Below are 55912 nucleotides of genomic sequence, written 5' to 3' on the forward strand. Positions count from 1 at the left end.
GGGCCCCGCCCCCAGCCCCCCGCGCATCAAACGCCGGCGAGGCTGGATTTGGCCGGCCGGGACTGGTCGCCTGGCGGGCTGGAGTGCGCGCAGCGCACTTCCAGCCCCGCCGGCGTTTGAGGCGCGGGCGCGGTAGCGCCGTACGGGGTCCGGGCGAAGCCCGGGGAACGGGCGAAGGGCGGGTAGGGGACCCCGGCCCGCGCAGCGGCACACCACCCGCAGACGACCCACCGGCCCCCGCCACCCGAACCGGCCCCGCCCCGGGCCGACGGCCGGAGGCTGTCGCAGCGGGCCCGAAGCCCGGGAAGCGCCCCGGCGCTGAGCGGTGCGAGGACCGCGTCAAAAAGGGGAAGGCCCCGGGTCCCTGAGGGACCCGGGGCCTTCCCCGTGCAAGCCGAGCGGCAGCGTTACGGCAGCTGCGACGCCGCCCGCGCCTCCCGCCGGTTGTGGCGGAACGTGTTCGCGCGACGGGTCGTCGCGAACAGCGGGATGGTCGCCGCCAGGGCGATCTGGAGCGCGCAGCCGGTCTGGAGGAGCAGCTGGCCGCCCGGGGCGTCGAACGCCCAGGCCGCCAGGAGGCCCATGGCCCCGACGATCCAGCTCAGCATGGCCGCCGCGAGGACACCCCGCGGCTTGGGGTACTCGACCCGGCTGACCATCAGCCACGCCACCCCGATGATCGCCAGCAGCGTCGGGACGAACGGCAGCTCCAGCAGCACGATCGAGACGACCGTCAGCGCGCCGAAGGGGCTCGGCATGCCCTGGAACATGCCGTCCTTCATCGTCACGCAGCTGAATCTGGCGAGTCGCAGCACGACCGCCAGCAGGACCACGATCGCCGCGAGCGCCGACATCTTCTGGTGCGCGTCGTCGGCGACCATGCCGTAGACGAGCACGAAGTACGCCGGCGCCAGCCCGAAGCTGATCAGGTCGGACAGGTTGTCCAGCTCCGCGCCCATCGGCGAGCTGCGCAGCTTGCGGGCCACGATGCCGTCGAAGAGGTCGAAGACCGCCGCGAGGAGCATCAGTATCACCGCGGTCGCCGCGCTGTGCCGGGCCATGCCCGACTCGCCGCTGCCGGTGAGGTGCGGGATGAGGATCCCGGTGGTGGTGAAGTACACCGCCATGAATCCGCAGGTGGCGTTACCGAGGGTGAGGGTGTCCGCTATCGACAGCCGCAGCGAGAGCGGCATGTCGTCCTCGGCGGACTCCTCCTCGGCGGACTCGGGAACCCAGCCGGTGGCAGGAGTCTCGCGGTCAGTCACGGTCAATTCGGGTCACCCCCGCGGTGGTGGCCTGACCGACCTCGACCGCGACCTCGACGCCCTCCGGGAGGTAGATGTCGACGCGGGAGCCGAAGCGGATCAGACCGATGCGTTCGCCCTGCTCCACCTTGGTTCCGGCCGGCAGGTACGGGACGATGCGACGCGCGACGGCGCCGGCGATCTGCGCCATCTCGATGTCGCCGAGCTCGGTGTCGAAGTGCCAGACGACGCGCTCGTTGTTCTCGCTCTCCTTGTTGAACGCCGGGACGAACCCGCCGGGGATGTGCTCCACGGACGTCACCGTGCCCGCCAGGGGCGCGCGGTTGACGTGGACGTTCAGCGGGCTCATGAAGATCGCGACGCGGGTGCGCCCGTCCTTCCACGGCATGATGCTCTGCACCACACCGTCGGCGGGCGAGATGACACGGCCCTGGGCGATCTCGCGCTCGGGGTCGCGGAAGAACCACAGCATGCCCGCCGCGAGAGCGGTGGCGGGCACGGCCGCCGCGGCCCAGCGTCCGGACTTGCGGGCCCGGGTGAGGCTGAGCGCCGCGGTGGCGACGGTCGGCAGAAGCCACGGCGATGCTCCGCGCGCGAGGCGTACGCCGGAGAGGCTGTCGCGGTGTGCAGAGGTTTGGCTGTGGGGCATGGATGACCTTCGTAGCGGGTGATTGCCGCGCCGCAAACGGGGGGACGGGACGGCGGCTTTACTGGAATGCTATCGGTTGCGCGCAACAACTGGGCAAGCCAGAAGCCGAGTCGATGGCCGTCGGCCAGTGACTGCAGGTGACTCTTCTGCGGTGGATCATCGTACGATCCACCGCAAAAGGGACATTCAGCCCTGGAGTCGGTACTCCTCGAGCAGGCGTCGCCCGATGATCATTTTCTGGATCTCGGCGGTTCCTTCACCGATCAGAAGCATCGGCGCTTCCCGGTAGAGGCGCTCGATCTCGTACTCCTTCGAGAACCCGTAGCCGCCGTGGATACGGAAGGCATCCTCGACGACCTCCTTGCAGTATTCGGAGGCGAGGTACTTCGCCATCCCGGCTTCGAGGTCGTTTCGTTCCCCGGAGTCCTTTTTGCGTGCCGCATTCACCATCATGGCATGGGCGGCCTCGACCTTGGTAGCCATCTCGGCCAGCTTGAACTGGATGGCCTGGTGCTCGGCGATCGCCTTGCCGAAAGTGTGACGTTGCTGGGCATAGGAGACACCCAGTTCGAAAGCACGCTGCGCGACGCCACAGCCACGCGCCGCCACGTTGACGCGGCCGACCTCCACGCCGTCCATCATTTGGTAAAACCCTCGGCCGGTCTGGCCTCCGAGGACCCGATTGGCCGGAATGCGCAGTCCGTCCATGATGAGCTCGGTCGTGTCGACGCCCTTGTAGCCCATCTTGTCGATCTTGCCCGGGATGGTCAGGCCCGGACGGACCTCCCCGAAGCCCGGCTCCTTCTCGACGAGGAAGGTGGTCATCGACTTGTGCGGCGCGGTGCCCTCGGGGTGTCCTTCGTCACTTCGGACCAGGACGGCGACCAGGGTGGAGCTGCCACCGTTCGTCAGCCACATCTTCTGGCCGTTCAGGACGTACTCGTCGCCGTCCTTCACCGCCTTGGACGTGATGGCCGACACGTCCGAGCCCAGCCCCGGCTCCGACATCGAGAAGGCGCCGCGCACCTCGCCCAGCGCCATGCGCGGCAGGAAGTGGTCCTTCTGCTCCTGCGTGCCGTGCTGCTTGAGCATGTACGCCACGATGAAGTGGGTGTTGATGATGCCCGAGACGGACATCCAGCCGCGGGCTATCTCCTCGACGCACAGCGCGTAGGTGAGCAGCGACTCACCGAGGCCGCCGTACTCCTCGGGGATCATCAGACCGAAGAGGCCGAGCTCCTTGAGCCCGTCGACGATCTGCTGCGGGTACTCGTCGCGGTGCTCCAGCTCGGTCGCGACCGGGATGATCTCCTTGTCGACGAACTCCCGGACGGTCTTGAGGATCTCCCGCTGGACGTCCGTGAGCCCGGCGGTCTGGGCGAGTCGTGCCATGGCTACTTCCCCTGTTCCTTCAGCTGAGGCCGGCCGGGCTGCTCGCCGCCGCGCGCCGTGATGTACGTCTCGGTCGGGACCATCACCTTGCGCCGGAAGACGCAGACGAGGGTGCCGTCCTGCTTGTAGCCCTTGGTCTCCACGTAGACGATGCCGCGGTCGTCCTTGGACTTGGACGGGGTCTTGTCCAGGACCGTGGTCTCGCCGTAGATCGTGTCGCCGTGGAAGGTCGGCGCCACGTGCCGCAGGGACTCGATCTCCAGGTTGGCGATGGCCTTCCCGGAGACGTCCGGCACGGACATGCCGAGCAGCAGCGAGTAGACGTAGTTGCCGACCACCACGTTCCTGCCGAAGTCGGTCGTGTTCTCGGCGTAGTTCACGTCCATGTGGAGCGGGTGGTGGTTCATGGTGAGCAGACAGAAGAGGTGGTCGTCGTACTCGGTGACGGTCTTCCCGGGCCAGTGCTTGTAGACCGCGCCGACCTCGAACTCCTCGTAGGTGCGTCCGAACTGCATGTCGCTCAGGCCTCCGGGATCTCGAACTTGGTGGTGCGCTCCATGCCGGCGGCGCGGCCCTTGCCGGCGATGACCAGGGCCATCTTGCGGCTGGCCTCGTCGATCATCTCGTCGCCGAGCATCGCGGAGCCCTTCTTGCCGCCCGCCTCCGAGGTGCACCAGTCGTAGGCGTCGAGGATCAGCTCGGCGTGGTCGTAGTCCTCCTGGGAGGGGGAGAAGACCTCGTTGGCGGCGTCGACCTGGCCCGGGTGCAGCACCCACTTGCCGTCGAAGCCGAGGGCGGCGGCGCGGCCGGCGACCTCGCGGTAGGCGTCCACGTCGCGGATCTGGAGGAAGGGGCCGTCGATCGCCTGGAGGTTGTGCGTACGGGCCGCCATCAGGATCCGCATCAGGATGTAGTGGTAGGCGTCCGCCGGGTAGCCGGGCGGCTGCATGCCCACGACCAGGGACTTCATGTTGATCGAGGCCATGAAGTCGGCCGGGCCGAAGATGATGGTCTCCAGGCGCGGGGACGCGGCGGCGATCTCGTCGACGTTGACCAGGCCCTTGGCGTTCTCGATCTGCGCCTCGATGCCGATCTTGCCGACCTCGAAGCCCATGGTCTTCTCGATCTGGGTCAGGAGGAGGTCGAGGGCCACGACCTGCTGGGCGTCCTGGACCTTCGGCAGCATGATGCAGTCGAGGTTCTGGCCGGCGCCCTCGACGACGGTGATGACGTCGCGGTACGTCCAGTGGGTGGTCCAGTCGTTGACGCGCACCACGCGGGTCTTGCCGGTCCAGTCGCCGTTGTTCAGCGCGTCCACGATCGTGTGGCGGGCGCCCTCCTTGGCGAGCGGGGCGCAGGCGTCCTCCAGGTCCAGGAAGACCTGGTCGGCCGGCAGGCCCTGGGCCTTCTCCAGGAACCGCGGGTTGGAACCCGGGACCGCGAGGCAGGAGCGGCGCGGACGCAGCCGGTTCACGGGGGAGAGGGGCGTGGTCATGCGGGGACCTCCGTGCTTTCAGCGATGTTGAGAGGGTGGAGCTTGTTGGCCTTGCGGATCTCGTCGACGATACGGCCGATGATCTCCGTGATGCCGAAGTCCTTGGGGGTGAACACGGCGGCCACCCCGGCGGCCTTCAGCGTGACGGCGTCGGCGTTCGGAATGATGCCCCCGACGATGACGGGGATGTCGCCCGCCCCCGCCGTGCGCAGTCGTTCCAGGACGTCCGGGACCAGTGCGCTGTGCGAACCGGACAGGATGGACAGTCCCACGCAGTGCACGTCCTCGGCCAGGGCCGCCGAGGAGATCTCCTCGGGAGTCAGCCGGATGCCCTGGTAGACCACCTCGAAGCCGGCGTCGCGGGCGCGGACGGCGATCTGCTCGGCACCGTTGGAGTGCCCGTCCAGGCCGGGCTTGCCGACCAGCAGGCGCAGCCGGCCGGAGCCCAGCTCGTCGGCCGTCCGGGAGACCTTCTCGCGGACCAGGGCCAGCGGGGTGCCCTCCTCGGCGGTGACGGCGACCGGGGCCGAGGAGACCCCGGTCGGGGCGCGGAACTCGCCGAAGACCTCGCGCAGGGCGTTCGCCCACTCGCCGGTGGTGACACCGGCGCGGGCGCACTCCAGGGTGGCCTCCATCAGGTTCTCGGTCCCGGCGGCGGCCTCCTTCAGCCGGTCGAGGGCCTGCCCGACGGTCGGGAAGACGAACGGGTCGCCGCCCCCCTGCCGGTCCGAGGACTCCTGCCGCTCGGCCCGCCAGCGGGTGATCCGCTCGACGGTGAAGGCCTCCACCGCGGGGTCGACGGTCATGATGGCCCCGTCGAGGTCGGAGGTGAGCGGGTTCTCCTCGGTCTGCTGGAAGCAGTTCACCCCGACGATCTTGTCGTCGCCGGCCTCGATCCGGGCGCGCCGCTCGGCGTGCGAGGAGACCAGCTGGGACTTCAGGTACCCGGACTCGACGGCGGCCATGGCGCCGCCCATCTCCTGGATCCGGTCGATCTCGGCCAGGCAGTCGGCGACCAGGGAGTCGACCTTGGCCTCGATGACGTGGGAGCCGGCGAAGATGTCCTCGTACTCCAGCAGGTCGCTCTCGTGGGCCAGGACCTGCTGGATGCGCAGCGACCACTGCTGGTCCCAGGGCCGGGGCAGGCCCAGCGCCTCGTTCCAGGCGGGCAGCTGCACCGCGCGGGCGCGGGCGTCCTTGGAGAGGGTGACCGCGAGCATCTCCAGCACGATGCGCTGGACGTTGTTCTCGGGCTGGGCCTCGGTCAGGCCGAGCGAGTTCACCTGGACGCCGTAGCGGAACCGGCGCTGCTTGGCGTCCTCGATGCCGTAGCGCTCCCGGGTGACCTTGTCCCAGATCCGGCTGAAGGCGCGCATCTTGCACATCTCCTCGATGAAGCGGACGCCCGCGTTCACGAAGAAGGAGATGCGGGCGACCACCTCGCCGAAGCGCTTCTCGGGCACCTGGCCCGAGTCGCGCACCGAGTCCAGGACGGCGATCGCGGTGGACATCGCGTACGAGATCTCCTGGACCGGGGTGGCCCCGGCCTCCTGCAGGTGGTAGCTGCAGATGTTGATCGGGTTCCACTTCGGGATGTGGTTGACCGTGTACGCGATCATGTCCGTCGTCAGGCGGAGCGAGGGCCCGGGCGGGAAGACGTGCGTCCCGCGCGAGAGGTACTCCTTGACGATGTCGTTCTGGGTGGTGCCCTGGAGCTTGGCGATGTCCGCGCCCTGCTCCTCGGCGGCCACCTGGTAGAGCGCCAGCAGCCACATGGCGGTGGCGTTGATCGTCATCGAGGTGTTCATCTGCTCCAGGGGTATGTCCTGGAACAGCCGCCGCATGTCGCCGAGGTGGGAGACCGGGACCCCGACCCGGCCGACCTCGCCGCGGGCGAGGATGTGGTCGGGGTCGTAGCCGGTCTGCGTCGGGAGGTCGAACGCGACCGACAGGCCGGTCTGGCCCTTGGCGAGGTTGCGGCGGTACAGCTCGTTGGACGCCTCGGCCGTGGAGTGGCCGGCGTACGTCCGCATGAGCCACGGACGGTCCTTCTGGCGCTCTGTCATCTCAGGCGATCCTTATGGCCTTTGAGCGGACTCAGACGTTGCGGAAGCGGTTGATCGCGTCGAGGTGCTCGGCGCGCATCTCGTGGTCGCGGACGCCGAGGCCCTCCTCGGGGGCGAGGGCGAGGACGCCGACCTTGCCCTGGTGGAGGTTGCGGTGGACGTCGTAGGCCGCCTGGCCGGTCTCCTCCAGGGAGTAGACCTTCGACAGGGTGGGGTGGATCTTGCCCTTCGCGATCAGGCGGTTGGCCTCCCACGCCTCGCGGTAGTTCGCGAAGTGCGAGCCGATGATCTTCTTCAGGGACATCCACAGGTAGCGGTTGTCGTACTCGTGCATGTAGCCCGAGGTCGAGGCGCAGGTGGTGATGGTGCCGCCCTTGCGGGTGACGTAGACGGAGGCGCCGAAGGTCTCGCGGCCCGGGTGCTCGAAGACGATGTCGATGTCCTCGCCGCCGGTCAGCTCGCGGATCTTCGAGCCGAAGCGCTTCCACTCGCGCGGGTCCTGGGTGCGCTCGTCCTTCCAGAACTTGTAGCCCTCGGCGTTGCGGTCGATGACGGCCGTGGCGCCCATGGCCCGGCAGATGTCGGCCTTCTCGGGGCTGGAGACCACGCAGATCGGGTTGGCGCCGCCGGCCAGGGCGAACTGGGTGGCGTAGGAGCCGAGGCCGCCGCTGGCGCCCCAGATCAGGACGTTGTCGCCCTGCTTCATGCCGGCGCCGTTGCGGGAGACCAGCTGGCGGTAGGCGGTCGAGTTGACCAGGCCGGGGGAGGCGGCCTCCTCCCAGCTGAGGTGGTCCGGCTTCGGCATCAGCTGGTTGGACTTGACGAGGGCGATCTCCGCCAGGCCGCCGAAGTTCGTCTCGAAGCCCCAGATCCGCTGCTCGGGGTCGAGCATCGTGTCGTTGTGGCCGTCCGAGGACTCCAGCTCGACGGAGAGGCAGTGCGCGACGACCTCGTCGCCCGGCTTCCAGGAGTTGACGCCGGGGCCGGTGCGCAGCACGACGCCCGCGAGGTCGGAGCCGATGACGTGGTACGGGAGGTCGTGGCGCTTGGTGAGCTCGGACAGGCGCCCGTAGCGCTCCAGGAAGCTGAAGGTGGAAACCGGCTCGAAGATCGAGGTCCACACCGAGTTGTAGTTGACCGAGGAGGCCATGACGGCCACCAGGGCCTCGCCCGGGCCGAGTTCCGGAACCGGGACCTGGTCCAGGTGCAGGGACTTGCGCGGGTCCTTCTCGCGGGTGGTGAGCCCCGCGAACATCTCCACCTCGTCCTTGTGCACGGTGATCGCGCGGTACGAGTCGGGGAGCGGCAGTGCGGCGAAGTCTTCGGCGGTGGCGGACTGCGACTGAATCGCGTCCAGGATGTCCTTCACGGGAGAGCCTCCTGCTAGCGCTGATGAGGGTGCGCTGAGGGATGCGCGGGTGCGCGGTTGCGTGTGGTGGGTGCTGCGAGGTGCCGTCGGTCCGGCTGGGCTGTGGTGCTGTCGCGCCTGTGGTGAGGGCGAGCGGGGCCTGGTGACGCAGGCATCCGGGGCGCGTTCCGTACCGAGTGGGCGTGGGCCGCGGGGACATCCGGACGGGACTCAACGTATGGCACCCCGTGTCACTCGGCAAGGCACTGCGTGCCAAGAATTTCTCTCAATTGCCGATTGACCTGCGCAGATGAGCGATGATCGATCAGAGTTACCCGCGAGTAGGGGCAACTCGGACAAAGGAAAACGGCCGCCCCCGGAACGGGAGCGGCCGCTGTGACGGACGTCGCCTGCTGGTGCCGGCGAGAGACCGGCTACTTGTTCTTGAGCGCCTCTTCGATGGTCCGCATGACCTCTTCGAGCGGAGCGTCCGTACGCGCCACCGCGACCAGGACCTCACCCTCCGCGCGCACCGCCGCCGGCGGGGTCCCGGCGCCCGCCCCCGCCGTGCGGCCGGCGCCGATCCCCGACCCGAAGGTCTTGCGGACGATCGCGAAGGCGTGGTCCAGCTGCGCCTCCACGTCCCCCTGGCCCCCCGCCCGCAGCCAGCGCCGCAGCACGTGGTTGTGGGCGGTCACCACCGCGGAGGCGGCCACCTCGGCGAGCAGCGGATCGTCGTTGCCGTCGTGGTGGTCGGTCTCGTCGAAATGGGCGAGCAGGTAGCGGGTGAACAGCCGCTCGTAGCGGGCCACCGAGGCGATCTCCCGCTCGCGCAGCGCCGGCACCTCGCGGGTCAGCCGGTAGCGCTCCACCGACACCGCCGGCGAGGCGGCGTACATCTTCATGACTTCCTTGATCCCCCGGCACACCGTGTCGAGCGGGTGCTCGTGCGCCGGGGCCACGTCCAGCACGGCCTCGGCGCGGATCAGGGTGTCGTCGTGGTCCGGGAAGATCGCCTCTTCCTTGGAACGGAAGTGGCGGAAGAACGTCCGGCGCGCCACACCGGCGGTCGCGGCGATCTCGTCGACCGTCGTGGCCTCGTACCCCTTGGTCGCGAAGAGCTCCATGGCCGCCGCGGCGAGCTCGCGCCGCATCTTGAGCCGCTGGGCGGCCGCCCGGGTGCCGGCCGCGCTCTCCTGGGGGTCGGCGGCCGACGCGGCGCGGGGTGAGGTCTTGGCGGGCTGGGACATAGACCGAAAGTACTTCATTCGCGCAGGCGCGCGCGCCGGAGGGGGGTGCACGGGAGGCGGATGCGGGGGAGGGCCCGCACTGGGCTCGGGAAGGTACGTCCGCCGTGAGGGTCCGGCGGACCCGAGCAGCCCTCCCCACGCATCCTGATCGGGGCCCGGCCGGGGGTCAGGGGGTGTCCCCCTACCGGCGGGCGTACTCACGGAATCCGCGGCCGGTCTTCCGGCCCAGGCAGCCCGCCGCCACCAGGTGCTCCAGCAGCGGGGACGGCGCGAGGGCCGGGTCGCGGAACTCCTGGTAGAGGACCTTCTCGATGGCGAGCGACACGTCCAGGCCGACCACGTCGAGGAGCTCGAAGGGCCCCATCGGGTAGCCGCCGCCCAGCTTCATCGCGGCGTCGATGTCGTCGATCCCCGCGTAGTGCTGCTCGACCATCTTGATCGCGTTGTTCAGGTACGGGAACAGCAGCGCGTTCACGATGAAGCCGGCCCGGTCCCCGCAGTCCACCGGGTGCTTGCGCACCTTCGCGCAGACCTCGCGGACCGTGGCGTGCACGTCGTCGGCGGTCAGCACCGTCCGGACCACCTCGACCAGCTTCATGGCCGGAGCGGGGTTGAAGAAGTGCATGCCGATCACGTCCTGCGGGCGCGAGGTGGCCCGCGCGACCGCGATCACCGGCAGCGAGGAGGTGGTGGTGGCCAGCACCGCGCCCGGCTTGCACACCTTGTCCAGGCCCGCGAACAGCTGCTGCTTGACCTCCAGGTCCTCGGCGACCGCCTCGACCGCCAGGTCCACGTCAGCGAAGGCCTCCAGCGACCCGGCCGGGGTGATCCGGTCCAGGGTCTGCGCTGCGGCCTCCTCGGTCAGTCGGCCCTTGGACACCGCACGGCCCAGGGACTTCCCGATCGCGGCCTTCGCGGCCTCGGCCTTCTCCTCGCTGCGGGCGGCGAGGACCACGTCGTAGCCGGCCTGCGCGAAGACCTGCGCGATCCCGCTCGCCATGGTCCCCGAGCCGGCCACGCCGACCGAGGAGACCGCACGGCCCGCGCCCAGCAGGGACCCGTCCAGCGGGGTCTGCAGGTCGCGGACGACCACCGGGCTGCCCGGGGCCTCGTACGTGTAGAAGCCGCGCCCGGCCTTCTGCCCGGTCAGGCCCGCCTCGACGAGCTGGCCCAGGATCGGGGCCGGGGCGTGCAGCCGGTCGCCCGAGGAGGCGTACATGGCCTCCAGGACGGTGCGCGCGGTGTCGACGCCGACCAGGTCGAGCAGGGCCAGGGGGCCCATCGGCAGTCCGCAGCCGAGCTTCATCGCCGCGTCGATGTCCTCGCGGGAGGCGTACTTGGCTTCGTACATCGCGGCGGCCTGGTTGAGGTAGCCGAAGAGCAGGCCGTCGGCGACGAAGCCGGGCCGGTCGCCGACCGCGACGGGCTGCTTGCCCAGCTCCACCGCCAGCCCGGTCACCGCCTCGACGGCCGTCGGCGCGGTCAGCACGCTGGAGACGATCTCGACGAGCTTCATCGCCGGGGCCGGGTTGAAGAAGTGCATGCCCAGCACCCGCTCGGGGTGCCGCGACTCGGCGGCGAGCCGGGTCACCGACAGCGCGTTGGTCCCGGTGGCGAGCACCGTGTCGGGCCGGACGATCGCGTCCAGCTCGCCGATGATCCGGTGCTTGAGGTCGTAGTCCTCCGGGACCACCTCGATGACGAGGTCGGCCTCGGCGGCGGCGCCGAGGTCCGTGAAGGTGCGGAAGCGGGCCAGGACCGCCTCGCGCTCCTGCTCGGTGAGCTTGTACTTGGCCACCGAGCGGGCCGTGGCGGCCGCGAGGGCCCCGGCGGCGCGGCGGGTGGCGGCCTCGCTGACGTCGATGCCGATGACCTCGCGGCCGGCCCGGGCGAGGACCTCGGCGATGCCGGTGCCCATCGTGCCGAGGCCGACGACGGCGACGGTGCGGAGGGAGGACTGACTGGACGTGGACGGAAGGTCCATCGCGGGACTCCAGTGGAAGAGGGTGACGACTGAGGGAGCGCGCGGTGCACGACGCGCGCGGATGCCGTACGGAAGAGCCGTGCGGAACACGCCCGGCGGTGCGCCCGGAGAGGGATGGGGGCGCGGCGGGCGGGACGGCGGAACCCTGTCCCGGGGTCCGGCCGTACGGGTGGAACGGTAGAGCGAACGAACCGACTGGTACGGGGCGGCTGCGTCACCAGGCCGCGTCCGTACGTGTTGGAGCGAGATTAACCGGCCGGTAACTGGTCCGCCAGAGCGCGGAGATGTGACCTGTACCGCCCAAATGTACCGATCATCGATCATCGATCAACGGGCTCCGCGGAACCGTCTCTGCCGGGGGCCGCGGACCCCTAGGGTGGCGGCGTGAACGACGTGCTGGAACGCCTGCGTGCGGAGGCCGACGGGTCGGCCGCGTACCCGGAACTGCTCACGGCCGCGCCGGACGACCTGGCGGCCTCCCTGACCTCGGCCGGGCTGCCCCTGTGGGCCCGCGAACTGGCCGCGTACCGGCTCGGGATGGCCGGGGACCGGCGGGCCTTCGAGCCGCTGGTGCTGCTGCTCAACCACCGCGACCCGGCCCGCTGCGCCGCCGCCGCGCAGGCGCTCGGCGTCCTCGGTGATCCGCGCACCGCCCGCGCGGCGGCGGCCCTGGCGACGAACTCCCTGCGCACGGCCTACGCCCTGCACCCGGTCCGGCTGCTGACCGCGCTGCGCGCGCCGGAGTCGGCCCCGGCCCTGATCAAGACCCTGTCGCGGCTGCTGGCCCCGCACGACCCGTACTGGCGGGTGGCCCTGGCCTGCGTCGAGGGCCTGGGCGCCCTGGCCGACACCCGGGCCCGCGACGTCCTGGTCCGGGCCCAGGCCCACCCCCGCCTGGCGATGGCCGCCACCGAGGCCCTGGCCGGGCTGGTGGCGGGGCACCCCGACGCGTAGGCCCTGCCGGGCGGGGGGCCGGTGCCGCTGCGCGGGGCCCGCCCCTCCCCACCCTTCCACCGTTCCCAGGGGCGCTGCCCCCGACCCCGTGCGGGCGCTGCGCGCCCGTCGCCTCATTCGCCGGCGGGGCTGAAATCAGCCCCGCCGGCGAATGAGGCGCGGGGCCCTCAGGCGGTCGGCGGGACCACCGCGAAGGCCTCGACCTCCAGCAGGAGCTCGGGGCGGAAGAGGGCCGCGACCTGGACGGCCGAGGAGGCCGGCAGCCGGTCCGCGGCGATCACCTCGTCCCGGGCCGCCCGCACCGCGGGCAGGTGGGCCACGTCCGTGACGAAGTACGTCAGCTTCACCACGTCCTCGAAGCCCGCCCCGGCCGCCGCCAGGCACCGCCGCAGGTTCTCGAACACCTGCCGGGCCTGCGCGGCCGGATCTCCCTCCCCGACCACCGCGCCCTTCTCGTCGAAGGCGCACTGCCCCGAGACGGCCACGAACCGCCCGGTGCCCCAGACGACGTGGCTGTAGCCGGTGCCGGGGCTGACGCCCTCGGGCGCGGCGATGCGGGTGAGGTGGTCGGCGTCATGCGCAGCAGGAGTCATGCGGACGATCTTGCCCGCCCGGCCTCAGCCGCGGAAGCCCAGCAGCCCGTGCAGGGCCGCCCCGCCCGCCGAGGGCGGGACCGCGCGGGTGGCCGCGGCCGGCTGCGGAGCGGGCTGCGCCGGGCAGGTCGCGTCCGCCGCCTGACCCGTCCTCAGGTACGCCGACAGCTTCTCGTCGAGGCACTTGTTGCCGCTCAGGGCGATGCCGTGGTTGCCGCCGCCCTCCTCCACCACCAGAGCCGATCCCGCCAGCCTGTCCCGCATGCTCACCGCGCCCTCGTACGGGGTGGCCGCGTCCTCCGTCGCCTGGAACAGCAGCGCCTTCGGCAGCGCCGTGTTCGTCACGTCCGGAGCCTCCAGCGGCTGCGTCGGCCAGAACGCGCACGGCGCGTTGTACCAGGCGTTGTTCCAGGTCATGAAGGGCGCCTTCGCGTGCGTGCGCCACATGTCGGCCCGCCAGCGGTTCCAGTCCCGCGGCCACGCCGAGTCCCGGCACTGCACCGCCGTGTACACGCTGTAGCTGTTGGTCGCCGACGGCTCCACCGCGCCCAGCCGCTCGTACGCCGCCACCAGCGGCTTCGGGTCCTGCTTCACCGCGTACGCCGCGAAGGCCTCGGCCAGGGACGGCCAGTAGCCGTTGTAGTAGCCGCCCGGCATGTACGTGTCCTCCAGCTCGGCCGGGCCCACCTTCCCGCCCGCCGGGGCGGAGCGCAGCGCGTCGCGCATCGCGTACCAGCGCTCCTCCACCCGGGCCGGGTCGGTGCCCAGGTGGTACGTGGAGTCGTAGCGGGCCACCCAGGCCAGGAACGCCTTGTGGCGGGCGTCGAAGGCCTGGTCCTGGGCGAGGTTGTCCTCGTACCAGACGCCGCCCGGGTCGACCACGGAGTCCAGCACCAGCCGGTGCACCCGGTCCGGGTGGAGCTTGGCGTACACCGCGCCCAGGTAGGTGCCGTAGGAGTAGCCGAAATAGCTGAGCTTCTGCGCGCCCAGTGCGGTGCGCAGCACCTCCAGGTCGCGGGCCGCGGAGACGGTGCCGATGTACGGGAGCACGTCCGCGTGCTTCTCCTGGCAGGACACCGCGAAGGACCGCACCCGCTCCAGGTTGGCCCGCTCGGTCGCCCGGTCGCGCGGCACCGAGTCGGGACGCACCGGGGTGAAGTGCCCGGACCCGCAGTCCAGGGCGGGCTCGCTCTTGCCCACGCCCCGGGGGTCGAAGCCGATCACGTCGTACTGGGCGGCCACGTCCTTGGGCAGGGCCGAGGCGATGAACCCCGCCAGCGCGCGCCCGCTGCCGCCCGGGCCGCCGGGGTTGACCAGCAGCGGCCCCTGAGAGGTGGCGGCCGTGTGCGGGACGCGGGTCAGGGCCAGGGCGATCTGCCGCCCGGCGGGCTGCTCGTGGTCGAGCGGGACCTTGAGGGAGGCGCACTGCAGCGTCGGGTAGCGGGGGGTCGCGCAGCCGGTCCAGCGCAGCCCGGCGGCGGCCGGGGCGGGCGCCTCGGCGGGCGCGGCCGGCGCGGCGGCGAGGGGGGTCGCGAGGGCGGCGGCGACGGTGGAGATCGCCAGCAGGACGGCGGCCCGCTTCTTCGCGGGGCGCAGCTTCGAGGGGTGGAGCATGGGGCCTCCCAGCCGAGGGTTCTGGGCGGAATCGTCCCGGAAACCGTGGCGGGAAGACGGGATTGGGCGGCGCATTGGCCCGATGTGATGACCCGTCGGGAGGCGTCCGGGTCACGGGCGCCGCCCGTGGCGGGGTCACAGCAGGGTCAGCTGAGTGGGTCCGGCCGGGGCCGGGACGGCCGTCCGCTCCGGTGCGCCGGCCGCCCGCAGCTGCCCGCGCCGGGCGGGCCCGATGCCGAATTCGGCCGCGAGTTCGTGGACTTGGCGGGTGATTCGGCGCTGGTACCAGGTGGGCGCGTACGACCCGCCCGCGTACATCCGCTCGTACCGTGCGACCAGGTGCGGGTGGTGCCGGCCGAGCCAGGCCGTGAACCACTCGCGCGCCCCCGGCCGCAGATGGAGTACCAGGGGTGTCACGGAGGCCGCCCCGGACGCGGCGACCGCCCGGACGGTCGCCCGCAGCTGCTCGGGGGAGTCGCCGAGGAAGGGGACCACCGGCGCCATCAGCACCCCGCACTCCAGGCCCGCGTCCGTCAGGGCCCGCACGGCGGCCAGCCGGGCGGCGGGTGAGGGGGCACCGGGCTCGACGGTCCGCCACAGGGCGGTGTCGGTGAACCCGACCGACACGCAGACGCCGACCTCCGCGGCCTCGGCGGCCTGCCGCAGCAGGGGCAGGTCGCGCAGGATCAGCGTGCCCTTGGTGAGGATCGAGAAGGGGTTGGCGCGCTCCCGGAGCGCCCCGATGATCCCGGGCATCAGCCGGTAGCGGCCCTCGGCGCGCTGGTAGCAGTCGACGTTGGTGCCCATCGCGATGTGCGCGCCGCTCCAGCGCGGCGCGGCCAGCTCGTGGCGCAGCAGCTCGGGGGCGTTGACCTTGACGACGATCTGGGAGTCGAAGCCGGTCCCGGTGTCGAGGTCGAGGTAGCCGTGGGTCTTGCGGGCGAAGCAGTAGACGCAGGCGTGGCTGCAGCCCCGGTAGGGGTTGACGGTCCATTCGAACGGCATCCGCGAGGCCCCGGGCACGCGGTTGACGATCGAACGGGCCCGCACCTCGTGGAAGGTCATCCCGCGGAACTCGGGGGTGTCGAAGGTGCGGGTGACGACGGAGCCGGCCGCGAACAGGGCGGCCGGACCGCTGCCCGGCGCCCCGGTCAGATGGTCCCAGCGCATGGATGCCTCCTCGGTGACGGGGACCCGAGAATAGAACAAACGTTCCCATGATCGTGCGGGCGGCGGTCGCGGGCGGTCTCCCGGCGGGCCTCGGGTGGTGCCCCGGCGGTCTCCCGGCGGGCCGCGGACCGTGCTGCGGGCGGGGATGCGGCCCCGGGCCGGGGCGGTCCGGCGGCGGACGGCGGATTTGGGCGCCCGCCCCGGAGGTGATTGGCTTGCGCCGCAACGTTCACGACTGCTGGAGGAACAGGTATGGCGCAGGTCGAGGCCACCACGGAGCGCATCATCGAGGCCGACGCGGACACCGTGTTCGACGCGCTGGCCGACTACACCGGCACCCGGAAGAAGCTGCTCCCCGAGCACTTCAGCGAGTACGAGGTGCGCGAGGGCGGGGACGGCGAGGGCACCCTGGTCCACTGGAAGCTCCAGGCCACCAGCAAGCGCGTGCGCGACTGCCTGCTGGAGGTCACCGAGCCCACCGACGGCCAGCTCGTGGAGAAGGACCGCAACTCCTCCATGGTCACCACCTGGACCGTCACCCCCGCCGGCGAGGGCCGCTCCCGGGCCGTGGTCAGCACCGTGTGGAACGGCGCGGGCGGCATCGGCGGCTTCTTCGAGCGGACCTTCGCCCCCAAGGGCCTCGGCCGCATCTACGACACCGTGCTCGACAAGCTGGCCGAGGAAGTCAAGGCCGGCGCCTGACGGGACCGGCCCCCGGCGGGACAACGCCCGGGGACGGCTCACCGGTTCGGGTGGAATTCCCGGCCGGGGTGGGCCGCCCCGCGACCCGCCGCGCAGCCCGCCCCGGTCCCGGGCGTGGTCCGGGGCCCCGAGCCCGCCGGGCGGCTAGGGTGGGGCTCCGCGACCCGACCCACCGGGGGCCCGATGAAGATCCTCGTCTCCGCCGACATGGAAGGCGCCACGGGCGTCACCTGGCCGGCCGACGTGCTGCCCGGCACCCCGCAATGGGAGCGCTGCCGGGGCATGTTCACCTCCGACGTGAACGCCGCCGTCCTCGGCTTCTACGACGGCGGCGCCGACCAGGTCCTCGTCAACGAGGCCCACTGGACCATGCGCAACCTCCTCCTGGAGAAGCTCGACGCCCGCGCCGAGATGATCACCGGCCGCCACAAGTCCCTCTCCATGGTCGAGGGCGTCCAGCACGGCGACGTCGACGGCATCGCCTTCGTCGGCTACCACACCGGCGCCGGCAGCGAGGGGGTCCTCGCCCACACCTACCTCGCCAACTCCATCACCGGCGTCTGGCTCAACGGCCTGCGCGCCAGCGAGGGCGTCCTCAACGCCCACGTGGTCGCCGAGTACGGGGTCCCCGTCATCCTCGTCACCGGCGACGACCTGACCTGCGCCGACGCCGCCGGATACGCCCCCGACGCCCGCACCGTCGCCGTCAAGGACCACGTCTCGCGCTACGCCGCCGTCTGCCGCACCCCGGCCCGCACCGCCGCCGACATCCGCGCCGCCGCCACCGAGGCGGCCAAGCTCGCCGTCCGCCACGAGCCGGTGCGCGGCGGCCCCTACGCGGTGGAGGTCGAGTTCGACGCCGAGCACCTCTCGATGGCCGCGACCGTCGTCCCGGGCGTCGAACGTTCCGGGGAACGCAGGGTCGCGTACACCAGCGGGACGATGTACGAGGGGATCCGGACCTTCAAGGCGGTCACGACGGTCGTCTCGGCGGCCGTGGAGGAGCAGTATGGCTGACATGCACCGGGTGGAAGGCGCTCCCCGAGGGACCGCCCACGAAGCAGCCGCGGGCCCCGACGGGACCCGTGTCGATGGGACCCGTGCCGATGGGACCCGGGTCGATGGGACCCGCGTCGACGGAGCCGGCGTCGGAGCCTGCATCGACGGGACGGCCCTCGACGAGGTCGTCGAGTTCACCTCCGGCCTGATCAGGATCGACACCACCAACCGCGGCGGCGGCGACTGCCGCGAGCGGCCCGCCGCCGAGTACGCCGCCGAGCGCCTCGCCGGAGCCGGGCTCGACCCCGTGCTGCTGGAGCGCACCCCTGGCCGCACCAACGTGGTCGCCCGGATCGAGGGCACCGACCCCTCCGCCCCCGCCCTCCTCGTCCACGGACACCTGGACGTGGTCCCCGCCGAGGCCGCCGACTGGAGCGTCGACCCCTTCTCCGGAGAGGTCCGCGACGGCGTGGTCTGGGGCCGCGGGGCCGTCGACATGAAGAACATGGACGCGATGGTGCTCGCCGTCGTGCGCGCCTGGGCACGCCACGGCGTCCGGCCCCGCCGGGACGTCGTCATCGCCTACACCGCCGACGAGGAGGCGAGTGCCGTCGACGGCTCGGGCTACCTCGCCGACGAGCACCCGCACCTGTTCGAAGGCTGTACGGAGGGCCTGAGCGAATCCGGGGCCTTCACCGTGCACCCCCGGCCCGGCCAGGCCCTCTACCCCATCGCCGCCGGCGAACGCGGCACCGCCTGGCTCAAGCTGACCGCCCACGGCACCGCCGGACACGGCTCCAAGCCCAACCGGGCCAACGCCGTCAGTCGGCTTGCCGCCGCCGTGGCCCGCATCGGCGAACACGACTGGCCGGTCCGCCTCACCGACACCGTCACCGCCTGCATCACCGAACTCGCCGCCCTCCAGGGCCTCACCGTCGACCCGCGCGCCCCCGGCACCGACCTGGACGGCCTCCTCGGCAAACTCGGCCCGGCCGCGGCCCTCGTCGAGGCGACCGTCCGCAACAGCTCCAACCCGACCATGCTCAGCGCCGGCTACAAGCTCAACGTCATCCCCGGCCACGCCACCGCCTACGTCGACGGACGCACCGTCCCCGGCGGCGAGGCCGAGTTCACCGACACCCTCAACCGGCTCACCGGCCCCGACGTGCACTGGGAGTTCGAGCACCGGGAGGTGGCCCTCCAGGCCCCGGTGGACGGGCGCACGTACGGGATCCTGCGCGAGTCCGTCGAGCACTTCGACCCCGACGGGCACGTCATCCCCTTCTGCATGGCCGGCGGCACCGACGCCAAGCAGTTCTCCCGGCTCGGCATCACCGGCTACGGCTACTCCCCGCTCAAGCTGCCCCCGGGCTTCGACTACTGGTCCCTCTTCCACGGAGTGGACGAGCGGGTCCCGGTCGACGCCCTGCACTTCGGGGTCCGCGTCCTCGACCGCGCGCTGCGGGCCCTGTGATGGGGCCGTGGGGTGGGAGGCCTGTGGTGGGGCCGTGGGGTGGGAGGCCTGTGGTGGGGCCATGGGGTGGGAGCCCCGTGGTGGGGCCGTGCGGTGGGAGCCCTGTGATGAGCCCGTGGGGTGGGAGCCCCGTGAGGGGAGTCCGGTGATGGCCGCCGCCGTCGGGGGGCCCTACGGCAGCTGGCCCTCCCCGATCGCCGCCGCGCACGCCGCCGCGCACGACGGCCGGCCCGAGTACGTGGGCACCGTCGGCGCCGAGGTGTGGTGGACCGAACCCCGCCCCGAGGAGGGCGGCCGCCGCACCCTGGTGCGCCGGCCCGCCGACGGCGGCCCCGCCCGGTCGGTACTGCCCGCCCCCTGGAACGTCCGCAGCCGCCTCACCGAATACGGCGGCCTGCCCTGGGCGGGCGCCGAACAGCCCGGCCGGGGGCCCGTCGTGGTCTTCGTCCACCACGCCGACCAGCGGCTGTACGCGTACGAGCCCGACGCCCCCGGCAACCCCCGGCCGCGCCCCCTCACCCCCGTCTCGGCCGTCGGCGGCGGCCTGCGCTGGGCCGACCCGGTGCTGCGCGGCGGCGAGGTCTGGTGCGTGCTGGAGGAGTTCACCGGCCCCGGACCGGGAGACCTGCGCAGGGTCACCGCCGCCGTACCGCTGGACGGCTCCGCCGCCGACGACCGGGCCGCCGTACGGGAGCTCACCGACGACCGGCACCGCTTCCGCACCGGGCCGAAGCCCTCCCCCGACGGCCGCCGCGCCGCCTGGCTGGTGTGGGACCACCCCCGGATGCCCTGGGACGGCACGGAACTCCAGCTGGCGGACGTGCATTCCGATGGGACCTTCGCCCCGCCCCGCACCGTGCTCGGCGGGCCCGACGAGGCCGTCGCCCAGGTGGCGTGGGCCGCCGACGGGACCCTGCTCGCGGTCAGCGACCGCACCGGCTGGTGGAACCCGTACCGGGTGGACCCGGAAGGCGGCGAGCCGGTCAACCTGTGCTCCCGCGAGGAGGAGTTCGGCGGCGCCCTGTGGAAGCCGGGGCTGACCTGGCTGGCCCCGTTGCCGGACGGGCCGGTGGCCGTACTGCACGGGCTGGGCTCCTCGGTGCTCGGCGTCCTCGACCCCGACACCGGCGACCTGGTCGACGCCGCCGGGCCCTGGACGGCCTGGCAGCCGTCCCTCGCCGTCAGCGGCACCCGCGTGTACGGGGTCGCCGCCAGCCCGCGCAGCGCCTACGAGGTCGTCGAGCTGGACGCCGTGAGCGGGCGCACCCGGGTCGTCGGAGCCCGGGCCGCCGACCCCGTGGACCCCGCCCACTACCCGGAGCCGCAGAGCCGTACCTTCCCCGGCCCCGGCGGCCGCGAGATCCACGCCCACGTCTACCCGCCGCACCACCCCGCCCTGCGGGCACCCGCCGACGAACTGCCCCCGTACGTGGTGTGGGCGCACGGCGGCCCCACCGAGCACGTACCGCCCGTACTGGACCTCCACATCGCCTACTTCACCTCGCGCGGCATCGGCGTCGTCGAGGTCAACTACGGCGGCTCCACCGGCTACGGCCGCGCCTACCGCGAGCGGCTGCGCGAGCAGTGGGGCGTGGTCGACGTCGAGGACTGCGCCGCCGTGGCCCGCGCGCTGGCCGACGAGGGTACCGCCGACCCCGCCCGGCTCGCCATCCGCGGCGGCAGCGCGGGCGGCTGGACGGCCGCGGCCTCCCTGGCCGCCACCGACCTGTACGCCTGCGCCGCGGTCATCTACCCGGTGCTCGACCTGCGGGGCTTCGCCGCCGAGACCCACGACCTGGAGTCGCACTACACGGACGGGCTGGCCGGACCGCCCGCCACCCTCGCGGTGCGGTGCCGCGAACGCTCCCCGGTGGCCCGCGCCGACCGGATCGAAGCCCCCTTCGTCCTGCTCCAGGGCCTCGACGACCCGGTCTGCCCGCCCGCACAGGCCGAACGCCTGCTGGCCGCCCTGCGGGGGCGCGAGCCGGCGGTCCCGCACGCGTACCTCACCTTCGAGGGCGAGGGGCACGGCTTCCGGCGCGCGGACACGATGGTGCGCGCCCTGGAGGCGGAACTGTCGCTCTACCTCCAGGTCTTCGGGATCGTGCGCCGTGACGTGCCGCGGCTGGAGCTGCGTACGGAGTAGGGGGGTGCGGGGGTCCTCAGGCGGTGTGCAGCCAGATGCGCAGCGGGCCCAAAGGGGTGAACCCGGCGCGTACGGCGGTGTCGAGGTCCTCGCCGTGCTCGTAGCCGACGACCGGCAGTCCCGGCCAGTGGCGGGCGGCCGCGTCGAGGGCGGCGGCCCAGGTGGCGTCGGCGTCCGCGTCGTCGTGGGCGAAGACGTTGGAGACGCCGACGACTCCGCCGCCGGTGCTGACGACGGCCCCGGCGGTGATCCGGGCCCCGGAGCGGCCCGCGAGGAAGACGATGCCCTCGCGCAGCAGGCCCTCGTGGAACAGGCCGGTGGACTCCTCGCCGTCCCAGGCGGTCTCCCAGGCCGCCAGCTCGCCGGGGGACTCCAGTTCGGCCCACTGCAGCCGGGTGCCCGTGGGTGCGGCCGTTCCCGCCGCGCGGTGGATCCACTGGGCCTCGAACAGCACCTCGAAGCCGGCCGGGGCCAGGTCGAGCGCGGCGAAGCTGTCCTTCACCGAGCAGCCGGGCGCGGAGGTGTCGACCCCCGCGAGCACCTCGGCGGCCGAGGCGTCCGGGGCGAGGGTGACCGCGTCGGGGTACAGCGGCGGGGTGCGGCGCGGGCTGGACCAGAGCGCGTCGCGGAAGCGGCCGCTGCGGGAGACGGCCGCACACCATTCGGCGTTGTTGCGGGCGGCGGCGGCGCGGAGCTGCTGGGGGGTGTGGGGGGTTTGGGGGGTTTGGAGGACGTGGGAGGTGCCCGGAGTGATGGTCACAGCGGGATGCTGTCACAGTGCCTAACCTGGGGCGATGTCTTATTCCGCTGAGTACGTGAGGACGGGTGCGAGGGTCGGCCTGCGTCTCTTCCGGGCCGCCGACGGGCCGGAGTTCATCGAGCGCGTGCGCGAGAGCCGCGAACTGCACCGGCCGTGGCTGTCGCCGCCCTCGACCCTGGAGGAGTACGAGCCGTACGCCGCCCAGCGTGCCGGGAGCGGGTTCCTCGTCTGCGAGCTGGCCGGCGGGGACATCGCCGGGTTCGTCAACGTCAACAACATCGTCCGCGGCGCCTTCCAGTGCGGGGCGCTGGGCTACGGGGCCTTCGCGCACGCCGCCGGGCGGGGGCTGTTCGGGGAGGGCTTCGACCTGCTGCTGGCGTACGCCTTCGCCGTCGACGGTCTGGGGCTGCACCGCCTGGAGGCCAACATCCAGCCGGGCAACACGGCGTCCATCGCCCTGGTCCGCGGGCGGGGCTTCCGCCTGGAGGGGCTCTCGCCGGAGTTCCTCCACGTCGACGGAGCGTGGCGCGACCACGAACGCTGGGCGGTGACGGCTGCGGGGTGAGGGGGCGGGGGCGGCTGCCTGGTGCGGGTGGGTGTCCGGGTGGGCGGTAGCCCCTTGGGCGGTCTCAGGGAGGGGTGGGGGTTTCCCGTCAGTCCCATCGTCCTTCCGGTTCGTGTCGGCCTGTCAAGGGCGCTCCTTCGTCGCGTCGCTGCGCGATCGCCTTCGGCGACCCTTGACAGACCGACCCGCCCCGGAAAGCCGAAAGACTGCCGGGAAACCCCCAAAGAAACGGCACGGTCCAGAGGAGGAGGGGCGGGTCCCTCTGCGATGAGGCGAGGGGCCAGTGGCCGGCCCGCCGGGCAGCCGGCCCCTGCATGTCCTGGCCCGGACCACCCGAGCGCGACAGATCGCTACGCGCTCCTGCCGTTTCGGCGTCCGGCGGCCGTCTGGGGCTGTTACCTGCACGAAATGACGATCAGAGCAGGCCGGGGAGCCGACGGGCGCGTCAGATCGCTACGCGCTTCTCTGGTCTCTGCGTCCGACGACCGTCCGGGGTCCAGCCCCGCCTGGGGGTACCTCCCAGCGGTAGCTGGGGGAGTTCGAGGCGCGGGGGTGCGGGGGGCGGAGCCCCCGCAAGGGGTCCGGGCGGAGCCCGGGGAACGGGCGAAGGGTGGGGCGGGGAGCGGCCCGCGCAGCGGAAAACCCGGCACCGACAGCGGAACATGGCACAGGATGGGCGGTATGCGAAGCCTCGTACTCCTCGACGCCCCCTCCAACCTCGGCCTGCGCCCGCCCGCCCCCGGAGCCGTGCCCGGGGTCTACAAGCTCGCCGGCGCCCTGCGCGAGCAAGGGCTGCTCCAGCGGCTCGGCGCGCGCGAGGGCGGGGTGGTCGTCCCGCCGCGTTACGACCGGGGCGAGTGGAAGGAGGGTGACGGCGTCTTCCACGCCGACGCCATCGCCGCCTACACCGTGACCCTCGCCGACCGGATCGAAGCACACCTGCGGGCGGGGGAGTTCCCCGTCGTGCTGGGCGGGGACTGCTCCATCCAGCTCGGCGCCGCCCTCGCGATGCGCCGCCTCGGCCGCTACGGGCTGGCCGCCGTCGACGGATCCGCCGACTTCCGGCACCCCGGCAACGAGGCCGTCAACGGGCCCGTCGGGGCGGCCGGGGGCGAGGAGCTTGCGCTGTCCACCGGGCGGGGGCAGGCGTCCCTGGCCGATCTGGAGGGGCTCGGGCCCTATCTGCGGGAAGAGGACGTGCGGCTCTTCGGGCTGCGCGACGGCGACGAGGACCTGCCCGAGCTGCGCGCGGCCGGCATCGCGGCCCACACCGTCGGGGAGATCCGCGAGCACGGGGCCGGCGCGGTGGCGCGGGCGGCGCTGGAGGGGCTGCACCCGCCGGAGACGGCGGGGTTCTGGATCCACCTCGACGCCGACGTGCTCGACCCCTCGGTCATGCCGGCGGTGGACAGCCCCGACCCGGGCGGGCTGCTGCCGGAGGAACTGGGCGAGCTGTTGGGCGAGCTGGCCCGGTCGCCCCGGTGCGTGGGGCTCAACGTGACCATCTACGACCCGGATCTGGATCCGGACGCGCGTGCGGGCGCTCTCCTCGCCGACCTGGTCGCGGGGGCCTTTGCGTAATCCTGACCGGTGGTGATGTGCGGAACCACTGTGCACGCGGCCCACCCGCGTGTTCCATTCCCCCATGGCCACCACCGTGCGACGTGCCCTGCTGACCCTCCCCGCCGCCCTCTTGGGCCCCGACAACCCGCTGCCCGCGCTGCGCGCCCCCGACGGGGTGCACGAGCTGGACGAGCGTTCGCGGCAGGGGCTGCCCCGCGACATGGCGCGGCAGGTCGGCTACGAGCCGCTGCGCTCCCTGCTGCCCGTCCGGATCCGCGACGGATACGGACGGCGCCGCACGGAGCGGGAGTTCGAGGCGGTCGTCATCGAGAACGGGCGGCTGCGGGTCACCGTGCTGCCGGGGCTCGGCGGGCGGATCCACTCGATGGTCCACGTGCCGAGCGGGCGCGAACTGCTGTACCGCAACCCGGTGTTCCAGCCGGCGGACTTCGCACTCAACGGGGCCTGGTTCTCCGGCGGCATCGAGTGGAACATCGGGGCCACCGGGCACACGGCTTTGTCCTGCGCTCCGTTGCACGCGGCGCTCGTGCCGGCGCCCGACGGGGGCGTGATGGTGCGGTTGTGGGAGTGGGAGCGGTTGCGCGACCTGCCGTTCCAGGTGGACCTGTGGTTGCCGGCGGACTCGGACTTCCTGTACGTCGGCGTGCGCGTGCGCAATCCGCACGAGCGGCCCGCCCCCGTGTACTGGTGGTCCAACACCGCCGTTCCCGAGGGTGCCGGGACGCGGGTCCTGGCGCCCGCGGAGGAGGCCTGGCACTTCGGATACGAGAAGGCGCTGAGGCGGGTTCCCGTGCCGGAGTGGGAGGGGGCGGACCGGACGTACCCGCTCGGCAGTACGTATCCCGCGGACTTCTTCTACGAGGTCGAGGGCGGGGCCGCCGAGCGGCCCTGGATCGCGGCGCTGGACGGTGACGGGCACGGGCTGGTGCAGGCCTCCACCGCGCGGTTGCGCGGGCGCAAGCTGTTTACATGGGGTTCGGGGCCGGGCGGCCGGCGGTGGCAGGAGTGGCTGACGGAGCCCGGTACGGGCGGCTACGCCGAGATCCAGGCCGGGCTGGCCCGGACCCAGCTGGAGCACGTACGGCTGGACGCCGGGGCCGAGTTCGGCTGGCTGGAGGCGTACGGGCCGCTGTCGGCGGAACCCTCGGCGGTGCACGGGTCCGACTGGGCCGCGGCGCGCGGGGCCGCCTCGGCGGCGCTGGACGCCGTCCTGCCGGCCGGGACGCTGGAAGCGGCGTACAAGGCGTGGCGGGGGCACGCCGACACCGAACCGGGGGAGCGGCTGGCGGACGGCTCGGGCTGGGGCGCGCTGGAGGTGCTGTGCGGGGGCCTGGAGCTGCCCGGCACCCCCTTCCCGGAATCCACCCTGGGGCAGGAACAGGGGCCCTGGCTGGAGCTGTGGCGCACCGGGGCCCTCCCCGTCCCGGCCGCGGACGCCCCGCCCGGCCCCGGCCTGGTCGCCCCGCACTGGCGGGACATGCTGGAGACCGCCCCGGCGGACCCGCTCACCGAGTACCACCTGGGGGTCGCCCAGTGGCACGCGGGCGACACCGCGCAGGCGGTGCGCAGCTGGGAGCGCGGGCTGGCGCAGGCGCCCTCGCGCTGGCCGCTGCTGCGCTGCCTGGCGGCGGCCGACGCCCTGGCCGGGAACGCGGAGCGGGCCGCCGACCGGTACGCGGCCGCCTTCGAGGGCCTGGCGGGGGAGGGCCGGGGCGGTGCGGACTGGGCTGCGGCCGAGGCGGCCCTGGGGCGGGAGGCGATGACGGCCCTGCTCGCCGTCCGACGGTTGGCGGCGGCGCGGGCCGTCTGGGACCGGCTGCGGCCTTCGCTGCGCGAGCAGGGCCGGTTCCGGCTGCTGGCCGCCCGGCTGCTGGCCGCCGAGGGTCACGTGGGCGCGGCCCGGCGGGTCTTCGAGGACGGCTTCGAGATCGCCGACCTGCGGGAGGGGGAGGAGACCCTGTCCGAGGCGTGGGCCGCCCTGACGGACCGCCCGCTGCCCCCGGAGTACGACTTCAGGATGCGTCCGGCCCCGTAGGCGCTAGACGCGGCACAGCAGTTCGCCGTTCAGCACCGAGAACCAGGCGTCGGGGGACTTCCCCCAGGCGTGCCAGGCCTCGGCGACGGCGGCCAGGTCCGCCGCGGTGGCGTGGCCGCCCTCGGTGGCGACGGAGGCGTAGGAGGAGGCGGTGGTGCGGTCCGCCCACAGGGAGGACCACCAGGAGACCTCGTCCGGGGTGGCGTAGCACCAGGCCGTCGCCGAGGCCGTCACCTCGGTGAAGCCGGCCGCGCGCGCCCAGGACAGCAGCCGTCGTCCGGCGTCCGGTTCGCCGCCGTTGGCGCGGGCGACCCGCCGGTACAGGCTCTGCCACTCCTCCAGGCCCGGGGTCGCCGGGTACCAGGTCATCGCCGCGTAGTCGGCGTCCCGTACCGCCACGATCCCGCCGGGGCGGCACACCCGGCGCATCTCGCGCAGGGCCTGCACGGGGTCGCCGACGTGCTGCAGCACCTGGTGCGCGTGGACCACGTCGAAGGAGTCGTCGGCGTACCGCAGGGCGTGGACGTCGGCCGTGGCGAAGTCCACCGCCCCGGACAGCCCGCGCTCGGCGGCGTACGCGGCCGCCTGCTCCAGGACGTCGGCCGCCGCGTCGACCGCGGTGACGTGGCCGCCGGGGGCGACCAGTTCCGCCAGGTCGGCCGTGATGGTGCCCGGGCCGCAGCCCACGTCCAGCACCCGCATGCCGGGCCGCAGGGCGCCGATCAGGTACGCGGCCGAGTTGGCGGCGGTGCGCCAGCGGTGCGAGCGCAGCACGGACTCGTGGTGGCCGTGGGTGTACTGGGCGGTCTCGTGGGCGGCGTTCATGGCGGACTCCTCGTCGTCGAAGGTCGTCGAAGGCTTGGTGATCACCGTAGGCGATCCGCCCGGAATTCGAGATGGGCGTTTTGACATGTGGACACGCTTCTTGTGGGGCAAGGGGACCGGGCGGGTCGGTGGCAGGGAGGGGTGGGGGCGAGGAGAGTGGGCCCAGGGGGCGGTGCACCTCGGGGCGAAGGACGGTGAGGGCGATGCCGCAGACGCTGCCGGAATGGCACGCCGCCGCGTTGCGGCTGTTCGGCGAGAGGGTGCGGGCCGTGGAGGCCTCCCAGTGGGGTGCGGCCACGCCCTGTACCGAGTGGACCGTGCGCGACCTGGTCAACCACGTCACCGGCGAGCAGCTGTGGGTCCCTCCGCTGCTCACCGAGGGGCGCACGGTGGCGGAGGTCGGCGACGAGCTCTCCGGCGACCTGCTGGGCGAGGACCCGCCCGGCGCCTGGGCGCGGGCCGCCGCCGCCGGGCACGCGGCCTTCGCCGCGCCCGGCGCGCTGGAGCGGACCGTGCAGCTCTCGTACGGGCCCACGCGCGGATCGGCGTACTGCTCGGAGCTGACGGCGGACTGCGTCGTGCACGCCTGGGACCTGTCGCGGGCCATCGGCGCGGACGACCGGCTGCCCGCCGACCTCGTCGAGTTCTCCATCAAGGAGGTCATGCCCTACGCCGACGGGCTCGCCGCGAGCGGGATGTACGCGGAGCCGCTGGAGGTGCCGGCCGGGGCGGACGCCCAGACCCGGCTGCTGGCCCTCCTGGGGAGGAAGGGCTGAGGGGAAGCCGACGGGCCCGTCCCGATGGACGGGCATCTCCGTGTAAATAATCGTATAAAGGGCAGGTCGGTCGGTGGCGGCGGCGGAAGGCGAGCACGTGTCGGGGATGGCCGAGGGCATGACGGAAGGGCTCGCCGGGCTCCGGCGCCGCCCGGCACCGGAGGGCCGCGGGCCCGTCAGGTACGGTCCGCCCGCCCCCGAACCCGGCCTGCCGGTCCTGCCGGAACTCACCGCCGTGCTCGCCGCCGGCGCGGACCGCGCCGCCCCCGAGCCCCCCGGCGGCGGGCAGCACCTGCGCGAGGCCGCCTGCCGCCACTGGGCCCGCCGCGGGCTCGCCACCGCCCCCGAGAACGTGGCCGCCGGCCCCGGCGCGCCCGCCCTGCTGCTGGCCCTGCTGGGCGCGTACGGCGGCGACGTGATGCTGCCCCGGCCCTGTCCCGCCTGGTGGACCCCGCAGGTCCGGCTGCTGGGACGCCGGGCCTACCACGTGCCCACCCCGGCGGAGTGCGGCGGCGTACCCGACCCCTACGCCCTGCTGGAGACCGTGCGCCGGGTCCGCGCCGAGGGCGGCGACCCGCGCGTGCTGCTGCTGTCGGTGGCCGACGACCCGACCGCCACCGTCCCGCCGCCCGAGATGGTGCGCGAGGCCTGCGAGGCGGCCGAGGCCGCCGGGCTGTTCGTGGTCAGCGACGAGAGCTGGCGCGACACCGTGCACCGGCCGCACGACACGCTGGTGCTGAGCCCCGCCGAGATGCTCCCCGACCGGGCCGCCGTCCTCGTGGACCTCGCCGGAGCCCTGCTGCCGGGCGGCTGGCCCGCCGCCGTGGTCCGCTTCCCCGGCACCCCGAGCGGCACCTGGCTGCGCGCCCGCACCCTCGACGTCCTCACCGCCACCGGCGCGCTGGTCGCGGGCCCCGTCGCGGTGGCCGCCGCCCACGCCCTCGACGAACCCGACGCCGTCGCCGGGCGCACCTACGCGGCCGCCGCCCTGCACGGCACGGTGGCCGCCGCCGCGCACCGGGTGCTGCTCGCCGCGGGCGCCCTCGCCCGGCCCCCGCAGGCGGGCCGGCACCTCTACGCCGACCTCACCCCGCTGCGCGCGGGCCTCGCCCGGCAGGGGGTCGGGGACGCGATGGAGCTGGAGGACTGGCTCGGGGCCCGGCTGGGCACGGCCACGCCCGGCGGACAGCGCTTCGCCGACGAACTGGGCGCGCCGCGCGTGCGGCTGTCGACCGGACCGCTGCTCGGCACCACCCCGCCGGAACGGCTCGCCGCGCTGGGCGCTCCCGACCCGCTGACGCTGCCGCAGGTCCGGGGCGCGCTCGACCGGCTCGGGTCGGTGCTCGCCGGACTGGCCGACTGACGTGCGGCCCGCGCCGGCCGGCCGCCGCCGAACGGAGACTCCGCGATGAGGGACCAGCCGGACGCGCCCGTCACGACCGCCCCGCCCGGCGCCCCCGGGGACCCCGCCCCACCGGGCCCACCGCGGGCCCCCGCCGGATCCGGGGTGTCCACGCCGACGCCGTCCGCGCCCGCCGGACCGGCCCCCGTGCCCGCGCCCACCGCGCCCACCGCTCCCGCCGCGCCCCGGCCACTCGGTGAGCACCGGTACTGGCCGCGCTCGTTCGCGGACCGGCTGACCACCCCGCTGCCCGGACTGCGCGCCTTCGCCCGGCTGGCCCGCGAGGGCGCCTTCCGGCCCGGGGCGGAGGGGCTCAGCGGGATCCCCGACCTGCCGTACGAGCCCGCGCCGCTGCCCGCGGTGCCCCCGGGGGCGGTGTCCGCCACCTGGGCCGGGCACGCCAGCTGGGTGCTGCGGACCGGCGGCCTGACGGTGCTGACCGACCCGGTGTGGTCCCGGCGGATCCTCGGGACCCCGGCGCGGGTGACTCCCGTCGGGGTGCCGTGGGAGGAACTCCCGCCCGTGGACGCGGTGGTGATCAGCCACAACCACTACGACCACCTCGACGCCCCCACCCTGCGGCGGCTGCCCCGCGACACCCCGCTCTTCGTCCCGGCCGGACTCGCCCGCTGGTGCCGTCGCCGGGGATTCACCCGGGTCACCGAGCTCGACTGGTGGGAGTCGGCCGAACTGGGCGGCGTACGGTTCGACTTCGTCCCGGCGCACCACTGGTCCAAGCGCTCCCTGCTGGACACCTGCCGCAGCCTGTGGGGCGGCTGGGTGCTCACCGACACGGCCCGCGGCCGGAAGGTCTACTTCGCGGGCGACACCGGCTACGGCCACTGGTTCGGGGAGATCGGCCGCCGGCACCCCGGCATCGACCTCGCCCTCCTGCCGATCGGCGCCTACGCCCCGCGCTGGTGGCTGCGCGACGTGCACGCCGACCCGGAGGAGGCCGTCCGGGCCTGCCTGGACCTCGGGGCCCGCAGGATGGCCCCGATGCACTGGGCCACCTTCGTGCTGTCCGCCGAGCCGGTCATGGAACCCCTGCGCCGCGCCCGCGCCGCCTGGGCCCGCGCCGGACTGCCCCGCGAGGACCTCTGGGACCTGCCGATCGGCGCCTCCCGCACCTTCTAGGTCTCCGGCCCTGGCTTCGGCTTCGGCTTCGCCACCACGTGCATGCGCTCGCCCTGCTTCCCGAAGAGGCTGAGCACCTCCACCGGCCGCCCGTCGGCGCTGCCGAACCAGTGCGGGGTCCGGGTGTCCCACTCGGCGGCCTCGCCGGGGCCGAGGACCAGGTCGTGCCCGGCCAGCACCAGCCGCAGCCGGCCGGCCAGCACGTACAGCCACTCGTAGCCCTCGTGCGTGCGCAGGTCCGGGTCGGTGCCCCGGTCCGGGATGACCATCTTGTACGCCTGGAGCGGGCCCAGGCCCTGGGTCAGTGCCACCGACGTCCCGCCGTCCCGCATCGCGCGGGACGTCATCCGCACCCGGGGATCGCCCACCGCAGGCGCCCCGACCAGTTCGTCCAGGGCCACCCGGTAGGTGCGGGCGAGCGGGAGCAGCAGCTCCAGGCTCGGCCGCCGCTGCCCGGACTCCAGCCGGGACAGGGTGCTCTTGGAGATGCCGGTCTCCTCGGACAGCGCGGCCAGGGTGAGCCCGTGCCGGTCCCGCAGCCGCCTGAGCCGGGGGCCGACCTCGTCGAGGACGGCGCGGTGCGAGGCGGGCCCGTCGGGTGTGGCGTCCATGCGGGCATTCCATCCCACCGTCCCGGAAACGGCAACAGGGGTTGCCGCGCGCCCGTCGGCGGACGCCTGCACCGCTAGGATCACTTCCCCATGGACACCCGTACGGACATCAGGATGATCGCCGTCCCGCCGGGGCGGGTGACCCTGTCCGACCGGCGGACCCGGCGGAGCTGGGCCGTCGAGCTGGAGCCCTACGGGCTGGGCGCGTTCCCGGTCACCCAGGCCCTGTACGCCCGGATCACCGGCGAGCGGCCGGGCAGTGTCCCGGGGGACGGGCTGCCCGTCGAGGGGGTCTCCTGCCGCGCCTCCGCCCGCCGCCGCAGCCACCCGACGTTCCGGGTCGACGACGTCGGATTCCGCCTCGCCCGCTCCGCCGCGCCGTGATCCGGTGGGGTCAGGGCGCCCCGTCCGGCAGGAAGCGGGCCGACTTCAGAGCCAGTTGCTCCGCGAAGTACGCCGGCGCGTCGGGCCGCATCCGGGCCAGCGCCACCATCCCGGTGATGATCACGTCGCACACCTCGTCGTGCACGTCGTCCCAGCTGTGCGAGTGCCCCTTGCGCGGGTTGCTCCCCGTCGCGCCGATCACCGCCTGCGCCGCCTCGCCGAACTCCTCGCCGATCTTCAGCACTTGCAGCACGTGGCTCTGCGGAGGGTGCACCCCGCGGGCGGCGGCGGCCGCTTCAAAGCGGTCGGCGAGGGCGCGTACGGTGTTCCAGGAGACGGAGTTCACGGACGGACCCTGCCCGGACGCAGCCGCCGCCACACCCCCGGGGCCGCGCTGATCAGCAGCGTCAGGCCCACCGCCAGCACCACCCCCTTCCACGGCTCGGAGAACAGCGAGCCGCCCAGGATCCCGATCAGCCCGTACGTCGCGGCCCACGCCAGGCAGGCGGGCGCGTCCCCCCGGGCGAACCGGCGCAGCGGCAGCCCGCCCAGCAGGCAGGCCAGCATCACCGGGATCCGGCCCGCCGGGACCAGCCGGGACAGCACCAGCACCAGTACCCCGTGCTCGTCCAGCTTCTGCCGCGCCCGCTCCAGCCGTTCCGGCTCGGCCCGCCCCCGCAGGGACTCCAGCCACCGCGAGCCGCCCCGCGAACGCACCCCGCGCGACCCCAGCCAGTACAGCGCGACGTCCCCGGTGAAAGCGGCCAGCGCACCCACCGCGACCACCAGCAGTACCCCGAGCGGCAGCGACTGCTGCTGGTGGAACGCCACCACGGCCGCCGAACTCACCAGCGCCCCGGTCGGGATCACCGGCACCAGCGCCCCCAGCGCCACCAGCACGAACAACGCCGGGTAGCCGACCGCCTGCTGCGTGGTCTCCGGCGGCACCCGGCCCACCACGTCCGCCGCCACCCGCCACGGCGTCACGGCAGCAGCACCCGCTCCCCGTGCCCGGGGACCCGTACCGCCACCTCCGGAGCCAGCTGCCCCGCCCGCCGGGCGAACTCCCCGCCCGGCGCGTGGAACTCGTGCGGCCGCACCGCGTCCATCCCGATCGGCCAGTACGTCCCGTAGTGCACCGGCACCGCCGCCGCCGGAGCCAGCTCCGCCAGGGCCCGCGCCGCCCGCTCCGCGTCCAGGTGCCCCGGCCCCAGGTACGGCCCCCAGCCCCCGACCGGCAGCAGCGCCACGTCCACCGGACCGACCTCCTCGGCCATCGAGTCGAACAGCCCGGTGTCCCCGGCGAAGTACGTGCGCGCCGAGCCCTGCACCACGTACCCCAGTGCGGGCGCCCGCTGCGGGCCGAACGGCAGCCGCCGCCCGTCGTGCCGCGCGCTCACCGCCCGGACCCGTACGCCGCCCCGTACGCCGACCTCCTCGCCCGGGACCACCTCCGTCACCACCAGCCCCCGCACCCCCGCGAGCCGCGCCAGCCCCGGCACCGCCCGGGGCGCCCCGCGCGGCACCACCAGCCGGGTGCCGGGTGCCAGCAGCGCCAGCGAGGGCAGGTGCAGGTGGTCGGCGTGCAGGTGCGAGACCAGCACCACGTCCGCCTCCGCCGCCTCCGGCGGGGGCACCGCCCCGCGCCGCCGCCGCAGGTGCGCGAGCCGCCGGGCGAACAGCGGATCGGTCAGCACCCGGACCCCGGAGTCCCGTACCGCACACGTGGCATGACCCCACCAGGTGATCTCCACCGGCACCCCCGCACCACCCCTTCCGCTTCCCTCGCTCCCCCGACCCTAGGACGATCCCTGCCCGGCCGCGAGGAAGCAGAACCCGGCGCACCCCTCCTCCCCGGGCCCGGATCGGAGTAGGGTCGGGCGCCATGGATGCGCTGCGCGTGGCCGCGATCGCCAGCCTGGCCCCGCTCGAGGAACTCGATGCCGACCCCTTCGCCGTGGACACCCGGGGCCAGCACGCCATGTGCGCGCGCTGGGCCGAGGACCAGGGGTACGTGGTCACCCGGCAGCTGCTCTTCTACGGGCTGCGGACCGACCACTGCGGGCTCTGGCGCGACGTGGACGCCGGACAGGTCGACCTGTTCGTCGCCCCCAACCGCCGGGTCCTGGCCCGCGCGCTGCGCTCCGTCGAGGAGTTCACCGCGGAGTGCGAACGGCGCGGCGTACGGCTGGAGACCGCGGGACTCGAAGAGCCGGCCTACACCGCCGCCATGAAGGCCGAGGTGCACCGCCGGCTGTCCATGCCGACGGCCGGCTACGACGGCACCTGACGGACGGCACCCGACCGGCCCCCGGTGTGCCGGTGTTGCGCGGCCACCGCCCCGCCGCGTCCCGTACTCCCGTGCGCCACCCGTGTCGACCGGCCGCCCCCGCCGCCCTGTGCGACGCTGGCGGAGGGGACCGCGGGCCGGGCGCGGGCCGGGGAGCGAGGCGGGTGCGGCGTGTGGCGGGAGCGGTTGCGCTGGCGGGCCGCCGGCGGGGCACTGGTGCGCGTGGTGCTCGTCTGGGCGGCGTCCACCCTGACCATGCTCGTGCTCGCCGGGATCCTGCCGGACTTCCGCCTCCAGTCCGCCGACGGTGACAGCATCACCCGGATCGGGCTGACGGCCGCCTGGGGCGCCGGGGCCTTCGGCCTGCTGAGCGCCCTGGTGTGGCCGGTCCTGGTACGGGCCCTGCTGCTGGTCCCCGCGCTCGTGCTCGGGCTGCTCGTGTTCTTCCTCAACGGCTCGCTGCTGCTGATGGCCCTCAGCCTGATCCCCGCCGGGCGGGGCGCGGCCGTCGCCCCCGAGACGGCGGTGGTCGTGGCCGCCGCGATGTCCGCCGTGGCCTCGGCCACCTCCACCGCGCTCGCGGTGCGCGACGACGAGGCGTACCGGCGCCGGCTCCACCGGCTCGCCGACCGGCGCCGCCGCCGGTCCGGGGCGCCCCCGGGCGGCAGCCCCGGACTGGTCTTCCTCCAGCTCGACGGGGTCGGGTACGAGGCGCTGCGCCGGGCGGTGGCCGAGGGCCTGATGCCCACGGCGGCCGGCTGGCTGGAGCACAGCCACCGCGTGGTGCCCTGGCACACGGACTGGTCCAGCCAGACCGGCGCCAGCCAGCTCGGCATCCTGCACGGCTCCAACTTCGACGTCCCGGCCTTCCGCTGGTACGAGAAGGACACCGGCGAGGTGATGGTCTGCAACCGGCCCACCAGCGCCGCCGAACTCCAGCGCCGGGCCGTCCTGCGGACCCGGGACGGCGGACTGCTCACCCTGGACGGCGCCAGCCGCGGCAACCTGTTCAGCGGGGGCGCCGACCAGCTGGCGCTGGTGCTGTCCGTCGCGGCCCGGCGGGGCCGCGCCAACCGCTCCCGCGCGGGCTACTTCGTGTACTTCTCCGATCCGGCCAACGCCGTGCGCACCGCGCTGTCCTTCGTCGCCGAGGTGGTCCGCGAGATCGGCCAGTCGCTGCGCTCCCGGCTGCGCGGGGACCGTCCCCGGGTGGCCCGCGGCGGTCTCTACCCGCTGATCCGGGCCTTCGCGACGGTGGTCGAGCGGGACGTGGTGGTCGCCGCGGTGATCGGGGACATGCTCGCGGGCCGCGCCGCCGTCTACGCGGACCTGGTCGCCTACGACGAGGTCGCGCACCACTCGGGCCCGCAGGGCCGGGACACCGACCGGGTGCTGGCCCGGCTCGACCGGAGCCTCGCGCTGCTCGCCCGGGTCGCCGAGCACGCCCCCCGGGAGTACCGCGTGGTGCTGCTGTCGGACCACGGCCAGAGCCCCGGGGAGACCTTCCTCGGCCGGTACGGGCTCAGCCTGAAGGACCTGGTCCGGGCGGGCTGCGGGCTGCCCGTCTCCCGCCGGGCGGGCCGCACCCGCAGCGGGGCGGAGGCCCGCGCGGCGGTGCTGGCGGCCCTCCACCGGCCGGTGGAGGAGGAGGCGGAGGAGGCCGGGCCGGGACCGGGGCCCGATCCGGTGGTGCTGGCCTCGGGCAACCTCGGGCTGATCTCCTTCCCCGACCTGCCGGGGCGCGCGTCGCGGGAGCGGATCGAGCGGGCGCACCCCGCCCTGCTGCCGACCCTGGCCAACCACCCGGGTGTGGGCTTCCTGCTGGTGGACGGGGAGGTGCTGGGCCCGGACGGGGCGGTGGCGCGGCTGGACGTGCCGGGGGAGGCGGAGGCGCTGCTGGCGCCCTTCGGCCCGGGCGCGGCCCGGGCCGTGCGCCGCACGGACTCCTTCCCGCACGCGGCCGACATCATGGTCAACTCGGCCCACGACCCGGGGACCGGCGCCGTGCACGCCTTCGAGGAGCAGATCGGCTCGCACGGCGGGCTGGGCGGGGAACAGTCCCGCCCCTTCCTGATGTGGCCGACCGTGCTGTCCGAGCCGGACCCCGGGCTGGTGGGCGCCGAAGCGGTGCACGCGGTGCTGCGCCGCTGGCTGCGCGAGGCGGACGGCCCCCAGGTCCCGCTGGCCCCGGGGTCCCCGCAGGTCTCGCGGGAGGATTCCCGGCCGGGAGCCCCCTCGGATGGAATCCTTCCTTCCGGGGAGGTTCCCGGGCCGGACGAACCCCGGTGATTTGGCGCCCGGTTCACCGTGGTCAACCATGTGTTGACCTGCCCAACATGTGAGACACCCAGAGGCGCACCACCGATGACCAGCACCGCAGCCCCGCCCGCCGAAGCAACGGCACCCGCGCAGGAATCCTCGCAGGCACCCCGCCAGGGGGACCGGCACGCCCGCCGCTTCGGGCTCCCGGTCGCCGTCTGCCTGGTGATGGGCAACGTCATCGGCGGCGGAATCTTCCTGCTGCCCGCCTCGGTCGCGCCCTTCGGCACCATCAGCCTGCTCTCCTTCGCCGTCCTGACCCTCGGCGCGATCGCCCTCGCCCTCGTCTTCGGCCGCCTCGCACAGCGCCACCCGCAGACCGGCGGCCCGTACGTGTACGTCCGCGCCGCCTTCGGCGACTTCGCCGGCTTCCTCGCCGCGTACAGCTACTGGATGACCGCCTGGGTCTCGAACGCCGCGCTCGCCGTGGCCTCCGTCGGCTACCTCGCGGTGCTGTTCCCCGCTGTCGGCGAGCACCGGTGGACCATGTGCCTGGCCGCCCTGGCCGTGCAGTGGCTGCCCGCCCTGTCCAACCTGGCCGGCACCCGGTACGTCGGCGCCGTCCAGGTGGTGGCGACCGTCCTGAAGCTGGTCCCGCTGCTGCTCGTGGCCGTCGGCGGACTGTTCTTCTTCGACCCGGCGAACCTCGGCCCCTTCCAGGCCACCGACCAGAGCCCCGTCGGGGCGGTCTCCGCCTCCGCCGCGATCCTGCTCTTCAGCTACATCGGCGTCGAGTCCGCCGCCGTCAGCGCGGGCGAGGTCCGCGACCCGGCGCGCAACGTCGGCCGGGCCACCGTCCTCGGCACCGTCGGCGCCGCCACCGTGTACCTGCTCGGCACCCTGTCGGTCTTCGGGCTGGTCGCCCACGAGAAGCTGGTCTCCTCGCAGGCCCCCTTCTCGGACGCCGTGAACGCCATCTTCGGCGGCACCTGGGGCGGCACCCTCGTGGCCGGCGCGGCCGTGGTCTCGATGCTCGGCGCCCTCAACGGCTGGACCCTGCTCAGCGCGCAGACCCCGTACGCGGCCGCCAAGGACGGGCTCTTCCCGAAGGCCTTCGAGAAGAAGCAGCGCGGGGTCCCGGTCTTCGGCGTCGTGGTCACCGTCGTCCTGGCCTCGGCCCTCACCGTCTACAACTACACGGCCGGCTCGGCGGCGGTCTTCGAGTCGCTCGTCCTGATCACGACCTTCACCGCGACCGTCCCCTACCTGCTCTCCACCGCCGCCCAGCTCTACTTCCTGGCCTCGGGCCAGTCGGAGAAGGTCCGGCGCGGGCGGCTCGTCCGCGACCTCGTCCTCGCCGGGACGGCCTTCGCCTTCTCGATGTGGCTGGTCGCCGGATCCGGCTACGCGGCCGTCTACCAGGGCGTGCTGTTCCTCTTCGCGGGCGTCCTCGTCTACGCGCTGATGGCCGCCCGCAAGCGCCGCGCGGCCCCTGCCGCCGCGGAGTAATTTGGAAGCGGGGACCGGCCAGGGGGGCTCCGAGGGGTCGCCATGTCCGCGATCAGCAACACCATCGACATCGACCGCAGGCCCGAGGACGTCTTCGCCTACGTGACGGACCCCACGCACCTGCCCGAGTGGCAGGACAGCGCCGTGACGGCCGTCCCCATGGGCGACCTGCCCGTGCACGTCGGTTCCAGGGTGGCCATCACCCGGCGGTTCGGCAAGCGGAGGATCCCGGCCCTGATCGAGTTCACCGAACTCGACCCGCCGCGGAGCTGGCACGTCCACGGCGTCGAGGGGCCGGTCCGGCCGGACGTCCGCGGCAGGATCGAGCCCCTCGACGACGGGACGCGCTCACGCGTGACCCTGTCCGTCGACTTCGAGGGCCACGGCCTGGGGCGGGGCCTGGTCCCCCTGGTGGTGAAGCCCAGGCTCCGCAGGGAGATGCCCCGCAGCGAGGAGAAGCTCAAGCACCTCCTGGAGCACTGACCGCCCGGGGGCGGAAAACGCGGAGGCCCGCGCCGTGACGGCGCGGGCCTCCGGTGTGTCCGATACCGGGACCGGATCAGTCCAGGTAGTCGCGCAGGACCTGCGAACGCGACGGGTGGCGCAGCTTCGACATGGTCTTGGACTCGATCTGGCGGATGCGCTCACGGGTGACCCCGTACACGCGGCCGATCTCGTCCAGCGTCTTCGGCTGGCCGTCGTTGAGGCCGTAGCGCATGGAGACCACGCCCGCCTCGCGCTCCGAGAGCGTGCCCAGGATCGACTGGAGCTGCTCCTGGAGGAACGTGAAGGACACGGCGTCCGCCGGCACGACCGCCTCGGAGTCCTCGATGAGGTCACCGAACTCGCTGTCGCCCTCCTCACCCAGCGGGGTGTGCAGGGAGATCGGCTCACGGCCGTACTTCTGGACCTCGATGACCTTCTCGGGGGTCATGTCGAGTTCCTTGCCCAGCTCCTCCGGGGTGGGCTCGCGGCCCAGGTCCTGGAGCATCTGGCGCTGCACACGGGCGAGCTTGTTGATGATCTCGACCATGTGGACGGGGATGCGGATGGTGCGCGACTGGTCGGCCATGGCACGCGTGATCGCCTGCCGGATCCACCAGGTCGCGTACGTGGAGAACTTGAAGCCCTTGGTGTAGTCGAACTTCTCCACCGCGCGGATCAGGCCGACGTTGCCCTCCTGGATCAGGTCCAGGAAGAGCATGCCGCGGCCCGTGTAGCGCTTGGCCAGCGAGACCACGAGACGGAGGTTGGCCTCCAGCAGGTGGTTCTTGGCCCGGCGGCCGTCCTCGACGAGGATCTCCAGCTCGCGCTTGAACGCGGGCTTGTGGTCCTCCTCCTCTTCGAGCTTGTACTCGGAGAACAGGCCCGCCTCGATGCGCTTGGCGAGCTCGACCTCCTGCTCGGCGTTGAGGAGCGGCACCTTGCCGATCAGCTTCAGGTAGTCCTTGACCGGGTCGGCGGTGGCACCGGCCACCATGACCGTCTGCGCCGGGGCGTCGTCCTCGTCCTCGTCGGACAGCACGAAGCCCTGGCCGGCGGCCTTGGGCGCCTCCTCCTCGGTCTCGTCGGCGAGGTCCTCGACGGCCCAGTCCTCACCCTCGACGGCCGGGTTCTCGGCGTCGTCGGCGTCCTTGGCACCGGCCTTCTTCGAGGCGGCCGTCTTCTTGGTGGCCGTGGCCTTCTTGGCGGCGGCCTTCTTGACCACGCGCTTCTTCGGCTCGGCGGCGGCCTCGGCCGACACCTCCTCCGACGCGGCGGCCGACGGAGCGGATATCGCCGCGGCGGCGGCCGGGGCGGGAGCGGTGGCGGAGGCCTTGCGCGCGCCGATGGGGCGCGGCGGGGCGACCGCCTTCTTCGTCACGGTGCGGGCCGGGGCGGCAGCTGCCTTGCGGGGCTTCTTGGCAGCAGCCTTCGTGGCGGGGGCGGCGCTGACGTGGAGGGCGACACCCTCCTCGTCCAGGACCTGGTTCAGGCTGCGCAGGACCCGCTTCCACTGGTCCACCGGGATGCGGCCGGCCTCGAAGGCCTGGCGGACATCGTCACCGTTGATGTGACCCTGCTCGCGGCCGCGCTCGACGAGCGCGACCAGGGCCTCGGATTCGGCGATCTCCGGAGGGAACGTACGGGACGGGCTGAGCGACACAAGGAGCCTCTCGTTGCGAACAGATAAGGAGTGGGCGGGACATCATCGCGCGGACTCGGGAAACAGACCCAGGCGGGTCTGTATTCCGGGGCCGCGCGAGGACACCTGTCGGTTCATCGCCTGCCCGAGTCGATTCGTTACGCGCTGAATTGAGTGACCTGCGCCACGCTGTGGCCGCGCAACCGATCCGGCGTGGATCCGTCGGCACTCGTGATCACTCCTCCGGTCACTCCTTCTTGCGGGCCTCGATGAGGAAACGGGCGGTGTGCGCGACGAACGGACCCTCCCTCCCGATCCGTTCGTGGAGCTCGCGCAGCCGGTCCCGGTACTGCCCGACGGTGAAGCCGGGAACCATCCAGATCACCTTCCTCAGGAAGTAGATCACCGCACCGATGTCGTGGAACTCCGTCCGCAGCCGCTCCGAACGCAGGTCCGTGATCTCCAGACCGGCCCGGGCGGCGTCGGCGACCGCGTCGTCGGGGTGCCGGGCGCGCCGGACCTCCTCCGGCTGCGGGCCGAGGAAGTACTCGACGAGCTCGAAGACGCTCGCCGGACCCACCTGCTGCGACAGGTAGGTCCCGCCCGGTGCCAGCACCCGGGCGATCTCGTCCCACCAGATCGTCACCGGATGCCGGCTGGCGACCAGCTCGAAGGCCCCGTCCCCGAAGGGCAGCGGAGGCTCGTCCGCGTCCGCCACCACCACCGCGCCCAGCGGGTGCAGCAGCCGGGTCGCCTTGTCGATGTTCGGCGGCCAGGACTCCGTGGCGGCCGTCAGCGGGGGCAGCGGGCCCGCTCCGGCGAGCACCTCGCCCCCGCCGGTCTGGATGTCCAGGGCCGAGCGGACCGTCGCCAGGCGCTCCCCCAGCAGCCGCTGGTAGCCCCAGGAGGGCCGCTGCTCGGTGGCCCGGCCGTCGAGCCAGGAGAAGTCCCAGCCGTCCACGGACACCGACTCGGCCTCGGCGACGAGATGGTCGAAAGTGCGCGTCATGTCTCGATCGTCCCAGGTCGGGCCCCGGTCATCCACCGGATAAGTCGACTACAGTGGGCACCGGGCCGTGACTGGCGTTCGGGTGGATCACCACCGGGGAGCGGCCCCGCGTACACCGGCACGGTCCGTACGCCGTCTGCCGCGCGCCTGGGCGAACCGCGATCCGCAGCGACGTTCAGGAGATCCCGTGACGACTGCCCCCACCGCCACCGCCCAGCTCATGGACGGCACCGCCCTCGCCCGCCGCGTCTCGGAGCGCACCGCCGCCCTCGCGGCGAAGATCACCGAGCGCACCGGCACCGCGCCCTGCCTGGCCACCGTCCTCGTCGGCGAGGACCCCGCCTCGGTGACCTACGTCAAGATGAAGCAGAACCGCTGCGCCAAGGCCGGGATCACCTCCCGCCACGTGGAGCTGCCGGCCGAGACCACCACCGAGGAGCTCGTCGCCGCGATCACCGCGCTCTCCGAGGACCCGGAGATCAGCGGCATCCTGCTCCAGCACCCCGTCCCGCACCACATCGACGAGCGCGCCGCCTTCGAGGCCATCGCCCCCGGCAAGGACGTCGACGGCGTGACCATGCACTCCTTCGCCGCCATGGGCTTCGGCCTGCCCGGCTTCGTCTCCTGCACCCCCGGCGGCATCATGCGCCTGCTGGAGGAGTACGACGTGGACCTCACCGGCAAGCACGCCGTCGTCGTAGGCCGCAGCGCGATCCTCGGCAAGCCCGCCGGGATGCTGCTGCTGGAGAAGAACGCCACCGTCACCTACTGCCACTCCCGCACCCGGGACCTGCCCTCGATCGTGCGCCAGGCGGACGTCCTGGTCGCCGCGGTCGGCAAGGCCGAGTTCATCCGCGGCGAGGACATCAAGCCCGGCGCCGTCGTCCTCGACGCCGGCTACAACGAGGGCAACGTCGGCGACGTCCACTTCGAGTCCGCCGCCGCCCGCGCCTCCCTCATCACCCCGGTGCCCGGCGGCGTCGGTCCCATGACCATCGCGGTCCTGCTGGAGCAGACCGTCCAGGCCGCCGCGGCCCAGGCGGGGCTGGACCTCGCGGAGCTCTGAGGCGATCATCTTGTGGCGCGGCTCCCCGTGACGGCCGCGCCACAAGCCTCGGGGGGACTCGGATGGACCTGTTCGCACCACTCGACCTGCCCGGGGGCACCACCCTCCCCAACCGTCTCGCCAAGGCCGCCATGGAGGAGAGCCTCGCCGCCCAGCCCGGCCAGCTCCCCGACCAGCGCATGGAACGCCTGTACGCCCGCTGGGCGCGCGGCGGCGCAGGACTGGTCATCACCGGCAACGTGATGGTCGACCGCCGCGCCCTGACCTCCCCGGGCACCGTCGTCCTCGACGAGCACTCCCCGCTGGAGCCCTTCCGCCGCTGGGCCGCCGCCGCGGCCTCGGGCGACGCCCGGGTCTGGATGCAGATCAACCACCCCGGCCGCCAGGTCGGCTCCGACATGCCCGGCACCGCCTGGGCCCCCTCCGCGGTCCCCATCAGCCTCGGCCGGCACACCAAGCGCTTCGCCCACCCCACCGCCATGACCGAGGCCGACATCGAGGCGACGATCGCCCGGTTCGCCCTCACCGCCCGGCGCGCCGAGGAAGCCGGCTTCCACGGGGTCCAGGTCCACGCCGCGCACGGCTACCTGCTCAGCCAGTTCCTGTCCCCGCTCGTCAACCGGCGCACCGACCGCTGGGGCGGCAGCCTGGACAACCGCGTGCGCATGCTCGCGCGGACCGTCGCGGCCGTCCGGGCCGCCGTTTCGCCCGGCTTCGCCGTCGGGGTGAAGCTGAACGCCGCCGACTTCCAGCGCGGGGGCTTCGACAGCGACGAAGCCGCCCAGGTCATCACGGCCCTCGACGGCCTCGGTGTGGACCTCGTCGAGCTGTCCGGCGGCACCGTCGAGAGCCCCGCCAGCATGGGCCACACCACCGACCAGCGGACCCTGGAGCGGGAGGGCTACTTCCTCTCCCTCGCGGAGCACCTGCTGGAGACGGCGGCCGTGCCGCTGATGCTGACCGGTGGCATCACCCGCCGCGCCACCGCCGAGAAGGCCCTGGCCCGCGGGGTCGCCGTCATCGGCATGGCCTCCGCGCTGGCCCTGCGCCCCGACCTGCCCGCACGCTGGCGGGCCGGCGAGGACGCAGGGGTGGCCGTGCCCCGGCTCGCCTGGCGGGACCGCAGCCTGGCGGCCGCGGGCACCCTGGCCCTCGTACGGTTTCAGCTGGACCGCCTGGCCCACGGCCTGGAACCCCGCGCCCGCGTCTCACCGCGCTGGGTCTTCACCGCGGACTCCCTCCGTCACCGGCGCAAGGTCCGCGCCTACGGCGCCTGGCTCGCCCACGACCCGGCCCAGGGCACCCCTGGACCGGCCCTCCAGTGACGGCCTAGCCGACCGGCAGCCCCCGGCGGGCCGCGTCCACGATCGGGGAGCCGCGGAACTCCCGGGCGAGGGCGGCCAGGGGCTGGCCGTCCAGGCGGTACGGGGCGGGTTCGGCGGAGCCGGCGCACGGGGTGCCGGACCGGTCGGCGGCGGCCCGGGCCCGGCAGGCGGCGGCCAGCATCGCCGCGTCCGCCACCACCGAGGCGCCGGCCTCGGTCATGCCCTGGCGGAGGGCGGCCCCGTAGGCGGCCGTCCGTACGGCGGGGTCGAACCAGCTCGCGAGGGCCAGCAGCCCGTCGTCGATGGCCGACTCGCGGTGGATCAGCCGGATCCCGACCGGCGACCACCACGTCAGCGGCACCGTCGCCACGCCGAGGTGGGCGAACCCGCGCAGGGCCTTCCACAGCGGGCGCAGCCTCCGGTACTGGCTGAAGTCCCGCCAGGCCGCCGAGCCGCCGACCATCGGGACGATGAACCCGGCGCCCACCAGCAACGCCGCCGCCGAGGCGAGCGGCGGGGCCACGTACGTGGACAGGCCGTCCCAGTCCCGGCCCGCCCAGCGGGCCCCGACGGCCACCCACTTCGCGACGAGGTACCCGAGGTCCAGCACCCCGCCGAGGGTCAGCAGCGCCAGCCCGGTCCGCAGCGGCCGCAGCGCGGGGTCGACGCGCAGCATCCACTTCAGCGAGAGCAGGCTCAGCGCGGCGCTGCCGACGGTGTGCGCCAGCAGGTAGGAGACGATCATCTCGCGCAGCCACGGCGTGTTCGCGTAGTACGTGTCCAGGTCCCGCAGCCGCTCCACGCGCGCGTCCCCGAGCACGAAGAAGGCCACGATCAGCACGGTGACCGCGCCGAACACCCCCACCGTCACCCAGGTCGCCCGGCGCAGCCGGGCCGCCGGACCCCCCGCCCAGTGCAGGATCAGCACGATGGAGGCCCCCGAGAAGGCCGTCAGCACCCCGTACACCAGCGGGGCGGCGAAGTTGGCCACCCCGGTGAGCCGGTTGACGGCCGCGAGGGACGGCGGCGGTGCCAGGAAGGTGAGCAGGCAGCCGACCACCAGCAGCGCGCACACGGCCCGCATCAGCGGCTGGTCCCAGCCCCGGCGCAGGGCCGGGGCCTTGATCAGCAGGGCCAGCACCAGCACCGACCCCGCCAGGTAGAGGGGCAGGCCGTCCTTCACCGGGCACGCCCCGGGGCGGTAGTGCGGCGGCGCGGTGCGGAAGTGGGGGGCATCGTGCGGTGTTCGCCTTTCGTCCGGGCAGGTCAGGGGTTCCAGCCGAGCGAGGACTTGATGCGCTCGGTGCCGTCCGGGAAGGGCTCCTGCCGGGGCGGGGGCAGGTACGCCTTCAGGAGCATGCCGAGGTGCAGGCCGAAGGTCTCGGCCCGGATCTCCGCCGGATCCTCCCGGTCGGCGCGGGCCGCCGCCTGACGGACGACGGCGTCCAGCGCGGAGTCCGGTCGCAGCAGGTCCGCGAGGGTGCCGTGCGGTCCGCCCGTGAGGCGGGCGGCCACCGCCATGCCGGGGCCGTGGCCGTCGCAGGCGCCCTCCTCGATGTGCCACAGCTCGTGGCAGGCGATCACCAGTTGGTGCTCGGGCCGGGTACGGGCCTCGACGACGACCAGGTCGCGTTCCTCCAGGTCCAGCCAGAGCCCGCTGGCGGTGTCCGGGGGGAACGGAGCGAAACGGAACTCCACCGGCCGACCACCGCGCCGGCGCCCGAAGGCCGCACAGAGGCCCCCGATGATCGCCCCGGCCCCGGCCGGAGCCGTGAGCCGCGCCTCCGCCACCAGCTCGGCGCCGAGCTTCCGCATGGTCCGTGTGGTCCTCATGGCGCTTCCCCCTCGGCGGTAAGGTCCGGTCCCGCGGCCCGGGCCCGCCGGAGCATCCCGCCGGCACCGCGGTGCGGAGACCCGGGCCGCGTCGGGACCGGTCGGGCGGCAGCCCGCACCGGACGCTTCTCCGCGTGTCGACAGGGCGTTCGGGCCGGTGACTCGGTGCGGTGAAGCCTAGCCGCCGCCCCCGCCCCCAACCACCGCATCCCCCACACTGCCCGCCCCGCACCCGCTCCGGGGGCTGCCATGACCCCGGAGGTAATCGACCCCCGGCACGGGCGGCGGCAGAGTGGGGGCATCGGGTTCCGGGGCCGCGCACTCGGCTCCGGGACCCGGTCCCACCAGCACGTACGACCCCGATGGAGGCTGAACCGCCATGTCCGCGACCCTGCTCGGCAGCATTGCCCGCACCACCGTCCCGCAGACCATGCTGCGCCGGTTCCTCGCCCTGGACGCCGTGGTCACCACCGGCAACGGCCTCGCCTACGCGGCCTTCTCCGCCCCGCTCGGCCGGCTCCTCGGTGTCGGCCAGACCACCCTCTTCGAACTCGGGCTCTTCCTCACCGCGTTCGGAGCCGGGGTCGGCTGGCTGGCCTCGCGGCGGCGGCCGCCGGTCTTCCCGGTGAAGTTCGTCATCGAGGCCAACTACGCGTGGGCCGCCCTCAGCCTGGTCTCCCTCGCCGTCTGGTTCCAGCCGACCGCCGCCGGCGCCGTGTGGATCCCGGCGCAGGCCCTCACCGTGGCCTCCTTCGCGCTGCTCCAGCAGCTGGCGCTGCGATCGGCCGGGACGGGCTCAGGGGCCCAGTGAACGCAGGTACTTCACCGTCGCCGGGTCGGCCGGGAGGAAGGTCTCGATGGCCAGCTCGGCGACGGTCACGTCCATCGGCGTGTTGAACGTCGCGATCGACGACACGAAGGACAGCAGGTGCCCGTCGTGCTCGATCACCATCGGCAGCGCGATGTACGGGACCGGCTCGTCCGGTTCCCCGTCGCCCGGCCGCTCCGGCACCGGGTAGGCCGACACCTCCTCGTACAGCGCGCGCAGCGGCGCCGAGCGGGCCAGCGCGATCTGCCGCTCCATCTGGGCCAGCAGATGGCCGCGCCACTCCCGGAGGTTGTGGATCCGCGGGGCGAGGCCCTCCGGGTGCAGGGTGATCCGCATCGCGTTCAGCGGCGGCGTCAGCAGGTGCTCCGGCAGCCCGTCCAGCAGCATCCCGATGCCCCGGTTGGCGGCCACCACGTCGTACACGGCGTCCACGACCAGTGCCGGATAGGGCTCGTAGCCCTCCAGCAGCCGCTGGATGCCCTCGCGCAGGGTCCCCATGGCCGGATCGTCCAGCGCGGTGTGCGGGTAGTGCGGCGCGTAACCCGCCGCGAGCAGCAGCGCGTTGCGCTCGCGCACCGGCACGTCGAGCCGGTCGGCGAGCCGCAGCACCATCTCCTCGCTCGGCCGGGACCGGCCGGTCTCGATGAAGCTGATGTGGCGGGACGAGGAGTCGGCGCGGCCCGCCAGTTCCAGCTGGCTGATCCCGCGCCGCTCCCGCCAGGTCCGGAGCAGGGCGCCGACCGTGGGCGCCGCAGAGGTCGTGGTGGTCATGGCCACGACGGTAGTCGAGCGGACCCCGGCCGATCAGCCCAGGTCGAAGACGTTCCGCAGGCCGAGCCGGTGGCGCCACAGGTCGTGCCGCTTCGCGGACTCCAGCTCCGGGGGCCGGTGGCGGGGGATCACCGCGCACCGGGCCGCCGCCGAACCGTCCCGGTCCAGCAGGGCGTTGACGGCGGCGCGGGCCGAGGCGTTCGCGCCCTCCATCGTCGCGAGGTCGATGTCGACGGCCACGTAGTCCCCGCTCAGGAAGAAGTTGGGGACCCGGGTGCCCGCGCTCGGCCGGTCGTGGAAGGTGCCGGTCGGGTGGATCAGCAACTCGTCCTGGTTGACCGGCTCCGGGGTGCCCAGGCCGTCCACCCCCGGGTCCAGGAACCACGAGTGCAGGGTGCGGTCCGCCAGCAGGGTCCTCCCGGTGTCGTTGAGGGAGGCCTTCAGCTGCGCCCACACCTCCCGCGCCACCTCCTCGCGGGTGCACTGCTTGGCCGTCTTCCCGTACAGGATCCCGGGCCTGTCCCACTCGGAGACGTCCACCGACAGGCAGTCCACGACCGTGCCGTCGCCGTAGTCGGCCGGGAAGTCGCGGGCCGGCCAGTGCTCGGCCTGCTGGATCGCCGTCAGCGACCACGGCGAGTCGATGCAGTTGAGGTGCCCGTGCACCAGCGGGGCGCGCTCGGTCAGATAGAACTGGATGCCCGTCATCCAGTCGGTCCGCAGCCGGTCGCAGCGCCCCAGCATCGGGTCCGCGGCCCGCAGCGCCGGGCTCCAGGCGCGGCGGGCGTGCTCCACGGGCAGGGCGCTGACGTAGTGGTCGGCGGTGACGGTCCGCCCGGCGCCGTCCGGGTCCAGGACCGCGACCCCGCTCACCCGGCCGTCCCCGTACCGCACCTCCCGGACGGTCCAGCCGATCCTGAACTCCACGCCGAGGGAACGCAGGTGGCGCTCCCAGGGGTCGATCCACGCCTCGTTGGTCGGCAGGTTCAGGATCCGGTCCGGCGGGCCGTCCGCGCCCCGGCCGAGCGCGTTGCAGACGAAGGCCTCGCCGAGGGTGCCGACCGTACGGGTCGAGGCCTCCTCGGCCTTGGTGGCCACGATGTTGCGGGTGATGCCCACGGCCAGGATGCGCTGGTACTCGGTGGACATCCGGGCGGCGCGGGTGAACTCCCACCAGGGGGTGTGCTCCCACACCTCGTCGCGGCGCTCGTCGCAGCTGGTGAGGAAGACCAGCACCCGGTTCACGAAGTACGCGGTCTCGTGCGCCGGCAGCCGGACCAGTGACTCCAGCATCCCGGTCAGGGCCCGGCGCAGCTCCTCCGGGGACAGCCCGGCGGGGGAGTGGCCGGGCCAGGGGATCGGCGCGCGCAGGTCCTCGCGGCCGCCCGCCCGGGCGAACATCATCTCGCGCGGGGCCACCAGGTTGTCCCACACGCCGTTCGCGTTGCCGGGGAAGGGGATGCGCCGCATGGTGTCGGGGAGGTTGTGGTAGATCCCCGGGATGAAGCGGAACCCGTGCTCGGCGGGCAGTGGTCTGCGGCCGCCCCGCGCGCTGCCGGGCACGTCCATGCTGCGGGCCTTGCCGCCCAGCGCCCGGCGCTCGTACACGGTGACGGCGTAGCCGCGCTCCGCGAGCTCGTGCGCGGCCGTCAGCCCGGCCACGCCGCCGCCCAGGACGGCGACGGTGCGGCCGCCGCCCCGCGGCGGGCCGGCGGCCGCGGCGGCCGGGGCCGCGAGGGCGCCCAGGGTCGGGAGGGTGCCCGCGGCGGCGGCCGCGCCCGTGAGGAACGTGCGCCTGGAACTTCCCGTACCACCCGTGCCGGACATGCCCCGCCTCCTTGTTACCGGTGGTAATGCTCGGTCCGGCGCTGGAGCATAGGGCGGGCGGCGGGGGCCCGGAAGGACCGTGAAGCACCCGGGCGCACTATGGCGGGAAAGGTTCACCACGGCGCACGCCGTGGAAAACTGACAGCACATCACGGGACGACGGGCAAGAACACGGCGAAGGGAGACAGCGGATGCCGAGCGACCCGCTTTCGCAGAAGGAGATCGAGGACCGGCTCAGGGAACTCCCCGGCTGGGCCTTCGGCGACGACCGGATCGAGCGCACGTACCGGGTGGACACGCACCGGGCCGCGAGCGCCCTCGTCGCCCACATCGCGGTGGTCCAGGACGAGCTGAACCACCACTCGGACCTCACCCTCGGCTACAACACCGTGCGCCTCTCGGTGAACAGCCACGACGCCGGCGGCGCCGTCACCGACAAGGACTTCGCCCTCGCCGAACGCGTCGAAGCCCTCGCCCCCGCGCACGGCGCGAGCTGACACCGCCGCCCGCCCGCCGCGTCAGACGGGCTCCAGCCGCCACCACTGGGAGGGCGAGTCGGTGTCCTCGCCCTGCCGGACACGGCCCTCGCCGTCGGCCTCCAGCGGCAGCCCGCTGATGCACGCCACCAGCGACACCACCCCCGGCGCGTCCAGGTGCTCCTCCACCAGCCACTCCTGGGCACCGAACGCGTTCGCCCGCCACACCTGCACCCGGGCACCGCTCTCCGTCGACGCGTTCGCCACGTCCAGACGCCGCCCGTTGTCCTCGCTCACCAGGTGGAAGACCCCGCCGCCGCTGTGCACGGCGGAGATCCGCCACCGCCGGGCGGCCGCCGGAGCGGGCGGCCCGTCCGGACCCACCCGCACCCGGGAAGCGCCCTCCAGCTGGAGCACGAGCCCGCTCTCCACGTTGCGGACCCGGTAGGTCCCGTCTGCGAAGGTCACGCGCGGCTCAGTTGTCGAAGACGGCCGGATCCGGCCCGATCCGGTGCCCGCCCGCGCCCAGCGCGTCCAGCGCCGCCAGGTCCTCGGCGTCCAGCTCGAAACCGAAGACGTCCAGGTTCTCCCGGATCCGCGACGGGGTCACCGACTTCGGGATCACCACGTTGCCCAGCTGCAGGTGCCAGCGCAGCACCACCTGCGCGGCGCTGCGCCCGTGCTTGGCGGCGACCGAGACCACCGCCGGAAGCCCGAGCAGCTCCTTGCCCTGCCCCAGCGGGGACCAGGCCTCGGTGGCGATCCCCAGGGACGCGTGCAGGGAACGCAGCCCGGCCTGCGGGAACAGCGGGTGCAGCTCGATCTGGTTCACCGCCGGCACCAGCGGGCTCTCCGCGCGCAGCCGCTCCAGGTCCTCCGGCCGGAAGTTCGACACCCCCACCGCCCGGGCCCGGCCGCTCGCCGCGATCTCCTCGAAGGTCTTCCAGATCTCCACGAAGTCGTCGCGCACCGGACGCGGCCAGTGGATCAGGTACAGGTCCACGTAGTCCAGGCGCAGCTTGCCGAGCGAATCGTCGAAGGCGCGCAGCGTCTCGTCCCGGCCCCACCGGAACCTGGAGCTGTTCCACAGCTTCGTCGTGACGAACAGCTCCTCGCGCGGGACCCCGGAAGCGGCCAGCGCCTTGCCGGTGCCCCGCTCGTTGCCGTACACGGCCGCCGTGTCGACGCTGCGGTAGCCGGCTTCCAGCGCCGTCCCCACGGCCTCCTTCGCATCGGCGTCCGGCACCTGCCAGACGCCGTAGCCGAGCTGGGGCATGGACGTGCCGTTGTTGAGCCGGACGGCGGGCACCTGGTTCACGTGTGGTCGTTCCCTCGGTTCGGTGGTGCGGTGCGGGCGGCTGCGCCGCACCGCGGAGCAGGGCGTACGAGGGGCGGCAACCGGCCTCGCACCCACCCTATTCCCGCCACCCGCCGACTGCGCCCCGGGCCCGTCGGTCCCGGGGCGCGCCCGCCGCCCGCTACGGTGTCCCCAGGTACGCCTCCCCGACCCGCCGGTCCGCGCGCACCTCGGCGGGCGTGCCCTCGGCGAGGACGGAGCCCAGGTCCAGGACGACGACCCGGGTGCAGAGCTCCATCACGAAGGCCACGTCGTGCTCCACCAGCAGCACCGCACAGCCCTCCTGCGCCGCCAGACGCCGCACCACCCCCGCGAGCTGCGCCCGTTCCGGCGCCGAGGTCCCCGACGCGGGCTCGTCGAGCAGCAGCACCCTCGGCGGATCGGCCACCGCGCGGGCCAGTTCCACCATCCGGGCCTGCCCGGCCGGCAGCCCGCCCGCGTACGAGGACCCGAGCGCGCCGATCCCGCAGTCCGCCAGCACCCGCCCGGCCCGCTCCCGCCGCGCCCGCTCCCGGGCCCGGCGGGCCGGCAGGCCCAGCAGGTCGGCACCTGGCCCGCCCCCGCCGCCCCGCCACTCCTGGGCGACCAGCACGTTGTCGGCCACGCTCAGCTGGCCGAACAGCTGCTGCCGCTGGAAGGTGCGGCGCATCCCGTGCCGGGCCCGCCACACGGGGGAGCGCCGGGTGACGTCCGCCCCGTCGAGCAGCACCCGCCCCCGGTCGGGGCGCCGGATGCCCGACAGCACGTCGAACAGGGTGGTCTTCCCGGCCCCGTTCGGCCCGATCAGCCCCAACACCTCCCCGGCCCGGACCCGGAGGTCCACCCCGTCCAGCGCCCGGACCCCGCCGAAGCTCACACCGATCCCGCTCGCGCGGAGCACCGGTCCGTCCGTACCACCGCTCATGGCGCCATCCCCAGGTAGGCCTCGGTCAGCCGGTCCTGCTCCACCTCGGCCCGGGGGCCGCACCAGGAGACCCGGCCCCGTGCCAGACAGGCCACCGTGTCGGCGATCCCGAGGACCCCGGCGGCCTTCTCCTCCACCAGCAGCAGCGCGGTGCCGGCCTCGCGGAGCTCGGTCAGCAGCGCGTACACCTCCGCCACGACGCGCGGCGCGAGCCCGAGCGAGGGCTCGTCCGCGATCAGCACCGCCGGGGGCCGCTGGAGCAGCGGCGCGAGCGCCAGCATCTGCTGCTCCCCGCCCGACAGGGCCCCGGCGGCGACGCCGCGCCGCTCGCGCAGCCGGGGGAACCGGGCGTACACGGCGTGCCGGTCGCCGGGGTCCTCCAGGTACAGCGCCAGGTTCTCCTCGACGGTGAGCGCGGGGAAGATCCCGCGGCCCTCGGGGGCGAGCAGCACCCCGGCGCGCGAGCGCCGCACGGCCCCGTCACGGGTGGCGTCCCGCCCGGCCACGGCGACCGTCCCGGCCGCGGCCGGCAACAGCCCGGCCGCGACCCGGCAGACGGTGCTCTTCCCGGCCCCGTTGGGCCCGAGCAGCGCCAGCACCTGCCCGCGCCGGAGCACGAGGTCCACCCCGTGCAGCACGGTCCCGCCGTCGTACCCGGCGACGACCCCGCGCAGTTCGAGGGCGGGCGGTGGGGACGGTGCTGCGGGTGCGGCCGCTGCGGGGCCGTCCCCCGCCCCGCGGCCCTGTCCCGCCGTACCGGTCGGCGGCTCCGCCGCGGGCACGGGCCCGGCCACCGGCCCTCCGGCGCCGGCCGCAGCCCGTGCCCGGGGGAGTGCCGCTCGGGGGCCGCTGGCCGCAGGCCCCGCCCCGGCGGTCCGACCGCCTGCGCCCCGACCGCCGGCACCGGCACCGGCCGTCGGGCCTCCGGACCGGCTGCCGGGTGCCGGGGAAGGGTGCGGGGCGGGTGCCCCGCCGGCGGGTCCGGGCCCGAGGGGCCCGGCCGCGTTCCCGCTCCGCCCGGCCCGGGCCCAGCGCAGCGGCCCGGCCGCGCAGTAGCCGTCGGGGTCGTTGGCCAGGGCCAGGCCGGCCAGGCCGAAGAGGATCACCGGCAGGTGGGCCGACTCCGTCACGTAGTCCGACAGCAGCCGCGGGGCCACCGCGAACACCAGCCCCGCCACCACCGCGTACGGCGCCCGCCGCACGCCCGCGGCGACCACCACCGCCAGCCACACCAGCCCCGTCATGGCCGTGAAGTCCGTCGCCGTGATCCGGGTGTTGTACGAGGCGTACAGCACGCCCCCGAACCCGGCCAGCCCCGCCGACAGGGTGAACAGCAGCAGCTTCGTCCGCAGCACGGACACCCCGCAGGCCATGGCCGCCGCCGGGGCGGAGCGCACCGCCAGCATCGCCCGCCCCGACGGGGAGTTCCGCAGCGCGCCCAGCGCGGCCGCCACCAGCGAGACCAGCACCACCAGGGCCACCCCGAACGCCCGGTCGTCGGACAGGTCCAGCGGGCCGATCACCGGGCGCGGCACCGCCCAGCCCGCGTCCCCGCCGCGCAGCCACCGCATCTGGAACAGCACCTGGTCGGCCAGGAACGCCAGCGCCAGGGTGGCCAGCGCCAGCGAGCGCCCGCCCAGCCGCAGCGCGGGCAGCGCCACCAGCGCCCCCAGGGCGGCGGCCACACAGGTCCCCGCCGCCAGCGCCGCCGCGAAGGGCCAGCCCCGGCTCATCAGCAGCCCCGCCACCAGCGCGGCGCCGGTGACGAAGGTGGCCTGGGCCAGGGAGACCATCGCGCCGAGCCCGGTCACCACGGTGAAGGACATGAAGACCAGGCCGACGGCCAGCCCCTGCGCCAGCAGCCCGCTCCAGAACGGGGTGGTGACGGTGTAGAAGGCGACGCACAGCAGTCCCGCGCCCGCCGCCCACACCCCCCACCGGCGCCCCCACCCGGCCCCGGCCAGATGGTCGGGCGGCGGCGGTTCCGCGGCAGTGACCCCGGCGGTGCGGGCCCGCCGGGTCAGCACCAGCAGCCCGCCGAACAGGATCAGGAACGGCACCGCCGTGCGGAAGCCGGTGATCCCCTCGGCGAAGGAGGCGTACCCGGCGACGAGGTTCTGCACCACCCCGAGGCCCAGCCCGCCCGCGAAGGCCAGCGGCACGGAGGCGAACCGCCCGATCACGGCGGCCGTCGCCGACACGAACAGGAACAGGGTGAAGTCGTGCGCGGACAGCCCCAGGAGCGGGGTGGCCAGCACACCGGCGAGCCCGGCCAGGGCGGAGGCGATCATCCACGCCACCGACGACAGCCGGTCGGCGCTGATCCCGCGCAGTTCGGTCAGCGAGCGGTTGTCGACGGCGGCCCGCAGCCGCAGCCCCAGCCGGGTGTGCCGCAGCAGCACCCACAGCGCGGCCGCCACCACCGCCGTCACCACCCAGGTGATCAGCTGGTCGGAGTCCACGCCGACGCCGTCCCCGAGCTGCCAGGACCGTGCCGGGCTCGGCCCGACCCCGGGCAGCCCGAACTGGTTCTCGGCGGGCTTCAGCGGCAGGCCCGCCTCCGTCAGCAGCTCCACCGCCCACAGCCCGGCCGCCGGCAGCGCCACCAGCAGGCCGATGGTCGCCACGATCTGCGCGGTCTCCCCGACCCGGGCGAGCCGGCGGAACATCAGCCGGTCCAGGCCCCACCCGAGGCCGGGGGCGAGGACGCACACCACCAGCAGGGCGGCCGGGACGGCGGGCCAGCCCAGGCCCGAGTGCAGTTCGTAGAAGGTGAGCGCGCACAGGTAGGCGGTGGCCCCGTGCGCGAAGTTGAACAGCCCGGACGCCGAGTACGACAGCACCAGCCCGGTGGCCAGCAGCGCGTACAGGGCGCCGGAGACCAGGCCGCTCAGTACGAAGACGAGCAGGTCGCCCATGCCGCCGCCCTACTTGAAGGGGATCGGCTCGTGGCACTCGAACGGCACGGAGACCTCGTACCGGCCGCCCTTGAGCTGGACGAGCGCCCCGCAGCCGAAGCTGTCCTTCTGGCCCTTGGGCTCGGCGCGGTCGCCGACGAGGGTGCCGGTGTCGGAGAAGCTCTGGGCGGCGTTCTGGAAGTGCGTGGTGGTGAGGTCCTTGCCGGCCTTCTGGGCGATGGAGAGGAAGAGGTCCGCCGACATGTACCCGGTGAGCATGTGCATGTTCAGCGGGACCTCCTGCCCGCCCGAGGCGGCCTTGATGTCGGCCTTGAACTGCTTCATCTTCGGGCTGTCCGACTCGAAGGGCTCGAACTGGAGCAGGACGTGCACCCCTTCGAGGGCCTGCCGGGTGGCGTCCTTGGCGAGCAGCCCCGGGTCGTAGTCGGTGGGGTCGGAGATCACGCCCTTGTAGCCGGCGCGCTTGAGGGCCGTGAAGAGGCCGATGTTGTTCGGGGTCTGCATGACCGAGACGACGGCGTCGGGCGCCTTGCCGCCGGCGCTCTCCATGATCTCCTTGACGTACGCGCTCCAGTCGCTGGGCACGGCCGTCGCGGGCACCGAGGCCTTGGCGTAGGAGACGGTGAACCCGGCCGCGGCGAAGCCCTGCTGGAAGGTGCGGATGCCGAACTTGCCGGCGTCGCTGTCGTTGGCGATCACCGCGACCGACTTGCCCCGGGCGCCGCCGAGGACCTTGGCGATGCCCTCGGGCCAGGTCTGGTTGAGGGTGCCGCCGGGGGAGGGGACCAGGCAGCCGTTGAACCCGTAGATGTACTTGGGCCCGCAGAAGGAGGGCAGGGTGCCCCAGCCGAAGGTGGGGACCTTCTCCTGCTCCAGGAAGTCGGCACCGGAGAAGGTCACCGAGCTCATCGGGGCGACGGCGAAGACCTTGTCCTGCTGGACCAGCTTGCGGGCCGCCGCCAGGTTCTTCCCGGGGTCCTGGCCGTCGTCCTCCGCGCCGATGTAGTCGATCGTGCGGCCGTGGACGCCCCCCTCGGCATTGGCCCTGAGGTAGCGGGCCTTCGCCCCCAGGTCGGTGTCCTTCTTGCTGTAGCCGCTGGCGCTCGTCATCGAGACGATCCCGCCGACCTTGATGCTCTTGTCGGTGACCCCGCGCTGGTTCCCGGGGGCGTCCCCGGACTTCCCCGGCATCGCCTGGCCGGAAGGGGAGGCGGAGTTGCAGGCGGAGACGAGCGCGAGTACGGCCGCCGCGGCGGCCAGGGCGCGGATGGGTCGCGACATGGTGGATCCCCTCCGGTAGGAATCCCCGCATTCTGTGCGTGACCTGACGCACCGTCAATATTCTTGGCGCGATGAAATGACGGATCGTCAGATGAGGGTTACGAGGGGTACAGGCCCGCGACCTCCCGCTCGTACGCCTTCTCGATCGCCCGCCGCCTCAGCTTCAGCGAAGGCGTCAGCAGCCCCCGCTCCTCCGTGAACTGCTCGGCCAGCACCCGGAAGGCGCGGATCCCCTCGGCCTGCGACACCAGGGTGTTCGCCGCCACCACCGCCCGCCGCACCTCCGCCGTCAGGTCGGGGTCGCCCACCACCTGCGCCGCCGTCCGCTGCGGCAGCTTGCGCATCGACAGCCAGTGCGCGACCCCCTCCATGTCCAGGGTCACCAGCGCCGCGACGAACGGCCGGTCGTTGCCCACCAGCACGCACTGCGACACCAGCGGATGCGAACGCACCCGCTCCTCCAGGGCCGCCGGAGCCACGCTCTTGCCGTTGGAGGTCACCAGGATCTCCTTCTTGCGCCCCGTGATGGTCAGATAACCGTCCTCGTCCAGCCGGCCCAGGTCCCCGGTCGCCAGCCAGCCCCCGCGCAACACCTCCTGCGTGGAACGCGGATCCCCCAGGTACCCGGAGAAGACGTGCCCGCCGCGCAGCCACACCTCCCCGTCGTCCGCGATGTGCACCGTGCTCCCCGGGATCGGCGGACCCACCGTCCCGTACTTCACCGCCCCCGGCGGATTCGCCGTCGCCGCCGCACAGGACTCCGTCAGCCCGTACCCCTCGAACACCGTGATCCCGGCCCCCTCGAAGAACAGCCCCAGCCGCCGCGACATCGCCGACCCGCCCGACATCGCGTACCGCACCCGGCCGCCGAACGCCTCGCGGACCTTCCCGTACACCAGCTTCTCGAAGACCTGGTGCTCCATCCGCAGCGCCGCCGAAGGACCGGGCCCGGC

The 55912-nt window shown here is 73.8% G+C and carries 49 protein-coding genes, 1 pseudogene and 1 riboswitch (1 of these 51 cut by a window edge); of the genes and pseudogenes, 20 read left to right on the forward strand and 30 right to left on the reverse strand.

Annotated features, from left to right (window positions below; translation table 11 throughout):
- Positions 1-407: 407 nt before the first annotated feature.
- The 9 genes from pssA to ACIPW5_RS32855 all read right to left on the reverse strand — a co-directional run bounded on the left by pssA (position 408) and on the right by ACIPW5_RS32855 (position 11449).
- Positions 408-1193 carry a CDP-diacylglycerol--serine O-phosphatidyltransferase gene (pssA, locus tag ACIPW5_RS32815; protein WP_401253050.1) on the reverse strand — a complete coding sequence of 262 codons (786 nt, stop codon included), beginning with the start codon at positions 1191-1193 and terminating at the stop codon, positions 408-410.
- Positions 1194-1257: 64 nt separating this feature from the next.
- Complete coding sequence (locus ACIPW5_RS32820) at positions 1258-1914, reverse strand: phosphatidylserine decarboxylase (RefSeq protein ID WP_401252883.1); 657 nt, start codon at positions 1912-1914, stop codon at positions 1258-1260.
- Between the two features lie 186 nt (positions 1915-2100).
- The gene (locus ACIPW5_RS32825) at positions 2101-3306 is read right to left on the reverse strand and encodes an acyl-CoA dehydrogenase family protein (protein ID WP_030868030.1); all 1206 of its coding nucleotides are present in this window, start codon (positions 3304-3306) and stop codon (positions 2101-2103) included.
- Positions 3307-3308: 2 nt separating this feature from the next.
- Positions 3309-3821, reverse strand: coding sequence for a MaoC family dehydratase (locus ACIPW5_RS32830; protein ID WP_401252887.1), 513 nt, complete (start codon positions 3819-3821; stop codon positions 3309-3311).
- 5 nt (positions 3822-3826) lie between these two features.
- The gene (locus tag ACIPW5_RS32835) at positions 3827-4801 is read right to left on the reverse strand and encodes a CoA ester lyase (RefSeq protein ID WP_362472364.1); all 975 of its coding nucleotides are present in this window, start codon (positions 4799-4801) and stop codon (positions 3827-3829) included.
- Positions 4798-6867, reverse strand: a complete 2070-nt coding sequence (locus ACIPW5_RS32840; protein ID WP_401252891.1) for a protein meaA — start codon at positions 6865-6867, stop codon at positions 4798-4800. The genes ACIPW5_RS32835 and ACIPW5_RS32840 overlap by 4 nt, the downstream gene beginning before the upstream one ends.
- A gap of 31 nt (positions 6868-6898) precedes the next feature.
- Complete coding sequence (gene ccrA / locus ACIPW5_RS32845; RefSeq protein ID WP_401252893.1) at positions 6899-8236, reverse strand: crotonyl-CoA carboxylase/reductase; 1338 nt, start codon at positions 8234-8236, stop codon at positions 6899-6901.
- 413 nt (positions 8237-8649) lie between these two features.
- Positions 8650-9465, reverse strand: coding sequence for a TetR family transcriptional regulator (locus ACIPW5_RS32850; RefSeq protein WP_401252896.1), 816 nt, complete (start codon positions 9463-9465; stop codon positions 8650-8652).
- Positions 9466-9646: 181 nt separating this feature from the next.
- Complete coding sequence (locus tag ACIPW5_RS32855; protein WP_401252899.1) at positions 9647-11449, reverse strand: 3-hydroxyacyl-CoA dehydrogenase family protein; 1803 nt, start codon at positions 11447-11449, stop codon at positions 9647-9649.
- A 384-nt stretch (positions 11450-11833) separates the two neighbouring features.
- On the opposite strand from ACIPW5_RS32855, the gene ACIPW5_RS32860 reads away from it, so the two are divergent.
- On the forward strand, positions 11834-12403 hold the full coding sequence (locus ACIPW5_RS32860; RefSeq protein ID WP_401252902.1) for a HEAT repeat domain-containing protein: 570 nt from the start codon (positions 11834-11836) through the stop codon (positions 12401-12403).
- A gap of 167 nt (positions 12404-12570) precedes the next feature.
- Here the strand turns inward: ACIPW5_RS32860 and ACIPW5_RS32865 are convergent, their stop codons facing one another.
- The 3 genes from ACIPW5_RS32865 to ACIPW5_RS32875 form a co-directional block, all read right to left on the reverse strand.
- Complete coding sequence (locus tag ACIPW5_RS32865) at positions 12571-12996, reverse strand: RidA family protein (RefSeq protein WP_401252905.1); 426 nt, start codon at positions 12994-12996, stop codon at positions 12571-12573.
- A gap of 24 nt (positions 12997-13020) precedes the next feature.
- On the reverse strand, positions 13021-14610 hold the full coding sequence (locus ACIPW5_RS32870) for an alpha/beta hydrolase (RefSeq protein WP_401252907.1): 1590 nt from the start codon (positions 14608-14610) through the stop codon (positions 13021-13023).
- Between the two features lie 135 nt (positions 14611-14745).
- On the reverse strand, positions 14746-15780 hold the full coding sequence (locus tag ACIPW5_RS32875; protein WP_401252910.1) for an Rv2578c family radical SAM protein: 1035 nt from the start codon (positions 15778-15780) through the stop codon (positions 14746-14748).
- Between the two features lie 252 nt (positions 15781-16032).
- Between ACIPW5_RS32875 and ACIPW5_RS32880 the strand changes: the two genes are divergently transcribed.
- The 4 genes from ACIPW5_RS32880 to ACIPW5_RS32895 all read left to right on the forward strand — a co-directional run bounded on the left by ACIPW5_RS32880 (position 16033) and on the right by ACIPW5_RS32895 (position 21101).
- A complete protein-coding gene (locus tag ACIPW5_RS32880) occupies positions 16033-16482 on the forward strand; it encodes an SRPBCC family protein (RefSeq protein WP_401252913.1) in 450 nt (149 codons plus the stop codon).
- A 183-nt stretch (positions 16483-16665) separates the two neighbouring features.
- Positions 16666-17499, forward strand: a complete 834-nt coding sequence (locus tag ACIPW5_RS32885; RefSeq protein WP_401252916.1) for a M55 family metallopeptidase — start codon at positions 16666-16668, stop codon at positions 17497-17499.
- A gap of 1 nt (position 17500) precedes the next feature.
- The gene (locus tag ACIPW5_RS32890; protein WP_401253052.1) at positions 17501-18955 is read left to right on the forward strand and encodes a M20/M25/M40 family metallo-hydrolase; all 1455 of its coding nucleotides are present in this window, start codon (positions 17501-17503) and stop codon (positions 18953-18955) included.
- 148 nt (positions 18956-19103) lie between these two features.
- On the forward strand, positions 19104-21101 hold the full coding sequence (locus ACIPW5_RS32895) for a prolyl oligopeptidase family serine peptidase (RefSeq protein WP_401252919.1): 1998 nt from the start codon (positions 19104-19106) through the stop codon (positions 21099-21101).
- 16 nt (positions 21102-21117) lie between these two features.
- Here ACIPW5_RS32895 and ACIPW5_RS32900 read toward each other — a convergent pair whose 3' ends face one another.
- Positions 21118-21861, reverse strand: a complete 744-nt coding sequence (locus ACIPW5_RS32900) for a hypothetical protein (RefSeq protein ID WP_401252923.1) — start codon at positions 21859-21861, stop codon at positions 21118-21120.
- Positions 21862-21895: 34 nt separating this feature from the next.
- On the opposite strand from ACIPW5_RS32900, the gene ACIPW5_RS32905 reads away from it, so the two are divergent.
- The 3 genes from ACIPW5_RS32905 (at position 21896) to ACIPW5_RS32915 (ending at position 26045) form a co-directional block, all read left to right on the forward strand.
- Positions 21896-22426 carry a GNAT family N-acetyltransferase gene (locus tag ACIPW5_RS32905; protein ID WP_401252926.1) on the forward strand — a complete coding sequence of 177 codons (531 nt, stop codon included), beginning with the start codon at positions 21896-21898 and terminating at the stop codon, positions 22424-22426.
- Between the two features lie 681 nt (positions 22427-23107).
- Complete coding sequence (locus tag ACIPW5_RS32910; protein WP_401252929.1) at positions 23108-24007, forward strand: arginase family protein; 900 nt, start codon at positions 23108-23110, stop codon at positions 24005-24007.
- Between the two features lie 64 nt (positions 24008-24071).
- Complete coding sequence (locus ACIPW5_RS32915) at positions 24072-26045, forward strand: DUF5107 domain-containing protein (RefSeq protein ID WP_401252931.1); 1974 nt, start codon at positions 24072-24074, stop codon at positions 26043-26045.
- A 3-nt stretch (positions 26046-26048) separates the two neighbouring features.
- Here the strand turns inward: ACIPW5_RS32915 and ACIPW5_RS32920 are convergent, their stop codons facing one another.
- The gene (locus ACIPW5_RS32920; RefSeq protein ID WP_401253054.1) at positions 26049-26870 is read right to left on the reverse strand and encodes a class I SAM-dependent methyltransferase; all 822 of its coding nucleotides are present in this window, start codon (positions 26868-26870) and stop codon (positions 26049-26051) included.
- 203 nt (positions 26871-27073) lie between these two features.
- Here ACIPW5_RS32920 and ACIPW5_RS32925 point away from each other — a divergent pair, with 203 nt between their 5' ends.
- The 3 genes from ACIPW5_RS32925 to ACIPW5_RS32935 all read left to right on the forward strand — a co-directional run bounded on the left by ACIPW5_RS32925 (position 27074) and on the right by ACIPW5_RS32935 (position 30185).
- Positions 27074-27646, forward strand: coding sequence for a TIGR03086 family metal-binding protein (locus ACIPW5_RS32925; protein WP_401252933.1), 573 nt, complete (start codon positions 27074-27076; stop codon positions 27644-27646).
- A 118-nt stretch (positions 27647-27764) separates the two neighbouring features.
- Entirely contained in the window at positions 27765-29009 is a 1245-nt protein-coding gene (locus tag ACIPW5_RS32930) for an aminotransferase class I/II-fold pyridoxal phosphate-dependent enzyme (RefSeq protein WP_401252936.1), read from the forward strand.
- Between the two features lie 45 nt (positions 29010-29054).
- On the forward strand, positions 29055-30185 hold the full coding sequence (locus ACIPW5_RS32935) for an MBL fold metallo-hydrolase (protein WP_401252939.1): 1131 nt from the start codon (positions 29055-29057) through the stop codon (positions 30183-30185).
- Here ACIPW5_RS32935 and ACIPW5_RS32940 read toward each other — a convergent pair.
- Entirely contained in the window at positions 30182-30796 is a 615-nt protein-coding gene (locus ACIPW5_RS32940) for a helix-turn-helix domain-containing protein (RefSeq protein ID WP_401252941.1), read from the reverse strand. The two genes, ACIPW5_RS32935 and ACIPW5_RS32940, sit on opposite strands and share 4 nt — an antisense overlap.
- Before the next feature lie 90 nt (positions 30797-30886).
- On the opposite strand from ACIPW5_RS32940, the pseudogene ACIPW5_RS32945 reads away from it, so the two are divergent.
- Positions 30887-31111 (forward strand): annotated as a pseudogene (locus ACIPW5_RS32945) (formylglycine-generating enzyme family protein); the annotation flags it as partial.
- 79 nt (positions 31112-31190) lie between these two features.
- Here ACIPW5_RS32945 and ACIPW5_RS32950 read toward each other — a convergent pair.
- From ACIPW5_RS32950 to ACIPW5_RS32960, 3 genes are read right to left on the reverse strand one after another with little or no spacing between them, the layout of a single operon-like run.
- Positions 31191-31526, reverse strand: coding sequence for a MazG-like family protein (locus ACIPW5_RS32950; RefSeq protein WP_401252944.1), 336 nt, complete (start codon positions 31524-31526; stop codon positions 31191-31193).
- Positions 31523-32167, reverse strand: coding sequence for a DedA family protein (locus ACIPW5_RS32955; RefSeq protein ID WP_401252947.1), 645 nt, complete (start codon positions 32165-32167; stop codon positions 31523-31525). The genes ACIPW5_RS32950 and ACIPW5_RS32955 overlap by 4 nt, the downstream gene beginning before the upstream one ends.
- The gene (locus ACIPW5_RS32960; RefSeq protein WP_401252949.1) at positions 32164-32940 is read right to left on the reverse strand and encodes an MBL fold metallo-hydrolase; all 777 of its coding nucleotides are present in this window, start codon (positions 32938-32940) and stop codon (positions 32164-32166) included. Before ACIPW5_RS32960 ends, ACIPW5_RS32955 begins: the two co-directional genes overlap by 4 nt.
- A gap of 125 nt (positions 32941-33065) precedes the next feature.
- Here ACIPW5_RS32960 and ACIPW5_RS32965 point away from each other — a divergent pair, with 125 nt between their 5' ends.
- The 4 genes from ACIPW5_RS32965 (at position 33066) to ACIPW5_RS32980 (ending at position 37721) form a co-directional block, all read left to right on the forward strand.
- Positions 33066-33470, forward strand: a complete 405-nt coding sequence (locus tag ACIPW5_RS32965) for a hypothetical protein (protein WP_401252950.1) — start codon at positions 33066-33068, stop codon at positions 33468-33470.
- A gap of 255 nt (positions 33471-33725) precedes the next feature.
- Complete coding sequence (locus tag ACIPW5_RS32970) at positions 33726-35759, forward strand: alkaline phosphatase family protein (protein WP_401253057.1); 2034 nt, start codon at positions 33726-33728, stop codon at positions 35757-35759.
- A 75-nt stretch (positions 35760-35834) separates the two neighbouring features.
- Entirely contained in the window at positions 35835-37238 is a 1404-nt protein-coding gene (locus tag ACIPW5_RS32975) for an amino acid permease (protein WP_401252952.1), read from the forward strand.
- 42 nt (positions 37239-37280) lie between these two features.
- The gene (locus ACIPW5_RS32980; protein ID WP_401252955.1) at positions 37281-37721 is read left to right on the forward strand and encodes an SRPBCC family protein; all 441 of its coding nucleotides are present in this window, start codon (positions 37281-37283) and stop codon (positions 37719-37721) included.
- 76 nt (positions 37722-37797) lie between these two features.
- Here ACIPW5_RS32980 and ACIPW5_RS32985 read toward each other — a convergent pair whose 3' ends face one another.
- Both ACIPW5_RS32985 and ACIPW5_RS32990 read right to left on the reverse strand, forming a co-directional pair.
- Entirely contained in the window at positions 37798-39384 is a 1587-nt protein-coding gene (locus ACIPW5_RS32985; RefSeq protein WP_401252958.1) for an RNA polymerase sigma factor, read from the reverse strand.
- A gap of 226 nt (positions 39385-39610) precedes the next feature.
- Positions 39611-40372 carry a methyltransferase domain-containing protein gene (locus ACIPW5_RS32990; protein ID WP_401252961.1) on the reverse strand — a complete coding sequence of 254 codons (762 nt, stop codon included), beginning with the start codon at positions 40370-40372 and terminating at the stop codon, positions 39611-39613.
- A 57-nt stretch (positions 40373-40429) separates the two neighbouring features.
- Positions 40430-40532: riboswitch (ZMP/ZTP riboswitch) on the forward strand.
- Between the two features lie 60 nt (positions 40533-40592).
- Here ACIPW5_RS32990 and ACIPW5_RS32995 point away from each other — a divergent pair.
- Both ACIPW5_RS32995 and ACIPW5_RS33000 read left to right on the forward strand, forming a co-directional pair.
- The gene (locus tag ACIPW5_RS32995) at positions 40593-41438 is read left to right on the forward strand and encodes a bifunctional 5,10-methylenetetrahydrofolate dehydrogenase/5,10-methenyltetrahydrofolate cyclohydrolase (RefSeq protein ID WP_285549994.1); all 846 of its coding nucleotides are present in this window, start codon (positions 40593-40595) and stop codon (positions 41436-41438) included.
- Between the two features lie 62 nt (positions 41439-41500).
- Positions 41501-42763 carry an NADH:flavin oxidoreductase/NADH oxidase family protein gene (locus ACIPW5_RS33000; protein ID WP_401252964.1) on the forward strand — a complete coding sequence of 421 codons (1263 nt, stop codon included), beginning with the start codon at positions 41501-41503 and terminating at the stop codon, positions 42761-42763.
- 4 nt (positions 42764-42767) lie between these two features.
- On the opposite strand, the gene ACIPW5_RS33005 is transcribed toward ACIPW5_RS33000, so the two are convergent.
- Together ACIPW5_RS33005 and ACIPW5_RS33010 are read right to left on the reverse strand one after the other, a co-directional pair.
- Complete coding sequence (locus ACIPW5_RS33005) at positions 42768-43946, reverse strand: MAB_1171c family putative transporter (RefSeq protein ID WP_401252966.1); 1179 nt, start codon at positions 43944-43946, stop codon at positions 42768-42770.
- An 83-nt stretch (positions 43947-44029) separates the two neighbouring features.
- Positions 44030-44596, reverse strand: a complete 567-nt coding sequence (locus ACIPW5_RS33010) for a toxin-antitoxin system, toxin component (RefSeq protein WP_401252969.1) — start codon at positions 44594-44596, stop codon at positions 44030-44032.
- 379 nt (positions 44597-44975) lie between these two features.
- On the opposite strand from ACIPW5_RS33010, the gene ACIPW5_RS33015 reads away from it, so the two are divergent.
- Complete coding sequence (locus ACIPW5_RS33015) at positions 44976-45407, forward strand: hypothetical protein (protein ID WP_401252971.1); 432 nt, start codon at positions 44976-44978, stop codon at positions 45405-45407.
- On the opposite strand, the gene ACIPW5_RS33020 is transcribed toward ACIPW5_RS33015, so the two are convergent.
- Positions 45393-46196: a helix-turn-helix domain-containing protein gene (locus tag ACIPW5_RS33020; RefSeq protein ID WP_401252974.1), complete on the reverse strand. Its 804-nt coding sequence runs from the start codon at positions 46194-46196 to the stop codon at positions 45393-45395. The genes ACIPW5_RS33015 and ACIPW5_RS33020 overlap by 15 nt on opposite strands.
- Before the next feature lie 33 nt (positions 46197-46229).
- Positions 46230-48023 carry an FAD-dependent oxidoreductase gene (locus ACIPW5_RS33025; protein ID WP_401252975.1) on the reverse strand — a complete coding sequence of 598 codons (1794 nt, stop codon included), beginning with the start codon at positions 48021-48023 and terminating at the stop codon, positions 46230-46232.
- Between the two features lie 191 nt (positions 48024-48214).
- On the opposite strand from ACIPW5_RS33025, the gene ACIPW5_RS33030 reads away from it, so the two are divergent.
- Positions 48215-48520, forward strand: a complete 306-nt coding sequence (locus ACIPW5_RS33030; RefSeq protein ID WP_401252978.1) for a 4a-hydroxytetrahydrobiopterin dehydratase — start codon at positions 48215-48217, stop codon at positions 48518-48520.
- 21 nt (positions 48521-48541) lie between these two features.
- Here the strand turns inward: ACIPW5_RS33030 and ACIPW5_RS33035 are convergent, their stop codons facing one another.
- From ACIPW5_RS33035 to ACIPW5_RS33060, 6 genes are all read right to left on the reverse strand, one after another.
- Complete coding sequence (locus ACIPW5_RS33035) at positions 48542-48967, reverse strand: RICIN domain-containing protein (RefSeq protein ID WP_401252980.1); 426 nt, start codon at positions 48965-48967, stop codon at positions 48542-48544.
- A 7-nt stretch (positions 48968-48974) separates the two neighbouring features.
- The gene (locus ACIPW5_RS33040; RefSeq protein WP_401252981.1) at positions 48975-49817 is read right to left on the reverse strand and encodes an aldo/keto reductase; all 843 of its coding nucleotides are present in this window, start codon (positions 49815-49817) and stop codon (positions 48975-48977) included.
- A 160-nt stretch (positions 49818-49977) separates the two neighbouring features.
- Entirely contained in the window at positions 49978-50760 is a 783-nt protein-coding gene (locus tag ACIPW5_RS33045) for an ABC transporter ATP-binding protein (RefSeq protein WP_401252983.1), read from the reverse strand.
- Entirely contained in the window at positions 50757-53678 is a 2922-nt protein-coding gene (locus tag ACIPW5_RS33050; protein ID WP_401252986.1) for an ATP-binding cassette domain-containing protein, read from the reverse strand. The genes ACIPW5_RS33045 and ACIPW5_RS33050 overlap by 4 nt, the downstream gene beginning before the upstream one ends.
- Positions 53679-53687: 9 nt before the next feature.
- The gene (locus tag ACIPW5_RS33055; RefSeq protein ID WP_401252988.1) at positions 53688-54959 is read right to left on the reverse strand and encodes an ABC transporter substrate-binding protein; all 1272 of its coding nucleotides are present in this window, start codon (positions 54957-54959) and stop codon (positions 53688-53690) included.
- Between the two features lie 98 nt (positions 54960-55057).
- Positions 55058-55912, reverse strand: partial view of an AMP-dependent synthetase/ligase gene (locus ACIPW5_RS33060; RefSeq protein WP_401252990.1) — the 3' end only. Its footprint extends 972 nt past the window's final position; the window shows 855 of its 1827 coding nt (coding positions 973-1827); its start codon lies beyond the right edge, outside the window; the stop codon is at positions 55058-55060.

The organism is Streptomyces sp. NPDC090077 (genome assembly GCF_044747545.1).
Taxonomy (GTDB): Bacteria; Actinomycetota; Actinomycetes; order Streptomycetales; family Streptomycetaceae; genus Streptomyces.

What these genes read in the sequence shown, in the direction of transcription:
- ACIPW5_RS32830 (WP_401252887.1), bottom strand. Translation starts at nt 3,821, where the DNA reads ATGCAGTTCGGACGCACCTACGAGGAGTTCGAGGTCGGCGCGGTCTAC.
- ACIPW5_RS32975 (WP_401252952.1), top strand. Translation starts at nt 35,835, where the DNA reads ATGACCAGCACCGCAGCCCCGCCCGCCGAAGCAACGGCACCCGCGCAG.
- ACIPW5_RS33025 (WP_401252975.1), bottom strand. Translation starts at nt 48,023, where the DNA reads ATGTCCGGCACGGGTGGTACGGGAAGTTCCAGGCGCACGTTCCTCACG.
- ACIPW5_RS32835 (WP_362472364.1), bottom strand. Translation starts at nt 4,801, where the DNA reads ATGACCACGCCCCTCTCCCCCGTGAACCGGCTGCGTCCGCGCCGCTCC.
- ACIPW5_RS33050 (WP_401252986.1), bottom strand. Translation starts at nt 53,678, where the DNA reads ATGGGCGACCTGCTCGTCTTCGTACTGAGCGGCCTGGTCTCCGGCGCC.
- ACIPW5_RS32940 (WP_401252941.1), bottom strand. Translation starts at nt 30,796, where the DNA reads ATGGACGCCACACCCGACGGGCCCGCCTCGCACCGCGCCGTCCTCGAC.
- ACIPW5_RS32870 (WP_401252907.1), bottom strand. Translation starts at nt 14,610, where the DNA reads ATGCTCCACCCCTCGAAGCTGCGCCCCGCGAAGAAGCGGGCCGCCGTC.
- ACIPW5_RS32895 (WP_401252919.1), top strand. Translation starts at nt 19,104, where the DNA reads ATGGCCGCCGCCGTCGGGGGGCCCTACGGCAGCTGGCCCTCCCCGATC.
- ACIPW5_RS32840 (WP_401252891.1), bottom strand. Translation starts at nt 6,867, where the DNA reads ATGACAGAGCGCCAGAAGGACCGTCCGTGGCTCATGCGGACGTACGCC.
- ACIPW5_RS33000 (WP_401252964.1), top strand. Translation starts at nt 41,501, where the DNA reads ATGGACCTGTTCGCACCACTCGACCTGCCCGGGGGCACCACCCTCCCC.
- ACIPW5_RS32965 (WP_401252950.1), top strand. Translation starts at nt 33,066, where the DNA reads ATGGATGCGCTGCGCGTGGCCGCGATCGCCAGCCTGGCCCCGCTCGAG.
- ACIPW5_RS32915 (WP_401252931.1), top strand. Translation starts at nt 24,072, where the DNA reads ATGGCCACCACCGTGCGACGTGCCCTGCTGACCCTCCCCGCCGCCCTC.
- ACIPW5_RS32925 (WP_401252933.1), top strand. Translation starts at nt 27,074, where the DNA reads ATGCCGCAGACGCTGCCGGAATGGCACGCCGCCGCGTTGCGGCTGTTC.
- ACIPW5_RS32855 (WP_401252899.1), bottom strand. Translation starts at nt 11,449, where the DNA reads ATGGACCTTCCGTCCACGTCCAGTCAGTCCTCCCTCCGCACCGTCGCC.
- ACIPW5_RS32885 (WP_401252916.1), top strand. Translation starts at nt 16,666, where the DNA reads ATGAAGATCCTCGTCTCCGCCGACATGGAAGGCGCCACGGGCGTCACC.
- ACIPW5_RS32935 (WP_401252939.1), top strand. Translation starts at nt 29,055, where the DNA reads ATGAGGGACCAGCCGGACGCGCCCGTCACGACCGCCCCGCCCGGCGCC.
- ACIPW5_RS32880 (WP_401252913.1), top strand. Translation starts at nt 16,033, where the DNA reads ATGGCGCAGGTCGAGGCCACCACGGAGCGCATCATCGAGGCCGACGCG.
- ACIPW5_RS33015 (WP_401252971.1), top strand. Translation starts at nt 44,976, where the DNA reads ATGTCCGCGACCCTGCTCGGCAGCATTGCCCGCACCACCGTCCCGCAG.
- ACIPW5_RS32890 (WP_401253052.1), top strand. Translation starts at nt 17,501, where the DNA reads ATGCACCGGGTGGAAGGCGCTCCCCGAGGGACCGCCCACGAAGCAGCC.
- ACIPW5_RS33045 (WP_401252983.1), bottom strand. Translation starts at nt 50,760, where the DNA reads ATGAGCGGTGGTACGGACGGACCGGTGCTCCGCGCGAGCGGGATCGGT.
- ACIPW5_RS32980 (WP_401252955.1), top strand. Translation starts at nt 37,281, where the DNA reads ATGTCCGCGATCAGCAACACCATCGACATCGACCGCAGGCCCGAGGAC.
- ACIPW5_RS32990 (WP_401252961.1), bottom strand. Translation starts at nt 40,372, where the DNA reads ATGACGCGCACTTTCGACCATCTCGTCGCCGAGGCCGAGTCGGTGTCC.
- ACIPW5_RS32920 (WP_401253054.1), bottom strand. Translation starts at nt 26,870, where the DNA reads ATGAACGCCGCCCACGAGACCGCCCAGTACACCCACGGCCACCACGAG.
- ACIPW5_RS32820 (WP_401252883.1), bottom strand. Translation starts at nt 1,914, where the DNA reads ATGCCCCACAGCCAAACCTCTGCACACCGCGACAGCCTCTCCGGCGTA.
- ACIPW5_RS32875 (WP_401252910.1), bottom strand. Translation starts at nt 15,780, where the DNA reads ATGCGCTGGGACCATCTGACCGGGGCGCCGGGCAGCGGTCCGGCCGCC.
- ACIPW5_RS33030 (WP_401252978.1), top strand. Translation starts at nt 48,215, where the DNA reads ATGCCGAGCGACCCGCTTTCGCAGAAGGAGATCGAGGACCGGCTCAGG.
- ACIPW5_RS32930 (WP_401252936.1), top strand. Translation starts at nt 27,765, where the DNA reads ATGACGGAAGGGCTCGCCGGGCTCCGGCGCCGCCCGGCACCGGAGGGC.
- pssA (WP_401253050.1), bottom strand. Translation starts at nt 1,193, where the DNA reads ATGCCGCTCTCGCTGCGGCTGTCGATAGCGGACACCCTCACCCTCGGT.
- ACIPW5_RS33010 (WP_401252969.1), bottom strand. Translation starts at nt 44,596, where the DNA reads ATGAGGACCACACGGACCATGCGGAAGCTCGGCGCCGAGCTGGTGGCG.
- ACIPW5_RS32910 (WP_401252929.1), top strand. Translation starts at nt 23,108, where the DNA reads ATGCGAAGCCTCGTACTCCTCGACGCCCCCTCCAACCTCGGCCTGCGC.
- ACIPW5_RS32995 (WP_285549994.1), top strand. Translation starts at nt 40,593, where the DNA reads ATGGACGGCACCGCCCTCGCCCGCCGCGTCTCGGAGCGCACCGCCGCC.
- ACIPW5_RS32970 (WP_401253057.1), top strand. Translation starts at nt 33,726, where the DNA reads ATGCTCGTGCTCGCCGGGATCCTGCCGGACTTCCGCCTCCAGTCCGCC.
- ACIPW5_RS32905 (WP_401252926.1), top strand. Translation starts at nt 21,896, where the DNA reads ATGTCTTATTCCGCTGAGTACGTGAGGACGGGTGCGAGGGTCGGCCTG.
- ACIPW5_RS32850 (WP_401252896.1), bottom strand. Translation starts at nt 9,465, where the DNA reads ATGTCCCAGCCCGCCAAGACCTCACCCCGCGCCGCGTCGGCCGCCGAC.
- ACIPW5_RS32865 (WP_401252905.1), bottom strand. Translation starts at nt 12,996, where the DNA reads ATGACTCCTGCTGCGCATGACGCCGACCACCTCACCCGCATCGCCGCG.
- ACIPW5_RS32825 (WP_030868030.1), bottom strand. Translation starts at nt 3,306, where the DNA reads ATGGCACGACTCGCCCAGACCGCCGGGCTCACGGACGTCCAGCGGGAG.
- ACIPW5_RS33020 (WP_401252974.1), bottom strand. Translation starts at nt 46,196, where the DNA reads ATGACCACCACGACCTCTGCGGCGCCCACGGTCGGCGCCCTGCTCCGG.
- ACIPW5_RS33055 (WP_401252988.1), bottom strand. Translation starts at nt 54,959, where the DNA reads ATGTCGCGACCCATCCGCGCCCTGGCCGCCGCGGCGGCCGTACTCGCG.